This is a genomic window from Scopulibacillus daqui (assembly GCF_016908855.1).
Lineage (GTDB): Bacteria > Bacillota > Bacilli > Bacillales > Sporolactobacillaceae > Scopulibacillus_A > Scopulibacillus_A daqui.
Genome location: NZ_JAFBER010000024.1, coordinates 1 through 41,715, shown reverse-complemented (window position 1 = coordinate 41,715; position 41,715 = coordinate 1). Strand labels below are relative to the sequence as shown.

Here is a 41,715-nt window from a genome sequence, read left to right as displayed (position 1 = left end):
TTCACTATCATTAGTTTAAATTCATCGCTGTACTTTGCCATATAAAAACACCCCGGAAGTTAGATTTTTTACTCTAACTTCCGGGGTGCAGTACCGCCTTTGCCTGGTTTTTCTTATTGATGATAGACATGGACAAACGGTTTATCCATATCTGGATTTTTAACAATAACCGCTTCCGGCTGCTGATTGGATTTAATATAAATTTGAACAGGAATACTGCGGTCAAACGGGAATTTATTTTGAAGAAGCGACGCCACATATTGAGTAAAGCCGACAATCTCTGTCTTATCATAAAATTTAAGATTAATATTAAAGGTTAGATTGCTCAGCTCATTGTCTTTATAATAACCTTCTCCGGTAATCCCGATATAATTGTTAAAGTAACTTTGAACATCTGACTTAAACTTATCGAAGCTTTGCGCATCTTCCTTGTATTTATCATTGGCATTAGAAGAAGGGAACAGCACATATTTCTGATTAACAGTATTCCAGCCGCCAATGTCGGAACTTCCCTGGCTCACATAAGCTTTGTTAAAGAAATAGCCCGGCGTTAATGAATCCGGCGAAGCTTCGAGATACAATGTGACGAATATCGGCACATTCTTTAAATCTTTGTTTTGGCGGACTCTCTGCACAACTTTTTGCGCATAGTTTTTGGCATTTGCTTTGACCTTGTTAGGGTCTAATGGCTTATCAACGTCATAAGTCTGCCCTTTGCTGTCCATCACTTTGTCATGGTAGACCGAGTTAAAGGAAATAGCAAGGGAGACGCCGCCCAATTTGTACTTGTTGTCTGATTCCTTAACCAGATAATCTTGTTCGAGAACATAACTTAACTCTTTTGGACTATTCATAGCCTTTTCTTGAATATTGCTGCCTTTGCCATAAGGCGGGTTCAACCCGTCAGGATTTTTTTTGCTTTTTCTTTGCAGCATGCCGTTGATTTCGTCTTCGCTGAGGTAACGCCCTTCCTGAAAGACGTATTTATCAGGGTTGAAATGTTCTTTCGAAAGCGTCATAAGACCCATTTCCATCTCGTCAATATCTTTGCGGTTTGTGACACCATAGCCGATATAGCCCCGGGTTTGACTCGGCGTTTTCGAATGAATGGCCTGATAATCTTTGCTGTCATCTTGCGGGACGATCGTCACTTTCTCTTTATCGCCCTTCGTGTTATTTTTAATGACTTTATTATTGTTGTCATTTGAGGAACAGCTTGCCAAAATTAACAAGCAGCTTAAAATAACCAGTCCCAACCATTTTTTCATTTTGATTTACACTCCTCACCCTTCTAACGCATTCATTAATTGCTGTTCATCCCAAACGTCAATGCCAAGTTCTTTTGCCTTCGTTAATTTGGATCCTGCATCGGCGCCGGCAATCAATATATCTGTGTTCTTGCTGACACTTCCAGTCACTTTTCCCCCGCGTCTTTCTATTTCTTCTTTTGCTTCATTTCTTGAAAGCTGTTCAAGTTTTCCTGTCAGGACGATTGTTTTGTTGTTAAATGGCGAATTTTCGTCTGCTTCCTGCGGGTCCGGTCCTTTATATTCCATATTTAAGCCATATTGCTTCAACTCATCAATAAGCTTAATGACATCTTCGTTTTGGAAATAAGTTTGGATGGCATCAGCCATTTTTTCTCCTACTTCATTAATTGAGATTAAATCTTCATATGAAGCGTTCATGAGTTTATCCATTGTTTTAAAGTTTTGCGCCAGCAGTTTTGCCGCCTTTGCGCCGACATGGCGAATGCCGAGGCCGAACAACAGGTGCTCTAATGAATTTTCTTTAGAGGCATGGATGGCATTCAACAAATTATTGACTGATTTGTCGCCCATTCTCTCCATTTGGATTAAATCTTCATATTTTAATTGATAGAGGTCGGCCACATCTTCAATCAGAGCGTTTTTAAACAATTGGGTAATCACTTTCTCCCCTAGGCCGTCAATATTCATTGCATTGCGGGAAACAAAATGAATCAGGCCTTCTCTGATTTGAGCCGGACATTTTGGATTAATGCAGCGGAGCGCCACTTCCCCCTCAATCCGAACGAGTTCGCTGCCGCATTCAGGACAATGGGCCGGCATTGAGTAAGGCTCTTCTTTCCCTGTGCGTTTGTCCGTCAGCACATTAACAACTTCCGGGATAATATCACCGGCTTTTTTTATAACGACATGATCGCCGATTCTTAGATCCTTTTCTCGAATTAAATCTTCGTTATGAAGTGAAGCTCTTTTGACCGTTGTCCCTGCAACACTCACAGGAGAAAGCAAAGCTGTCGGCGTTATCACACCGGTCCGCCCAACGCTGACTTCAATGCCTTCAAGCTTTGTGACAACTTCTTCCGCCGGGAATTTATAGGCGATCGCCCAGCGCGGACTTTTGGCCGTCATGCCAAGCTTGTGCTGCTGGTTAATGCTGTCAACTTTGATGACAATGCCGTCGATCTCATAAGGAAGTTCTGGACGCTTTTCTGTCCATTTCTGAATGTAGTCCAATACTTCTTCAAGTGAATTGCAGCGGCGCCACTCCGGATTCGTTTTCAAACCGACCGCCTTGATTCTTTTGAGAGCATCACTGTGCGATGCAATGGTTTCTCCTTGCAGCTCGCCAATGCCATATAAAAATATATCTAATTGGCGTTCTGCCGCAATTTTTGGGTCCAGCTGCCGCAGCGAACCCGCCGCAGCGTTCCTGGGATTGGCAAACGGTTCTTCGCCATTTTCCTCACGTTTTTTATTTAAGACTTCAAATGACCGCTTAGGCATGTAGGCTTCTCCGCGGACTTCTATGCTTAAAGGTTCTTTCAGCTTCAGCGGAATAGAGCGAATGGTCTTGAGGTTGCTCGTGATATCCTCGCCGATGGTGCCGTTGCCCCGTGTTGCGCCCTGAACAAATCTGCCGTTTTCATACGTGAGCGAAACGGCCAAACCGTCGAACTTTAATTCGCACACATAATGGACATCATCGCCTGCACCTTGGCGAACCCGGCGGTCAAATTCTCTGAGATCCTGTTCATTAAAAGCGTTGGCAAGACTCATCATTGGCACTTTATGCTGGACTTTTTTAAAAGCTTTTAACGGCTCCCCGCCAATACGCTGGGTTGGCGAGTCTTCCGTGATGAATTCTGGATGTTCTTTTTCTAAATGAATCAATTCCTGAAGCAGCCGGTCATATTCTGAATCAGGCACACTTGGCTTATCCAGAACATAGTATTCGTAGCTGTATTGATCTAACAGCTCTCTTAATGCATCAATCTTCTTTTTAACATTCTCGTCCAAATTCTTCACTCCTTACCGGTTACTTCACCTTTTCAATTGGGGCAAAAGATGCAAGCAATCGTTTCATGCCGACAGGCTTTGGAAAAGCAATGTCCAGCTCCATATGATCTCCTTCGCCTTTTATGCTGACAATAGTGCCCTTGCCCCATTTTTTGTGCAGGACTTGATCACCGACTTGCCAATCAGATGACGAATTGAGCTTTTTCTTCTGTAAAAATGGCCTGCTTGTTTTCTGCACCCCTCGGCCAAATCCGCCGCCGGAATGAAAACTTGCCGGCTGAGGCGTTTTATTCGTCATTAATTCATCGGGAATTTCCGCGATAAATCTCGAAACAGGGTTCGCATTTGTTCGCCCAAACAGCGTTCTTGTTCTGGCATTTGTTAAAAATAACGCCTTTTCAGCCCGCGTGATGCCGACATAAGCCAAACGCCGCTCCTCTTCCATTTCTTCTTCATCATCCAGCGCTCTTATGTGCGGGAAAATCCCTTCTTCCAAGCCAATTAAAAAGACAACCGGAAATTCCAATCCTTTCGCCGAATGAAGCGTCATTAATGTTACCGCATCATCGCTTTGGCTGTCTTGATCTTCCTTGTCAATATCGGAATCCAGCGCAAGCTCAGTTAAGAAGGCAACAAGCGATTTATCGTCATTATTTTTTTCGAAGTCTTGCGTCACTGATAGAAATTCATCAATATTTTCGAGACGGCTTCTCGCTTCGATGGTTTTCTCTTCTTTTAATGCATCTCTGTATCCTGTCTTGTCCAGTACCTCTTCAACAAGTTCTGTGACAGATAAATATTCCTGCATCTTTGACCAATTAAGAATCTGGTCGCCAAATTCGCATAGTGCACTGGCCGCCCGTCTCGATACATTCGTCTGTTCTACTTCTTGGATCGCTTTCATCAGCGATAAATCATGGGCTAGAGCATAATCAGCCAACTTGTCCATTGATGCCGCACCGATGCCTCTTTTCGGTTCGTTCACCACACGAGCCAGGCTGATATCGTCGTCTGGATTAGTAATAAGCCGCAAATAGGCCAAAATATCCTTGATTTCTTTGCGTTCATAGAATTTAATGCTGCCTACCATCCGGTAAGGAATATTCGATTTCATCAATGTTTCCTCAATCACGCGGCTTTGAGCATTTGTTCGATATAAGACCGCCATATCTGAATAATGGAAGCCTTCCTTATTCATTTCGCTTATTTTGCCGGCTATATATAACCCTTCCTCTTGTTCCGTCCCGCCTTGGTAGTATTCAATATGCTGACCGTCTTCATTATTGGTCCACAAATTCTTCTCTCTTCTGCTGGGGTTGTTTTTAATCACGTGGTTAGCCGCTTTAAGAATTCTTTTGGTCGACCGGTAATTTTGCTCCAGTAAAATGACTTTTGCTTCCGGATAATCTTCCTCAAAGGATAATATATTTTTAATGTCTGCTCCGCGCCAACGGTAAATCGATTGATCCGAGTCGCCGACGACACACAAATTTTTAAAACGGTCGGCCAGCATGTTAACGAGAATATACTGGGCACGGTTCGTATCTTGATATTCGTCAACATGGATATACTGGAACTTTTTTTGATAGTAGCTTAATGCTTCAGGCACCCGTTTGAACAAGTCAATGGTTGTCATAATCAGGTCATCAAAATCAAGCGACTGATTTTTTAATAGCCGTTTTTCATATTCTTCATAAACATCTCGGACAATTTCTTCGTACGGTCCTTTTGCCGTTTTTGCAAAATCAGCTGCTGTTTTCAATTCGTTCTTAGCTGAACTGATCGTTCCTAATAAGCTTCGCGGCGGGAATTTTTTTGGATCAATATTCTTGTCTTTTAAAATTTGTTTGATCACAGACAGCTGGTCAGTCGTATCCAAAATTGAAAAATTGCGATTGATGCCGATCCTGTCGATGTCACGCCTTAAAATCCTGACACACATCGAGTGAAAGGTCGATACCCAAATATCTTCGGCTAACGGACCGGTTAAATCAGAAATCCGCTTCTGCATTTCCTTGGCCGCTTTATTTGTAAATGTAATGGCTAAAACATTCCACGGCGCAACTTGCTTTTCAATCAGCAGGTAAGCAATCCGATGAGTCAATACCCGCGTTTTGCCGCTTCCTGCCCCCGCCATAATCAGCAGCGGGCCTTCTGAATGTTTGACAGCTTCCTTTTGTTCCGGATTTAACCCTTCCAGAAGCTGGTTTACGATATCTTGCATGATTTCACCGCCCTGTTAGTGTATTAAAAGGCCTGGCCTATTATCTTAATAAGTCCAGCCGCCGTTCTTAACTTTTTTAACTGCCTGAACGGTCTTAAGCGCCTCTTTTAGGTTATCATAGACAGCATTTCCTACAATCACTGTATCAGCATATTGCGCCATTTCTTCCGCCTGCTTTTTGCATGAAATGCCTCCGCCGTAAAAGAACTGAGTCTCTTTTAACTGGGCTCTCACTTTCTTGACAATGTCAATATTCCCGTATTGACCGCTGTATTCCAGGTAAAAAACCGGCATCTTAAACATCTTTTCGGCCATCATGGCATAGGCTGATACATCCTCTGTGGAAAGGTTCGTTTGCGCTTGGGTTAATCGCGCAGCCTTAGCATCCGGATTTAAAATACAATAACCTTCGATGACAACTTCATCCCAGTTAATCGTTTCTCCAAACGCCTTAACAGCTTCATGATGTTTGCCGACAATCCAATCCGAATCGCCCGAATTTAATACAGTCGGGATAAAATAATAATCGAATCCCGGCGTCACTGCATCAAGGTTAGATATTTCCAAAGCACAATCGACAGCAAATTGCCTAATGCGGCTGAGCAAATATAATGTATTATCCAGCGTCACGCCATCTGTGCCGCCCACAATAACTGCATCGGTGCCGGATTCGCAAATTTTCTCAAGGCCGCTGTCGCTGATCGGCCGATTAGGATCTAATTTAAATACATGCTGCCAATCTTTATAAGTTTCCATGCTGTATGTCCTCCTATCATTACCTTCAAAGAAAATGGCCAATAAAGAAAACTCAGCTCCTGTCGTTTAACCTGCATGATCTATGGATGTATATTCAGCCCTGTTTTTCAAGCGTACTCTAAAAGATTATTATAACAACTAAAAATGGACGCATAAAGCGTCCAAAATATAAATTAATTATTCTCCCTTTTTATCTTTATGAATCCGTTTAAGCGTCATTTGATATCCGTCATTTCCATAATTAATGCAGCGCTTAACGCGGGAAATTGTGGCTGTGCTTGCACCGGTATCTTCTTCAATGCGGTGGTAAGTAAATCCTTCCATTAGCATACGGGCCACTTCTAGCCTCTGAGCAAGCGATTGAATTTCACCCATTGTACATAAATCATCAAAAAACTTGTAGCATTCTTCAAGATCTTTTAAAGATAGGATGGCATTGAACAATTGATCAAGAGTTGGACCTCTTAATTTATCTATTTGCATGTCACTAAGCTCCTTTTCGCAATACTTTATTGGCCGGGGCTCTGCTTTTTTCTTTAATGTATAACAAGTATACCCTCATCAATTATATACAACATTATGGCGATTTTGTCCATTAGTGTATTAATCAGTAAAAATCTCTTACATGTCATTTAATGACCTTGGAGGCACGATAACTTCTCTTCTCATCACATCATATAATCCTTTTTGCGTCACACGAATATAAGGCAAGTGGGTCGATGAGAAAAATAGAAAGCTGTAGATCGGGTCCTCGAATTGATAACCTCTTTTCCTAAGCTCATCCATCAAACGCTTTTGTTCTTCGATCAATGTTTCCATCGGCGCCGATGACATTTTACCGCCGATAGACAATTCTAGTCTAGCCGCCTCTTGGCCATTTTCCACAAGAACAAATCCGCCTTTCATTTCCTTCATTTTTTGAAAAGCTGTGATCATATCTGCTTTGCTGCGGCCAATGAGGATAAAGTCGCCTGTATTTGAAAAGCTGCTCGCTAAGCCTGATACATGATTGGCAAAGCCTTTGACAAACGTATTTACAACCCATTTCCCGCGGCGGTCAATTAATGTAAAATAGCTGACACCTTCAGGAAGTTCATTTTCTTTTGGCGGCTTTTCAAATTTAAAAGGCTTAGTAATCACGGCATTGACCATTTCCAAACCGATCGTGCCGGTTGCCTCGAGCACGCTTTCCGTAAGATTCCAATTGATATCCAAAGGATCAAAGGCATCTTTCAAAGAGAATTCTGCTTCAAAGTCATAACAAGGAACGCCATTCTTCTTTACCCATTCCCCTTTTGCAATCACGCTTTCCGGATAAGGAGATTTAGGAGATGTCAGCATATTGATATGCGCAACCCTGCCTGGAGCAATATGCCCAATAATACCATCTAAATGGTAATGGCGGGCAGCGTTTGAAGATGCCATCATATAGGCGTCAATCTCCGGCACGCCTTGTTCTAATGCCATTTCTACGCAGTGATCCATAACGCCCTCTCCATAAAAGGCCGGTGTCGATCCGTCTGTGTTCATATAGACATGGTCAAAGGCTGTCACGCCGGCTTCTATCATTTCCTTCAATATTTTCGGCAAATCCGGACGTATTGAAGAATAACGCAATGATGTTGTATACCCAAGCCGCAATCTTCTTATTGCTTCTTCGCCTGTCATTGCTTCATGATCACAATCAACGCCTAAGAGTTTCATTTGTGTAAGCGTCTTTTCAGAAGCTCCCGGCAGATGGCCTTCAATCGGTTTCTCCAGCCGTTTTGTTTCTTGCATCCATTTTAAAATTTGATCATCACCGTGAAGAACTTGAGGCCAGCTGGTTAATTCACCGCCTTGGATTACGGATGGATGATGCATCCAATTCTTAATCCGCTCTTCGGACATTTGATTCTCCACAAGCTCTGTTTGCAGATCATACCTGCACCACCAATATAACGATACTGGAAGCTTATTCAATTGTTCAATTACTTCAAAACTCTTTTCATCAGGAAAACTTTGATAGAATACTTGATTATCACAGATTAATGTTGTTGTCCCGTGCTTAGCAGCATAAGCTGAGATGGTTTGCGGATGGTAGATCTGAAAAGGATGAACGTGCGGTTCAATATAACCGGGAACGAGAAAATACCCTTGGCAGTCAATGACTTCAATTTCTTCCAATTCTAATGGCATGCGGCTGCCGACATATACAATACGATCTTCATAAATCCAAATATTGGCTTGTTCCCAACACTTTAAATAACTATTTAAATACACGCCGTTCATAAGAACTTTAGTTGGCTGAACGTCTCCTTTAACCACTGCTGCATGAATCCTTAGCTGGTCAAGGTTCCACAACCCGCCATTCATAACCATTGTATAAACCTCTTTTCTGGACGTAGCTGCAAATCGTTTGTTAAATATGTAAAATCGCTTAAATAAAAAATAAAACGCTTACATAGACTTCATATCATTATATTACCATATAAACATTCGCAAATTAAATAACTAAAGTGGTCGTATTGTTTACAAAAAGCCGCGATGCAACGTTAACGCCTTACAAAAACGTCATCTTTATGTAAGATCATTCGATATCACTTGAGCATTGATTCCCCTATGATTAATTACAGACATTATTAAACGGGGGAGAAGAATATGAAACAGCGAATTGATACTTTAGATTTTTTACGAGGATTTGCTTTGTTAGGGATTATTCTGATTAACATTGGGCAAATCGTGCCGTACTTGTCAAACAAACAATCAGATTATTTTATCGGCTTATTCTTAAATTATGCTGTCTATGAACACTTTTTTGTTATATTCTCTTTCTTATTTGGCATAGGATTCTATATTTTCATTACCCGTGCCAAAAACCGCGGAGATAACAGTACGATCCTTTTCATCAGAAGGCTGACAGTATTGTTAATTATAGGTTTGATCCACCATCAATTCCAGCCAGGGGAAGCATTATTGCCATATGCTATCTTTGGATTTATCTTAATCCCTTTTTATAGATTAAAACCGATCATCAACTTCGTTATTGCCGTTATCCTTTTAGTTCTTTTCTTGCTGATCGGGGGAGGCATATTGATGATCTTGCCTATGTTCCTTTTGGGACTGTGCACAGGCCAATGGAAGATATTCGAAAATCTTTCAGTCTACGAAAAAGGGGTCCGAGCCGTACAGCTGATTTTTCTTTGCCTGACGCCTTTTGCTATTTATGCCCAATATATTTTATTGGAGAAATATGGACAGGTTGATTTAGGCAGTGCGGTCAGCGGCATTGTGATGAGTACCTTATATGTGACAACATTGACATTATTGCTTCGGCACAATGCTGTTCAAAAGCTATTATCACCGCTTAAGTATATTGGAAGAATGGCGTTGACGAACTATCTTGTGCAAACAATGCTCATTTTAGCCGCTAATGCTCTTTTCCATTTGCAAGGACAAGCGCATCTATCAACATTAATGTTCATTGCCATTAGTATATTAATCATTCAAATGATATACAGCACCATTTGGTTTAAGTATTTTAAGATTGGTCCGATCGAATATATTTGGCGAATCCTAACATACGGAAAGCTGCCGGATCGATATAAGAAAGCTTCATAATGCTGTACTTTCCTAACGTATAAAAAATCCAGGCTGCCGATCACGGCAGCTTGGACTTTTTTATGTCTTTTGTAATGCTCTGTATGCAATATCACGGCGGTAAAATGCTTTAGCGCAATCTAATTTGCCGATTTGATCATTGGCTTTTTGAACGGCCTCATTTAATCTATTTGCTGAACCGGTCACGAGCAGTACTCGTCCGCCATTGGCAACCCATTGGCCATTGACTTTTTTCGTTCCGGCATGAAAGACCTTCGTCTCTTCATTAAGCTTTTCAAAGCCAAAAATCGGCGTGCCTTTTTCGTAATCACCCGGGTAGCCTTCAGAGGCCAGAACGATACCGGCCACGGCCTCGTTAGCCCATTGCAGCTCTGGTGTTTTGCCGTTTAAGACTTCTATAATCGCTTCTATTAAATCAGATTGAAGGCGCGGAAGGACGACTTGCGTTTCCGGATCACCAAATCGGCAGTTAAACTCAATAACTTTCGGCCCTTGTTCAGTCAACATCAAACCGGCGTATAAGACACCCGTAAATTCACAGTTTTCCGTAATAAGAGCTTTTGCCGCCGGCTTTAAAATGGCCTCAACGGCTTCTTCAACGGCTGCTTGGGAAATATGGGGAACTGGAGAATATGCACCCATACCGCCGGTGTTGGGTCCTTTGTCTCCTTCAAAAGCGCGCTTGTGGTCTTGCGATATTTCAAGCGGAACAACAGTTTCTCCATGGACTAACGCCATTAATGAAAATTCTTCGCCTGTTAAAAATTCCTCAATAACAACACGTTTGCCGGCTTCGCCAAACTTTTTATCCGCCATCAATTCTGATAATCCTGCCAGCGCCTCTTCTTCCGTCATAGCGACTATAACGCCCTTGCCCGCTGCCAAACCGTCTGCTTTCAAGACGATTGGGGCGCCAACTTTTGCGATATAATCTTTTGCTTCATCGTAATCAGTGAATGCTTCATAACTTGCAGTTGGAATATTGTAATCTTTCATTAAAGCCTTCGCGAAATGTTTGCTGCCTTCAATTTGGGCTGCGGCTTGGGTTGGACCAAATATCTGCAGGCCTTCTTCTTTAAAACGGTCAACGATGCCGTCAACAAGCGGCTGTTCAGGACCGACTAATGTTAAATCAATTGATTCATTCTTCGCAAAATCTACTAATCTGTCAAAGTCTGTTTCCTGGATATTGACGCATGCCGCTACTTCCGCAATACCGTCACTTCCAGGAGCTGCATAAACACGATCAACAAGCCTGCTATGCGCGGCTTTCCACGCGATCGCATGCTCCCTTCCGCCCTTGCCAATAATTAGGACTTTCATAATCTCCTCCTTATCCTGCTCATTCAGTCCGGTGTTCTATGTGCGGATAAATGACAATTTATTCAAATTCGATTCACAACCCGCTGCAGATTAATGTTTAAAATGACGCATGCCCGTAAAGACCATGGCAATGTTATATTCATTCGCTTTGTCGATAGATTCTTGATCACGAATGGATCCGCCCGGTTGAATAATCGCTGTCACGCCGGCTTTAGCCGCTTCTTCTACTGTATCATGCATTGGGAAAAAGGCGTCCGATGCCATGATAGATCCCTTGGCATGATCGCCCGCTTGCTCAATAGCGATTTTTGCAGCGCCTACACGATTCATTTGTCCGGCGCCAATGCCAATGGTTTTATCGCCTTTTGCCAGAACAATGGCGTTGGATTTGACATGTTTAACCGCTTTCCAAGCAAAAGACAAATCTTTCATTTCTTCGTTTGTCGGCTTGCGATGAGTCACAAATCGAAGCTCTGTATCGTTCAAACCCTTGACATCTGTGTCTTGAACAAGCAATCCGCCGCCGACAGAAGTGTATTGAGGAACAGCTTGTTTGTCATCGTTCAACTCAACCGTTAGCAAGCGAATATTCTTCTTCTGTGTGAGCGTGTCTATTGCTTCTTTTGTAAAACTTGGGGCAATAATCACTTCTAAAAAGATTTGCTTGAGCAAAGCAGCTGTTTCACCGTCTATTTCTCTATTAGCTGCAATAATGCCGCCAAAAATTGACACAGGATCCGCTTCATAAGCTTTTTCATAAGCAGCTTTAATCGTTTCGCCGGCACCGATGCCGCAAGGGTTCATATGTTTAACCGCAACAACGGCAGGCTCGCTGTATTCTTTCACTATACTAAGCGCAGCATCCGCATCTTTAATATTATTATAGGATAACGCTTTGCCGTGAAGCTGTTCGGCCTCTGCAATCGCTGAATGATTTTTGATTGGCGCAGAATAGAAAGCAGCACCTTGGTGAGGGTTTTCTCCGTAACGGAGGTCTTGCTTCTTTTCATATGTGATAGTTAGCTTCTCCGGGTAGATTTCGCCCGCTGCCTTTGTGAAATAGCCAGCAATAAGCGCGTCATATGCCGCGGTATGGCGAAACACTTTAGCCGCTAATTGCTGCTTGATCTCAAATGGCACTTCCGCTTCGTCATTAAGGGATTCAATGATTTTTGGATAATCTAAAGGATCGCAAACAACCGTTACCGCCTTGTGATTTTTCGCAGCCGAACGGAGCATGCTCGGTCCGCCGATATCAATATTTTCAACAGCTTCTTCATACGTGACGTCCGGTTTTGTAATCGTTTCTTTAAAAGGATAGAGATTAACAACGACAAAATCAATAGTGTCAATATTTTGTTCGCCAAGCGCATCCATATGTTCCGCTTTCTCGCGTACAGCAAGGAGACCGCCGTGAATCGCCGGGTGCAGCGTCTTGACACGGCCGTCTAAGATTTCCGGAAAACCGGTGACATCGGATACAGATAACACAGGAAGCCCGGCACCTTCAATTAGTTTTTTCGTGCCTCCTGTTGAAATAATCTCAACCTGGCGTTCTACGAGTGCCTGAACAAAAGGAATCAGCCCTTCTTTATTTGATACGCTAATCAATGCACGCTTTTTTGTCATGGTGAATGTCTCCCTTTTCTAGCAAGTTTGCAATGGTTTTCGGATAAAGTTGATGTTCCGCTTGATGAATCCGTGCTTCTATATCGGCTAACGAGTCATTATCATAGATTCGGACGGGTTCTTGAGCAATAATCGGACCGGTATCCATCCCTTCATCGACATAATGCACCGTAACGCCTGTCACTTTCACGCCGGCTTGGACAGCTTGTTCAATGGCGTTCAGCCCAGGGAATGACGGTAATAATGATGGATGAAGATTAATAATTTTATTTCTATAGGCGGTCAACAGCGTTGGGCCAATGAGCCGCATGTATCCAGCAAGAATAATCATATCTACATGACGGGCTTGGCATTGTTCGAGTATTGCTTGTTCGTAAGCTTGCTTATTTCCATAATCCTTTGGAGATGCAACAAAAGTTTCGATGCCGAATGATTCGGCCCTATCAATCACATAAGCTTGCTTTTTGTCACAGACAACAAGAACGACCTCTGCAGGGAGTTCGCCGGACTGAACAGCCTCGGCAATCGCTTGAAAGTTGCTGCCGTTTCCTGAAGCAAAGACGGCTAATCTATGCATCCCGTTCACCCTTCAGCTCAAGCTTCCCGCTGTCTGTAACAGATCCTATACGGCAGGCGCGTTCACCCATTTCGGACAGCTGAGCGATCACTTGCTCCGCGTCCGCTTCATTAACGGTAATAACCATGCCGATCCCCATATTAAAAGTGTGATACATATCCTTATCGGTATAGCGGCCGGTTTCCTGAAGCCAACGAAATATAGACGGCACTTCCCATGCATCTAATTGAATGTCCGCACCGAGACCAGCGGGAAGCATGCGAGGGATATTTTCGTAAAATCCGCCGCCCGTAATATGAGCCATGCCTTTGATCTCGACGGCTTCTAATAAGGCTAACAGCGGTTTAACGTAAATGCGCGTCGGCTTTAACAGCTCTTCGCCGATCGTTGTTCCCGTTTCGTCAAAACAATCCTTATACGAGAGCCCCGCTTCTTTCACTGTTTTTCTAACAAGAGAATAACCGTTAGAGTGTATACCATTTGATGCCAGACCGATCAGCTGATCGCCCGGTTTGATTGTTTCGTTCGTAATCATTTTTGCCTTTTCGACCACACCGACTGCAAAGCCGGCAAGATCATAGTCATTTTCCTCATACATTCCCGGCATTTCCGCTGTTTCTCCGCCAATTAAAGCGCAGCCCGCCTGCAGGCATCCGTCGGCAATGCCTTTGACAATCGCTTCGACCTTTTCCGGTTCAAGAGAGCCTAAAGCAATGTAATCTAGAAAATACAACGGTTCCGCACCTTGGGTGATGATATCGTTGACACACATCGCCACAGCATCAATTCCGATCGTTTCATGGCGGCCGCATTCAATAGCAACCATTAATTTCGTGCCAACCCCGTCTGTACCAGAGACCAATACCGGTTCTTTAATATTCAAAGCTGATAAATCGACCGCACCGCCAAAGGCGCCGATCCCCCCGAGAACTTCGGGACGCATTGTTTTCTTTACATGCTGTTTCATCCGTTCAACTGCTTCATAACCGGCGTTAACATCAACACCGGCCTCTTTATATGCGTTAGCCATCTTAGCCCTCCTTTATACAGGCAGTTCTTTTTCATGGGGCAGAACGGTATCAGGATAGATTTCCGTCGGATACTTGCCTGTAAAGCAGGCCAAGCATTGCCCGCAACGGTTCATTGAACGGCCCCGGCCGATTGCTTCGACCATGCCTTCAACGCTAAGAAAAGTGAGAGAATCTGCTTCTATTAATTCGCGTATTTCTTCAACCGAATGTTTGGCGGCGATCAGTTCTTCTTTTGAAGAAATGTCGATGCCATAAAAGCATGGATGAGCAATCGGCGGAGAACTTATCCGTACATGCACTTCTTCTGCACCAGCTTCTTTTAACATGCGTACAATTCTCCGGCTTGTTGTTCCTCTGACTATAGAGTCATCAACCATAACAACTTTCTTGCCTTCGACAATGCCTCTGACAGGGGAGAGTTTCATCTTAACACCCTGTTCTCTGAGCTCTTGTGAAGGCTGAATGAAAGTCCGGCCGACATAACGGTTTTTAATTAAGCCGAGCTCATAAGGAATGCCTGACTCTTCGGCATAACCAATAGCAGCGGAAATGCTTGAATCCGGAACGCCTGTCACAACATCAGCGTCCACCGGCGCTTCTTTGGCAAGCTGCATCCCTAAATTCTTTCTTGCCGCATGGACATTAATGCCTTCAAGATTACTGTCCGGCCGGGAAAAATATATATATTCCATGCTGCAAATCGCCCGTTGGACAGATGATGAAAATTGCTCCGATCTAATGCCTGTTTCATCAATGATGATCAGTTCACCCGGTTCCACGTCGCGAACATAAGCTGCACCAATCAAGTCGAAGGCGCATGTTTCTGAGGCAAGCACCCAGGCCTCGCCCAAGCGGCCGATCGACAACGGTCTTAAACCGTTTGGATCGAGGGCTGCAAGCAGCTGATTTTCATGGAGAATAACAAAGGCATAAGCTCCTTTAATCATAGAAAGGGCGTGCTTTACATTATTAACAAAGTTGAGCGGGCCGCCGCGTTTAATCAAATGGGCCAAAACTTCAGTATCTGATGTTGTTTGAAAAATACTGCCCTGTGCTTCTAGCTGGCACTTAAGCGCATGAGCATTAACAAGATTCCCATTATGGGCAAGCGACAGTGTGTCTGTCTGTGAACGAAAGACGAGCGGCTGGACATTAATATAGTCTTTGCCGCCTTGAGTCGAGTAACGGACATGGCCGATCGCCGCATAACCCTTCAATTGCTCCAGCTGTTCAGGCGCAAATACGTCGTTAACTAATCCTAATCCTTTATGGTCATGAACCATTTGTCCGTCGGTGACAGCAATGCCCGCACCTTCCTGCCCGCGGTGCTGCAAGCTGTGCAGTCCGTAATACGTTAGCTGCGCTGCTTGCTCATGGCCCCAGATGGCAAAAACGCCGCATTCCTCTTTCAGCCCTCTTTCGTCATATAACATGGGAGCGCTCCTTTCCAAGCTTCTTCAAGCTCAGCGACTTCTGCCTTTAATACCTCTCCATCATTTCCGCTGATTGTGAGCATCGGTTTGTCAGTGACGCGTCCGAGGTAAACAGCATCATCAACGATTTTCTCAAAGTCTTCACGTACATCTTCGGAGACAGAAACGACAAAGCGTGATTGCGTTTCACTAAACAATTCGCAGTTGATATCATCGGTGATTTGGATGTCAGCGCCTTGTCCGGAATCAATAAGGCTTTCAGCCAACGCAACACCGAGGCCGCCGTCCGAAACGTCATGAGCTGACTGAACAAGCCCTTTCTTAATGGCTTGTAATAGTTGAGCCTGGCGCTTTTTTTCAACAGTTAAATCTAATTGAGGCGCCCGTCCCGATGCTTTTCCTTCTAAAAGAAGCTGACAAGCACTGCCTTCAAATGATGCATCTGCTTTGCCGATAACGTAAATGGCGTCACCCGCTTGTTTGAAACGAGACGTTGTCATATGTTTAATATCTTCAATTAAGCCGACCATACCAACAACAGGTGTCGGGTCAATCGCCTTTTGATTCGTTTCATTGTAAAGGGATACGTTGCCGCTGATCACAGGCGTTTCAAGTTCAACACACGCCTCGCTCATCCCTTCTACCGCTTTTTCAAGCTGCCAGAAGACTTCCGGTTTCTCAGGATTGCCAAAATTCAGGCAATCAGTGATGGCTAACGGTCTTCCGCCGGAACATACAATGTTTCTGGCTGCTTCGGCAACAGCAATTTTGCAGCCCATTTCCGGATCAAGAAGCAAGTATTTAGCGTTGCAGTCTGTTGTCATAGCCAGCGCCTTTTTTGTGCCGCGTATTCTGACGACAGCGGCATCTGAACCCGGGCTGACAACAGTATTTGTTTGCACCATGTAATCATACTGATTGTAGACCCATTCTTTAGAAGCAATCGTCGGTTGACGCAATAATCGTAAGAGCACGTCTTTAGGCGATTGGATATTCGGCTTCCAAACCGGCTGCTTTTGGAAGGCTTTATAGTCATCTGGAATCTTAGAAGGCATATGGTACACAGGCGCTTCCTCGGCAAGGGCATCAACCGGCACTTCAGCTGCAATCTTGCCTTTGTGTTCGAGACGAAGCACTTTCTCTTCAATAACTTCCCCGATTGCAACGGCGTGAAGGTTCCATTTGGCAAAAATGTCTTTAATCTCTTCTTCACGGCCTTTTTTGACAACAATAAGCATACGCTCTTGCGATTCAGACAGCATCATTTCATAAGGGGTCATCCCTGCCTCGCGCTGCGGAACGAGATCGAGATTCATATGAATGCCGACACCCGCTTTGCTTGCCATTTCGCTTGATGAAGAAGTCAACCCTGCGGCGCCCATATCTTGGATGCCGACTAACGCGTCGTTCTTTATAAGCTCAAGACAAGCTTCAAGCAACAGCTTCTCCATAAATGGATCGCCAACTTGAACAGCGGGACGCTTTTCATCAGACTGCTCATTCAGTTCTTCAGAAGCAAACGTCGCGCCATGAATGCCGTCACGCCCAGTGCTCGCCCCAACATACATCACTGTGTTGCCGATGCCTTTGGCTTGGCCAACCTTGATATCTTCATGGTTGATTAAACCGACGCACATCGCGTTAACGAGCGGGTTCCCATTATAACATTCATCGAATTGGACTTCGCCGCCTACCGTCGGGATGCCGATACAGTTTCCGTACCCTGCGATGCCGGCTACAACTTCTTCAAATAAATATTTAACCCGTGCTTGATTCAAATCGCCGAAGCGCAATGAATTCAGAAGAGCTACCGGCCGAGCGCCCATGGAGAAAACATCGCGAATGATCCCGCCGACACCGGTCGCCGCACCTTGATAAGGCTCAATGGCTGAAGGATGGTTATGGCTTTCAATTTTAAATACAACCGCTTGATTGTCGCCGATATCAACAACTCCTGCGCCTTCTCCAGGTCCCTGAAGAACGCGGGCTCCCGTGCTGGGGAATTTTTTTAATACAGGCTTTGAAGTTTTATAGCTGCAATGCTCGGACCACATCACTGAAAACAAGCCGATTTCTGTATAGTTTGGTTTCCGGCCCAGAAGCTCTTGAATGGCATCAAACTCCCTGTCTGCAAGACCCATTTGACGGTAAATCTTCTCTTCAGCAATCATTTCCGGTGTTGGTTCATGTAGTAACTGCGGCATGCGATTCCCTCCAGTGTTGTAAAATTGATTGAAATAACTTAAGACCGTCATCGGAGCCCAATAACATATCTACAGCTCTCTCTGGGTGAGGCATCATGCCTAATACATTGCCTTTTTCATTAATGATGCCGGCAATATTGTCAATCGAACCATTTGGGTTGTTGCCATGATATTTAAAAACAATGCGATTTTGTTCTTGTAATTGCTCCAGCGTCTTCTCATCACAGTAATAATTGCCTTCACCATGGGCGATAGGAATTTGGATGATGTCGCCTTTCTTATATCCTGCAGTAAATAGTGTTTCGGCATTTTCTACGGCTAAAGGAACCGTTTTGCAAATAAACTTTAACTTTTTATTTCTCAGCATCGCTCCCGGAAGCAGTCCGGCTTCTAACAAGATTTGAAACCCATTGCACACGCCAAGCACCGGTTTTCCGGCGTTCGCAGCCTGAATAACCGCCGGCATGATTTTAGAAAACCTGGCAATCGCTCCAGAGCGGAGATAGTCGCCATATGAGAAACCGCCGGGAATCATAACGGCATCAAATCCATCCAGGGAAGAATCATCATGCCACACATATTCAACTTCTTCGCCCAAGCCTTCTTTAATCGCGCAGTACATGTCTGTGTCACAATTGGATCCTGGGAAGACAATGACAGCCGTTTTCACTGCGTGACACCTTCCTCTATCTCGTACCTATAGTTTTCGATCACGGTATTGGCCAACAGCTTTTCGCACATTTCTTCAATTCTATTAGTCAGATTCTTTGAATCTTCCATTTCGAGTTCAATATATTTTCCAATTCGAACGTCTTTAACATCTTCATACGACATGTTATGAAGGGAATCCATGACTGCCTGTCCTTGGGGATCAAGAACACTTTCACGAAGCGTAATATAAATTTTTACTTTTTTCATTGGGCATCCTCCAGCCTTTCTAGCAATTTTTCATAGACTTGCGGCAAGTCTCCTATATCCTGGCGAAAGACATCTTTATCCAACTTTTCATGCGTTGCCTTGTCCCAAAGTCTGCAAGTATCCGGTGAAATTTCATCCGCAAGGACAATGCCGCCATTTGATTTCAGCTTGCCAAACTCTAATTTAAAATCCACAAGCAATACACCGATACCGTCAAATATTTCCTTTAATACGCGATTGACGTCTTGAGCCGTTTGCCGGATTTGAACTAAATCGCTGTCATCTGCAATGTCCATCATGCGAATATGATCATCATTAATCATTGGATCGCCAAGCGCGTCATCTTTAAAGTAAAATTCAATAATTGACCGTTTGAGAGGGGTGCCTTCCTCTATTCCAAGCCGCCTAGATAAGCTTCCGGCCGCGATATTTCTTACGACAACTTCAAGCGGAATAATCTCAACGGCTTTCACCAATTGTTCATTATCAGATAAGCGTTTGACAAAATGATTGTTAATGCCTTTTCTGTTCAGAACATCAAATAATTTAGAACTAATAAGATTATTCAGTCTCCCTTTGCCCGGAATAACCGCCTTTTTCTTCCCGTTAAAGGCCGTTGCATCATCTTTGTAACGAACAAGCAAGGTAGATGGATCTTCTGTCTTGAAGATTTTTTTTGCTTTGCCTTCATAGAGCATTTGACTACTCATTATTGTTCGGCTCCTTTATTGTGTTGTTCAAAAAGTCCGGGAAATGTGACCGGGAGATTTCTTCGCTGCCGGTCACGTTCCCCTCCTTTTGAACACTAATTATTAGTCATTTAAACCTAAGCGATCGAAAATCACGTCAACATTTTTCAAATGGTAAGTTTCATCAAAGCAGTCGTCAATTTCCTGTTGTGTCAACACATTTGTGATCCGTTCATCTTTCTCGACAATGCTCTTAAATGATGTTTCAGTTTCCCACGCTTCCATCGCCCTCGGCTGTACCATGTCATAAGCTTCTTCACGGCTGAGCCCTTTATCAACAAGTGTCAAGAGCAGACGCTGAGAGAAAATTAAGCCGAACGTTTTATACATATTTCGCTTCATATTCTCCGGGAAAACAGTTAAGTTTTTAACAATGTTAGCGAAGCGGTTAAGCATATAATTTAAAGCAATCGTAGCGTCTGGTAGAATGATGCGCTCTGCAGAAGAGTGAGAGATATCACGTTCGTGCCACAGCGGTACATTCTCATAGGCAGTCATCATATATCCCCTGATGACTCTAGCCAATCCTGTCATATTTTCTGAACCGATTGGGTTGCGTTTATGAGGCATCGCTGATGAACCCTTTTGTCCTTTTGCAAAGAATTCTTCAACTTCACGCGTCTCCGATTTTTGCAATCCGCGAATCTCGACGGCAAACTTTTCAATGGATGTAGCCGTTAATGCAAGCGCAGATAAATAATGGGCGTGACGATCGCGCTGCAAAGTTTGTGTTGAAATTGGCGCCGGTTTTAAACCTAATTTTTCACAAACATATTTTTCGACAAAAGGATCAATGTTGGCATAAGTACCGACCGCACCGGAGAGTTTGCCGAAGCGAATGCCTTCAGCAGCTTGTTTGAAACGTTCAAGATTTCGTTTCATTTCTTCATACCATAGCGCCATCTTCAATCCGAATGTCGTTGGTTCAGCATGAACGCCGTGCGTTCTGCCCATCATGATGGTATATTTATGTTCTTTTGCTTTGGCTTTAATCACTTCAATAAAGTTTTCAATGTCTTTTAAAAGGATCTCATTGGCTTGCTTTAATAGATAGGATTGCGCTGTATCAACAACATCAGTTGAAGTCAGCCCGTAGTGAACCCATTTTTTTTCTTCGCCGAGAGATTCAGAGACCGCTCTTGTAAAGGCGACGACATCATGTCTTGTTTCTTGTTCAATTTCGTGAATGCGTTCAATCGAAAAAGCCGCGTTGTCTCTTAATTTTTTCACATCTTCTTTAGGAATGATGCCCAGCTCCGACCAAGCTTCACATGCCAAAATTTCAACTTCAAGCCAAGCTTTAAATTTATTTTCTTCTGTCCAAATATCTCCCATTTCAGGTCTTGTATAACGTTCAATCATACTGTTGCCTCCGACTGTGTCAAATTTGGCCAAATGCCTAGTTCTGCTGCTTTTTGCAGTGCTTCTTCTATATTTTCACCTAAAATAGTGAGATGACCCATTTTTCGATTCGTTTTCGCTTCTTCTTTCCCATAAAGGTGCAGATGCATATCGGAAAGTTGATCGATTCGTTTTAGAACAGGTTCAAGATGCTGTCCGAGAATATTAACCATAACAACTGGTTTCAACAGTGTTGTTTTCCCTAACGGCCATCCGCATACGGCTCTAACATGCTGCTGAAATTGCGATGTTTCACAAGCATTAATAGTAAAATGTCCTGAATTGTGCGGTCTCGGTGCACATTCATTAGCATAAATCTGTTGATCCTTTGTTAAAAACATTTCAACAGCCAGCGTTCCGACCAAAGACATTTTCTGAGCGAGCGTGATGGCCATGTCGGTCGCCTCTTTTTCGACTTGTTCAGATATGCGGGCCGGCACGATGGTATGGTGAAGAATATTATTGACATGAATATTTTCAGCAACCGGGAACACTGCGATTTCTCCTGTTGTGCTTCTCGTTACGATAACAGACATTTCTTTATCGAAATCAAGCCATTTCTCATAAATGAATCTTGTTCTACCGTCGACAACATCCTTTACTTGCTCAAGGTCACCACTATCTTTTATAACATATTGGCCTTTTCCATCATAACCTCCCTGGCAAGTTTTTAACACTCCCGGAAGCCCGATTTGATTGATTGCTTCTTCTAAATCTTCAGTAGTATTGACCGCTTGATATGGCGCTACTTTCAATCCTGAACGCGTCAGCATGTCTTTTTCATTAATGCGGTCTTTTGTTAAATCCAACAGCCTGTGCCCTTGCGGCAAGTAGGCATTTTTCTCTAGGATATTCACTGTTTCAAGATCAATATTTTCAAACTCATAAGTAATAACGTCGCTTGTCTCAGCCAGCTTTTTCGCAGCTGCGAGATCATTGTATGGTGCGACAATGGCTTCATCGGAAACTTGTGCACATGGATTATTATCGGCTGGATCGAGCACAGCTGTACGGAAGCCCATTTCTTTTGCCGCAATCGCCATCATTCTTCCAAGCTGACCGCCGCCAAGAATCCCGATTGTTTCTCCAGGTAAAATACGATTTATCATCAAGGCAAATCACTTTCCTTTACTTTATTTTCTAAAGAAAGTCTGTAATTTTCCAAACGTTGGGCAACAGCCTCATCATTAGCCGATAAAATCTGAGCTGCAAGCAAACCGGCATTTGCCGCTCCAGCCTGACCAATCGCTACTGTCGCCACAGGAATCCCCGCAGGCATTTGTACGATGGAAAGAAGCGAATCAAGTCCATTCAAAGCCTTTGATTGAACAGGGACGCCTATCACTGGCAACGTTGTTTTTGCCGCTGTCATTCCCGGCAAATGGGCAGCGCCTCCAGCGCCGGCGATAATAACTTTGATTCCTCTTTCCCTGGCTTGTTCTGCATAACGGAACATCTCATCAGGTGTCCTATGCGCAGAAACGATTCTCTTCTCATATGGAATGTCTAATTGTTCCAAGATTTCGCAAGCATGCTTCATTGTCTCCCAATCCGACTTGCTTCCCATAATGACGCGTACTAATGGCTCCATGAGTGACACCACCTCATTTTATGTTTGAAAAATCATCGTCGAAAGTCTATGAATTTTCTTAATAAAAGATAAAAGTCCAGAAGGACCGCAAAACATAAGAGAAAGCGGAACCTTCTGGACATGATCTCAGAATTTTCTCCGAGTTGTATGCCGAACGCTCTAACTTTCCCTCATAGTCCAGTAATTTACGGTTACCGGGTAGAGACTTTTGGGCCATATTCCCAAGATTATATGAGGGTATTGTCAAAAGGGTTAAGTATCTGCCCTTTGAGTATTTATGATTTCCTTAAGAACACTATCATCATAACAAGGTTTTTCGGCAAATGTCAACTCTATTATCGAACATTTTATTTTATTCATAAATTATTGTTCGGTTTTTTCGTTTAAGCGCCCTTCAAAAACAATGGATCTTCCGGCAATCTCCGGACCGTTTTTTCCTTCCTTAAAAACAGGCTTTTCAATGCGCCGAACCGGTATATATCCTTCTTTTTCCATCGATTGAAGACACTCGTGAATAGAATCATTTATACCTACAACAAACTTCTTCTTTTTCGGCTTTTTCAAGACTTCGTTCCCTTTCTAATAGACTTGACCCAAAAACCGCCATAAAAATTCTTCGGTTCATGCGAGACAATAAAAGCATTAGGGTCTAAAGATTTAATAGTATCCATTAGATCAAATTCGTTGCGTCTTGGCGTTAATATTTCCATCATAAGACGCTGCCCTTTTCTGCCATGGGCCGTCCAATGCGTTACTCCATAACCGCGGTTTCGGAGCAATTCCGGCAAATCCATTTCCAGCCTGCTTGTAATTACATTTACAGTAATATAGCCAAGCGCCAGTTTTTCTTCGATCTTTATACCAACCATGACACCTGATGCAAAGCCCAATGCATAAGCAATCAAATTTTGGATGTGGTTTAAATGATTGAGCACGAGACCTAGTCCCAGTACATAAATACATATTTCGAAAATGCTTACAAACGCTGCCAAGTAACGATAACCTTTAAAAGTTAAAATCATTCTGACCGTGTTTAATGTGACATAAAATATATTAATGACAAAGATAATCACGACCATACCGAGGACATTACTTAACATCAGGCATCCTCCTTTTTATTTCATATCAATATCAAGGCCATCATAACATAAAAATCTTTATAACAATAAAGAAAAAATACCCAAATTTTTTATTGGCAAACAAAACACCTTTTAGGGATCTGCCCATAAAATAAACGGTGAAGGGTGTGAACATCATGGATCAAAAACAAAAATTTACTGAGTGGAAAAAATCTGTCTCTGATTTTCTTGGCAGGGATTTTTGGCATGATTTTCAAGATATCTTTATGAGAGAGTGGCCGCTGATTAACATTTACGAATCATCAAGTACGATTTATTGCCTTATTGCCTTGCCCGGGCTCGTTAACCAAGAAGACGTCAGAATCTTTATCAACCATCAAACAATCACATTAAAAGGGCGTGTATCTTATCCCGTTAACGGCTATCAAACGATTCATGAGGAATTTTCAAATGGGCATTTTGAAAGAACGATTGAACTGCCTCATCCTGTATATCAAAAGCCAATAGATGCCGTTTATAAAAAAGGCCTTCTGACCCTCATACTTAAGCGTATTCAAGATCAGGAGGTAAGCGAAGTTGTTGTTATTGAAGATGAAAATAACTAACGGATAATACAGCCAGATCCGGGGGTAATTTCATTAGCGAAATACAAAGCCTAAGGCTACAAAACCTATGGCGATGATAATTAAGCCTATAATTGAGGCGGCAATTCTAATCAGATACCAAGGAATATAATCAAGAGCCTTAGCTTCTATTCCCCTAACAATGCTCGCAGAATTATCATTAAACTCCAGTGATTCTTTGCTTTTGCTTAAGTCGCGCTGCGCATGCTTTATTTTAAAAATAAAATACTCTCCGCCAAAAATAATCAGCATGCCGGCCAGCCAAAAAATAATCGCGATAATCAGGGCAACCATACAAAACACGTCCTTATATTTTTCTATTTATTTAAAGTATGGACGCCAGACTGTTATTTTATGAAAAAAACCCGCCGGGGTGCAGTACCTTAGCGAGTTTTTACTGTTCATATTAGCTTAAGAAAATAAAATACAAAACGAATATGATAAACAACACATAAACAATTGGGTGAACTTCTTTTATCCGTCCTTTTACAGCCATTGAAATTGGATAGATAATAAAACCTAAAGCAATGCCTGTAGCAATGCTGTAGCTTAACGGCATGCCGACAACCGTAAGAAATGCAGGTATGGCTATCTCCAGATTAGACCAATCAATATCTTTCAGGGATCCTGCCATTAATACCCCGACAATGATCAGCGCTGGTGCTGTAATTTGTGAAGTCACCACAGTAAGCAATGGCGAGAAGAACATCCCAAATAAGAACAATATACCGACAACAACTGAAGTAAAGCCAGTACGCCCGCCGGCAGCGACGCCTGCTGACGATTCAATATAAGCAGATGTCGGTGACGTTCCGAATAAAGCGCCAACAACAGCTGACGAAGAATCCGCAAATAAAGCGCGGCCGATTCTCGGCAGTTTATTATTTTTAATAAATCCGGCCTGGCTGGCAATCGCAATGATTGTACCGGCTGTGTCAAAAAACACAACAAATAAAAATGTAATGACAACAACGATTAAATTCATCGTTTTAATATCAGTGACATGATTTAATGCAGCACCAAAGGTCGGCGCAACGCTGGGAACTGATGAAACAATTCGATGCGGCAGCGGCACAACTTTGAAAATCATGCCAACAATAGCTGTAATGACCAAGCCGTAAAATATGCCGCCTTTAACATTACGAATCACTAAAATAATTGTCACTAATAGACCGAAAATCGACAGCAAAGTTCCTGGTTTCGATAAATCTCCCAAAGAAACGAGAGTATCCTTATTTCCAACAATAATTCCGGCGCCTTTTAAACCGATGAAAGCAATGTAAATCCCAATCCCTGCCGCAGCGGCACGCTTCAATTCCTCAGGAATGGCATTAATAATCATTTCTCTCAGCCTAAAAACTGTGATGAGCAAAAAGATAATACCCGCAACAAGGACTCCGGCTAAAGCCGTTTGCCAAGGAATTCCCATGCTAATGACGACAGTATAAGTAAAGAAAGCATTCGTTCCCATACCCGGCGCAATAGCAATCGGATATTTCGCTAAGATCCCCATCACCAATGTGCCAAAGGCAGCGGTAATGGCTGTCGCTGTAAATACAGCTCCCTTATCCATGCCGGCATCAGATAAAATAGTCGGATTAACAAATAAAATATAAGCCATCGACAAAAAAGTGGTTAAGCCGGCCACTGTTTCCTGCTTAAAAGATGTATTAAACTGAGAAAAACCAAAATAACGAGCAATCCAGTTATGATTCAAGGTTGACCCTCCACTTAAAATGTTAGAAGTTGGAAACCTAATGTTATCATATCTATGTTTCCCCAAAAAATAAAACTCCAGGCTGATAACCTGGAGTTTCATCAAAATCTACAGAAGGACAACCTCATACACGACCTGCTGTCCTTCGTAGTAAAGCCATTTACGGTGGCTTTGTAGAAACTCCCGGGCCTTATTCCCAAGATTATACGAAAGAATCTATCAAGTTTCCTTGACCATTATAGCAAGCAGGTTAATGAGGGTCAATCAAAAACCGAACATTTGAATTTTCATTTTTTATATCGTTCGTTATTTATTCCCACTCGATCGTTGCCGGCGGCTTAGAAGTTACATCATAAACAACTCGGTTAACGTGATCAACTTCATTAACGATGCGGGTTGAAATTTTTCCTAATACATCCCATGGAATCCGAGCCCAATCGGACGTCATGCCGTCGACTGAAGTCACCGCTCGTATGGCTAGGCAGTAATCATAAGTCCGTGCATCGCCCATAACACCGACGCTCTTTATATCAGGAAGAACAGTGAAATATTGCCAAATATCTTTGTCCAAACCGGCTTTTTTGATTTCTTCGCGAAGGATGGCGTCGGATTCACGAACAATTTCCAGTTTTTCTTCAGTAATATTTCCTAAAACTCTGATGCCAAGCCCAGGACCAGGGAAAGGCTGACGCCACACGATAGCATCAGGCAAGCCGAGTTCAGTGCCTAAGCGGCGCACTTCATCTTTAAAGAGCGTGTTCAGCGGTTCAATCAGATCAAACATCATACGCTCCGGCAATCCGCCGACATTATGATGGGATTTGATCGTTTGCGCTGTTTCTGTCCCGCTTTCAATAATATCTGTATAAAGGGTTCCTTGAACAAGGTATGAAATGTCTTTAAGTTTGTTAGCTTCTTCTTCAAAAACATAAATAAACTCATTGCCAATGATCTTCCGCTTTTTCTCAGGATCGCTGACACCTTCAAGTTTATTTAAAAAGCGGTCTTTAGCGTCTACTTTAATGAAATTCATATTGAACTGATCGCGGAATGTCTTAACGACCTCATCCGCTTCGCCTTTTCTTAACAGACCGTGATCAACAAATACACAGTAAAGCTGATCGCCGATCGCTTTATGCACAAGAGCCGCAGCAACGGATGAATCCACACCGCCGCTTAATGCACAAAGAACTTTTCGGTCACCGACGTTCTTACGAATTTCTTCTACTTTTTCATCAATAAAATGCTCCATTGTCCAAGTCGCGCGAGCCCCGCAAATATCAAAAACAAAATGCTTGAGCAGATCATTTCCATATTCACTGTTGCGAACCTCTGGATGATATTGAACGCCGTAAAGCTGACGGCTCTCATCACTCATAGCCGCCACAGGGCAAGACGCGCTTTTGGCATCGACTGTAAAGCCTTCAGGCGGCGCTTCAACAAGGTCTCCATGGCTCATCCATACAGATTGCTCCTCTGGCAGCCCTTTATACAATGCGCTTGACGCGTTTACTTGAACACTGGCTTGTCCATACTCACGATGATTGGCACGGGAGACTTTAGCGCCGAAGTGGGCGCTCATTAACTGCATACCGTAACAAATGCCCAGTATCGGAACATCCATTTCAAAAATCTTAGGATCGCACTTTGGCGAGTTCTCTCCATAGACGCTGTTAGGGCCGCCGGAGAAAATGATGCCTTTCGGTTTCTTGGCTGCTAATTCTTCAGCTGTCAGCGTATGCGGCAATAATTCGCTGAAAACACCCAAATCGCGAATTCTTCTTGCAAGCAGTTGGTTATACTGACTGCCAAAATCAAGGACTATAATATTATCTTGATGTTGCTCCATAACTTCACCCCGTCACTTTTATAAAAAAACTTGGCTGTTGCCAAGCCATTTTGAACTTCCACATTTATGGATTTATTCTATCAATGTAAAAGCACTACTTCAAGATAAGTTTCCTTTTATTCATTTTTCCCATAATTCACTTAGCTATCCAATACGTTTTCTTGTATGATAAACCCGCAGCACGCCAATGAATAATAAACCTATAAATATTGACCAAAACATGGGCTCTCCCTCATCATACGATGTGAAAATGTCCAGCAATGACAAATAAACAATTGTAAAGCCGAGAAAAACCGCCATGCGTTTGGAAGTCAATAAATAAGGAAAAAATAACCCAAAAATCCATAATAAAATTAAAAGCACAAAAACCTTAAACAATTCGGTTAAACCAACCCAATTGCCATGAATAATAAAGCTGATATTTTTTTCAAGGTCACTAACAAAATAGATTGCCCATAACTTTTGAAAATATGTGGTATGATAAAAAAATATTTTATGGAGCACAAACAGCATAGCTATGAAATTTAATGGCAAGCTTATCCAAAGCGAAAGCCCTAGACAAGAAATTAAGAAGGAAAAAACAGCAAACAAACAAAGCCAATTAAAATGGCCGGTGCGCGTGATTACATCGAGCGAGCTTAACCATTCCAAAAGCAAAAATAAACCTAAGAAATACAGCAGCAATAAAGGTATTCTCGACTTAATTTGATGCATGGCAACCCCCTTAAAGCATGATGAAATGTTTTAATGGCATAACCCGAATATACAACTTTGACGTTAAGGCAAAAAACACCTTCAAGCAAACATGATTTTTCTAATCCGTCATAATGGATATCTTTTATTGTTATGATTGAATAAAAATCTTTTCAAAAAAATAAGTCTAACATTGAAGCGTTTGCCAAACATCTTTCATTACGCATGCTTATACATCTTTACCTCGAAGACAGGTATAGAGTTATACAAATTCATAGATCGTCTTGGCCGTACCGACGGACAAACATCAGTCTGCTTTATATCACAAATGAAAAAAGAGGTTTCTCAAAAGTTTGGATAACTCATGAGAAACCTCTCATTCTATATTCGGGCGCCTAAAGCGCACCTATGGGCTATAAACCTTGATGTAAAAAGATTTTTATTCCCTTATTACATCATGCCGCCCATTCCGCCCATGCCGCTCATGTCTGGGGCGTTGCCGCCTGCATTTTCTTCAGGCTTATCAGCTACAACAGCTTCAGTTGTTAAGAACATAGCTGAAACAGATGCAGCGTTTTGAAGAGCGGAGCGAGTTACTTTAGTTGGGTCAACAATACCAGCATCGATCATGTTTACCCATTCGCCTTTAGCAGCGTCGAAACCTACGCCGATTTCTTCGTTTTTAAGTTTTTCAACGATAACAGATCCTTCAAGACCTGCGTTTTTAGCGATTTGACGGATTGGTTCTTCAAGTGCGCGAAGAACGATGTTAACGCCAGTTTGCTCGTCGCCGCTTGCGCTGACGCCTTTAACAGCTTTAATAACATTAACAAGCGCTGTACCGCCGCCGGACACAATGCCTTCTTCAACAGCAGCACGTGTTGAGTTGAGCGCATCTTCAATGCGAAGTTTGCGTTCTTTCAATTCAGTTTCAGTAGCTGCGCCGACTTTGATAACAGCTACGCCGCCAGCAAGTTTAGCCAAACGCTCTTGTAATTTTTCTTTATCAAATTCAGAAGTTGTTTCTTCAAGTTGTGCTCTAATTTGGCTTACGCGAGCAGCGATTTTGTCGGATTCGCCTGCACCGTCAACGATTGTTGTATTTTCTTTTGTTACAACAACTTTAGCAGCTGTACCAAGTTGAGCAATGCTTGCAGATTTAAGATCTAAACCAAGATCTTCAGTGATGACTTCACCGCCTGTAAGTGTAGCAATGTCTTCAAGCATAGCTTTACGGCGATCGCCAAATCCAGGTGCTTTAACAGCTACAGCGTTGAAAGTTCCGCGAAGTTTGTTCACAACAAGTGTAGCAAGCGCTTCACCTTCAACATCTTCAGCGATGATAAGGATAGATTTGCCTTGTTGAACCACTTGTTCAAGAACAGGAAGAACTTCCTGGATATTAGTGATCTTCTTATCAGTAATTAAGATATACGGATTTTCAAGAACAGCTTCCATTTTATCTGAATCAGTTACCATGTAAGGTGATGCATAACCGCGGTCAAATTGCATACCTTCAACAACTTCCAATTCAGTTGAGAAGCCTTTAGATTCTTCAACAGTGATAACACCGTCGTTGCCAACGCGTTCCATAGCTTCAGCGATAAGCTGACCTACTTCTTCGTCAGCAGCAGAAATTGCAGCAACCTGAGCGATGGATTCTTTGCTTTCGATTGGCTTAGAAATATTTTTAAGTTCTTCAACAGCAGCTTTAGTAGCTTTTTCGATACCGCGGCGGATGACCATTGGGTTAGCGCCGGAAGTCACGTTTTTAAGACCTTCTGTAATCATTGCTTGAGCAAGAACAGTAGCTGTTGTCGTACCGTCACCAGCTACATCATTTGTTTTGCTGGCAACTTCAGAAACAAGCTGAGCGCCCATGTTTTCGAATTTATCTTCAAGTTCAATTTCTTTTGCAATTGTAACACCGTCGTTAGTGATAAGCGGAGAACCAAACTTTTTCTCTAATACAACGTTGCGGCCTTTTGGTCCGAGTGTAACTTTTACTGCGTTAGCTAATGCATCTACACCACGAAGCATAGCGCGGCGAGCATCTTCACTAAACATAATTTCTTTTGCCATAAGTCTTTGCCCTCCTTAAAAATATGTAGCATTTTTTATTTTAAAATGAATGATTATTCAACTACAGCTAGGATGTCATCTTGGCGAAGAATGAGATATTCCTTGCCGTCATATTTCACTTCTGTACCAGCATATTTTGAGAAGATCACGCGATCGCCTTCAGAAACTTCAAGAGCGACACGTTCGCCGTTGTCAGTTACACGGCCAGTACCTGTTGCAACTACGCGTCCTTCTTGAGGCTTTTCTTTTGCAGAATCAGGCAGAACGATACCGCTTGCAGTTTTTTCTTCTTTTTCAACTGTTTCGATAACAATACGGTCACCTAAAGGCTTTAACACTGGAAATACCCTCCTTAATTAAACATGATCTTAATTGTTAGCACTCTCATGCGTTGAGTGCTAATCCAGTTATTATAATAATCAATTTACTTCTATTTTGCAAGTGCTTAAAAAAATTTTTTATTAAAAATAGTTAAAGCGAGAGCCAAAAAGTTTTACTCTATATTTAATGCATGGCAAATTGTTAATTAAATAAAATGAAATAAAAGAGCGACCTATGATATTCTAGAATTCGGAGGTTTAAGATCAGCAAAGTTCAGTCTGAACCGCACTCTTCAGATGCTTTGCTTTTGGCCTCTGACTTTATCCTTAATTTTTAAAAACGGAGGAGCTTTAAATTGCCAAAACGTTATTGGTGGATTCTCATTACATACCTTCTTTGTCAATTGTCCGTCATCATACCTCTCAAAACCCCGATTTTGAATGCTGTTCCGCCATCACAGCGCGCTGGTGTATGGACTATCTTAACTTTTTCGATAGCCCTCATTGTTTTCCTGTTTTTATTGAAACCGGAGTGGTCGAAAATTCATGAACCGCATCAAGCGCCACTGGCTGACACAGCTCTGTGGGCTTTCGGCGGCATTTTTCTTGTTTTCGCTGCCCAAATTGCCGGCGGCTTAATTGAACAGCACATTTTTGGGGAAAGTTCAGAATCAGAAAACACCAAAAATATTATGGAAATGGCCAAAATGTCGCCATACGTTATCTTAGTGATTGGTATAATCGGGCCAATATTAGAAGAGATCGTCTTTCGGAAAGTTATTTTTGGTGCAATATATAAAAGAACCAATTTCCTTATCGCCGGCGTTATCAGTTCACTGCTCTTTGCCTTTGCCCATATGGATAAACATATTCTAGTCTATGCCCTTGTCGGATTTGTTCTTTGCTATTTATACAAGAAAAGCGGCCGAATTGTTGTTTCCATGTTTGCCCACGCAGCAATGAATTCATTAGTCATTTGGCTTACCTTTTCAGGTGTCCAAAATATAAAAGAGAAAGAGCAATTTATACAATTTATTGGAGGATTTATCCATGGCTGACGGAAATCGATTAACGTGGGGATTCATCTATCTTTTATTTGGAGCTGCATTTATTTATTTTGCAATTTATGAAGCTAGAGAAACGCTGTGGAATCCAACAACCATCTTATTATCAGCCTTAGCTGCATTTGATATCCAAAAAGCACTGTTCTATTTCCTTCGAATCCTGCGAAAGAAATAAAGAAGAGCATCCTCAGATCTTATTGAGGATGCTCTTCTAATGTTGTTAAAATAATTGGACCGTCTTTCGTAATAGCAATAGTATGCTCATATTGTGCGGACAAAGAGCCGTCGACTGTACGGGCTGTCCAGCCGTTATCATCAAGCTTTGAACGCCAGTCGCCTGTATTAATCATTGGCTCAATGGTTATAACCATGCCTTCCTTCAAGCGCAGGCCTTTTCCTTTTTTGCCGTAATGAGGCACTTGCGGTTCTTCATGCAATGTAGGGCCGATGCCATGACCCACAAAATCTCTGACAACACTGTAGCCTTTTGGCTCTGCATAAGCTTGGATGGCATGACCGATATCGCCTATCCGGTTGCCGATAACCGCTTGCTTAATGCCTTCGTAAAGAGAGGCTTTCGTTACTTCAAGCAAGTCCTCCACCTGTTTTGAAACTTCTCCCACAGCATATGACCATGCCGAATCAGCGAGAGCACCGTTCAAATTAACGACCATATCAATGGTGACAAGATCTCCATTCTTTAAAGGTGTTTCTCTTGGGAAACCATGACAAATTTCATCATTTATGGAAGCGCATGTCGCAAATTGATAGCCGTTATAGCCTTTCTGTTCAGGAGTTGCCCCATTTTCCGCAAGAAACGCCTCAACAAATTCATCGATTTCTTTTGTTGTCACACCCGGTTTGATCAGCTTTCTAACTTCTTGGTGGGTTCTTGCTAAGAGCTCTCCTGCTTCTTTCATTTTCGCTATTTCATTCATTGACTTTAATTGTATCATTATCATCCCGCCTTAATCATTATTACTTTTATACATTATGCTTACCCTATTTTCGCGATACTAAGAAATCAGTTCTCCATTCATTTTACCCAACCATTATCTTAACAAAAAAGAAACAAAAAAGATAATGCCATACCAAGATGCATTTATGAAAAAAGGCCAAGCCGCGATTTACATATCATGGCTCAGCCTTTTTAACGATTGTTTGTATGCTAATTTGGAAATGCCTATGCTGATTTCATATAAAATAATCAACGGGACAGTGACCATTAAGTGAGAAACTAATTCCGGAGGCGTAATAATGCCTGCGATCACAAGCAATATAAAATACGCATATTTCCGAATTTTTATTAAAAACGGCGGCGTAATAATTCCTAATCTTGTCAAAAACATCACAAGTATTGGCATTTCAAAAAGAAAACCGAACGGCAATGTCAATTGCAGCAAAAATGAAAAATACTCATTGATGCCAATGACATTCTGTATATGCATTTCCTTGCTTAAATGACCCATGAACCCAACGACAAATGGAAACAGTATATAGTACGAAAAGGCAAGCCCTAAAAGAAATAGAATTAAAGCTATCGGAATATATGATAATGTGACTTTTCGTTCATGCTCATACAATCCGGGGCTTACAAATGCCCAAAGCTGATACATGACAAGAGGCGAAACAAGAACTGCTCCGATAATAAAAGCAAACTCCATATAAACATTCAACGGATCAGTAACACGAAAGGCATTCATGGTTATATCCTGAGCCTGTTCGGAATGTTGCAAATATATAATCACTGGTTTAGCCGCCAACAAGCCGATAATAAATGTGACAATAAAGCCAAAAACAACAATCATTAACCGTCTTCTTAATTCATTGAGGTGTTCAATGACACTCATCCGTTTATTTGACATTGCCAACATCCTGCTTCTTTTTGTCTTCTTCATCCTCTGCTAAACCATTTGTTGCATTTCTAAACTCCCTGAGAGTTTGTCCTGCTGCTTTTCCTAATTGAGGGAGCTTTTTCGGACCAAAGATAATTAAGGCGACAATAGCAATCAAGACAATGCTGCCTGGCCCTAAGCCCATTGTTATTCACCTCCCTTGTCTAATGGGTTCAATGGATAATTTTTCAATAAGTATACCATAGACTGCAGCTCTACCGAAAGATCAATGTGATGGATAAGAATGTGGTCTGGTAAGGATAATCTTACTGGAGTAAAATTGAGTATACCACGAATGCCGGTTAAGACAAGCTTATCGGCTACAATTTGCGCCGCACTTGCCGGTACGGTAAGTATCGCGGCTGGAATATGCTTATTATCTCCGTTAAGCAAATCATCAAGATGATAAATAGGCGTATCCGCTATCTTCTTGCCAATTTTTGCTTCATCAATATCATAAGCTCTTATGATTCTTGTATTATTATTTTTATGAAAGTTATAATTCAATAATGCCGTTCCTAAATTGCCGACACCGATCAGAATGACTTCTGTGACTTCATCCTGGTTTAAAAACCCCCGCAAAAAATTGATAAGATGGCCGACATCATAACCGTAACCCTTTTTCCCTAATGCGCCCAAATAAGACAAATCTCTGCGAATGGTAGCAGAGTCTATTTGAACCGATTGACTGAATTCAGAAGACGAAATCCGGTTCTTGCCTAATGAGTATAGATGCTGCAAAGTACGGTAATATAACGGCAGGCGTTTTGCCGTTGCCTGGGGTATTCTCTCTATCATTAATCAACGACCTCCTGGGAATCACTCTAAGTCTTCTCTTAAATAATCTCCGCTTTTGCCCCCTGTCTTTTTCTTTAAATAAGTCGGACCGATAACCATGCCTTTATCCAGTGCTTTACACATGTCATAAACGGTTAAAGCAGCCGCTGATGCAGCCGTTAACGCCTCCATTTCAACTCCCGTCGGTCCTTTTGTTTTTACAGACGATGTAATATGCAGCCGGTAGGGCGAGGTCTCCCATTTGAAATGAATATCGACTCCAGACAGGGAAAGCGGATGGCACATCGGTATGATTTGCGATGTGTTTTTTGCTGCCATAATGCCCGCTACCTGAGCGACTGACAGGACATCTCCTTTTTTTACCGTTTGATTAACAATCGCTTTATAAATATCTTCATTGACTTCAATACTCGTGCATGCCTCGGCGGTACGGACAGTAGATGACTTGTCAGAAATGTCTACCATTTTCGCGCGCCCTTGCTCATTCATATGCGTGAGACGATTCATTTTACCCTCCGTTAATAGATTTATTTACTGTAATATGTACATGAATAAAGAGCCTCTTTCCCCTTTAGGTTCAAAAGAAAATTGGCGTCAAATGACGTAACAATCAGTTGCTTGCCCTTTCCATTATAAGATAAACTATATAGTGTGTGCTTAAATTTAGAGGTGAAAATAATGATTTTACTGCAAACAAATAAGATTAGTAAATCATATGCTGCTGATCTTATTTTATCTAATATTAGTATAGAAGTACAATCACAAGAGCGTGTCGCCTTAGTCGGAAGAAACGGGACGGGAAAATCGACTTTATTAAAAATCATTGCCGGAGAACTGACTCCCGATGAAGGGGAAGTCATCTTCGCAAAAGAAACAACTGTCGGTTATTTAGCCCAACATACAAGCCTTGAGTCTGACCGCACCATATATGAGGAAATGCTGTCTGTATTCAAGCCGCTCGTCAAAATGGAAAAAGACTTGCGGGCGATGGAAGAAAAAATGGCCCAGCCGGATCTTTTTTCAGACGATCAAAGCTATCAAAAACTATTAAAAGACTACGATTCTCTTCAAAACATTTTTAAAGAAAAGGGCGGGTACTCTTATCAGGCTGATATTCGCAGTGTCTTAAATGGTTTGAATTTCGGCGGCTATAACGAAAATACCCCGGTTGCAAATTTATCCGGCGGACAGAAAACACGATTAGCCTTAGGCAAACTGCTGCTGACTAAACCCGATTTGCTTATTCTCGACGAACCGACCAACCATTTAGATATCGAGACACTCACATGGCTTGAAAATTATCTTCAGCACTATCCCGGAGCTATTCTTATTGTTTCGCACGATAGATATTTTCTTGATAAAGTTGTCACGAAAGTATATGAACTGTCTCAAACGAAAGCGAGAAAGTATATCGGCAATTATTCAAAATACCTTAAAGAAAAAGCACTTGAATATGAAAGCAGCCTAAAAGCTTATGAAAAGCAGCAAAAAGAAATTGCCAAGCTGAATGATTTTATTCAAAGAAATATCGCTCGCGCCTCGACAACCAAACGTGCTCAAAGCCGGCGAAAACAGCTGGAAAAAATGGACATCATTGAAAAACCGGCAGACGGGGAGAAGTCAGCTAAATTTTCATTTCAAATAAAAAAACAAAGCGGTCACGACGTTCTCTCGATTAATGATTTGACAGTCGGTTATGAACCTTCCCAGCCTGTCATGAAGAACCTTAGTTTTTCGATGACCCGCGGGGAAAGTGTTGCGCTAGTCGGTGAAAACGGCATAGGCAAGTCCACGCTTTTAAAAGCGATTTCTAACGGCAGCACCCGTTTATCAGGGCAGATCAGCATCGGAAGCAACGTCACTATCGGCTACTACGATCAAGAACAAGCGCAACTGACATCTAACAAAACTGTCTTAGATGAACTGTGGGATGACTTTCCTTTAACTCCTGAAAAAGATATTCGAACTATTCTTGGCAATTTCCTTTTTTCCGGTGATGATGTTCTTAAAATTGTATCGCAGTTAAGCGGCGGCGAGAAGGCAAGGCTTGCATTAGCTAAGCTCATGATGCAAAAGGACAATCTGCTTATTCTTGACGAACCGACAAACCATCTTGATTTAGACAGCAAAGAAGTATTGGAATCAGCTTTAATAGACTATCCAGGCACCATTCTATTTGTCTCTCATGACAGATATTTTATAAACCGCATTGCAACAAGAGTGATCGAATTATCGCAAAAAGGTCTGACCAATTATCTTGGAGACTATGACTACTATGTGGATAAGAAAGCGGAACAAGAGGAAATCATTTCTCTTGAAAAGAGCTTATCCCCAACCGAGCCTGTTAAAGCAGCAAACGAAGGCAAAGAACAATATGAAAAAGAGAAAGAACGGAAAAGAAAAGAAAGACAATTAGAACGGTCAATCAGTAAGCTTGAAAAGGAAATCAATCAAATAGAAGAAAAAATAGAAGCTGAGGAACAATCCTTATTAGATCCGGACATCTATAATGACATCGATAAAGCTCATCAGATAAACCAAAGGATTATCGATTATAAGGAAAAACTTGAGCAATTAGTAGAGGAATGGGAACAATTGCAAATCGCTTATGAATCAGCCGCTGAATAAAGCGGCTGATTTTTTATATCATTTTTATTCAGAATAAACCCTTCTAAAGAATAAACGCAATTGACATCATTCACTGACTTTTTAATTAACAACAAGCTTATCCACGCCACTTTGCACCTTTTCCACAAAAATAGAGATTATCAACACACTTATTAACATTATACACACATTTTATCCACATTCCCGTCCGTTTTATTAATTATATTGAATTTTTCCACAAAAATGTGTGGAAAAATTGTGGATAAACAAAAGGTCAGACCAACAAAGCCTGACCCTAAAAGTCTTCTATATTTAAACCTGGTTTCCCGTTTAAAGACATATCCGCCCGATGGCCTTTTAAATAGCCAATCGTTCCGGCCGCCGCTATCATGGCTGCGTTATCTGTACATAACGCCAAAGGCGGAATTGACAGCGGGATGCCTTCTTTCGCACATGCCGATGCCATTCGTTCACGCAATCCTTGATTTGCCGCAACACCGCCGGCCACGAGAATTTGCTTAACGTGATAATTTTTAGCTGCTTTAATAGTCTTTGTGACTAAAACATCAACAACGCTTTCGCGAAAACTTGCCGCTATATCGGCTTTATTCAGCTCTTCACCGCGCTGTTCAGCATTATGCACTGTATTAATAACAGCCGACTTTAAACCGCTGAAACTAAAATCATAAGAATCCGGTTCCAGCCAAGCGCGCGGAAAATCTATGGTTGGTTCTCCGATATTAGCTAATTTATCAATTTCCGGGCCGCCCGGATAAGGCAATCCAATGGTTCGGGCGACCTTGTCAAAGGCTTCTCCAGCAGCATCGTCTCTCGTTTGGCCAATAATTTCATAGGAGCCGTGCTCTTTCATATAAATAAGTTCAGTATGGCCTCCTGAGACAATTAAAGCTATTAATGGAAACTTCATATCTCCTGACAGGCGATTGGCATATATATGTCCTGTAATATGATGGACCGGCACCAGCGGCAAATCGTATGCAAAGGATAAAGCCTTGGCGCCATTAACGCCTATCAATAACGCTCCTACAAGTCCCGGACCTTGTGTAACGGCAATTGCATCAAGGTCTTTCCAATCAACTTTGGCGTCTTCCATAGCCTTCTCACATACAAGTGTAAATTGTTCTACGTGGTGTCTGGAGGCAACTTCCGGTACGACGCCACCAAACCGTTTATGGCTTTTTATTTGCGAGGCTACAACATTAGAAAGAATTTTTGTTCCATCTTTTACAACCGCTGCAGCTGTCTCGTCACAACTTGTTTCTATGCCCAGCACCGTTGTCTCTTGATCAAATCTACTCATAAGTTCACCCACATTACTAAAGCATCTTCATGATTGTCTGTATAATAACTTTTTCTAATACCGCCGTCCCGAAAACCCAATTTGTGATAAAGGTTTTGGGCTGCTTTATTAGATACCCTAACTTCCAAGCTCATTTTTCTAGCCTTGCGAAGGGTGGCATAATGTATTGTTTTCCTTAACAATCCCTCACCAATCTTTTGTCTTCTGTAATCAGGCAGCACTGCTATATTTGTAATATGCGCCTCATCAATAATGACCCAAACACCGCAATAGCCAACAATCTTATCCTCATCTTCCGCTATCAGATAGGCAGCAAAACGGTTATTCAACAGTTCATTTTCAAATGCTTCTTTCTTCCAAGGATTGCTGAAGCATCTTTCCTCTACTTGAAGGACTTGATCAATATCCTCTATTGTCATGAAACGGTAGGAAATTGAACGAACAATCATGTATAGGACCTCTTCTGTTTGTCCAGCCATTTCGCTTCAGCTTCAGCCAGCTGCAAATATTGCGGAACAAACTGGTGAACATCAGGAACAGCCGGCCGCCCAATGCTTAAATTGGCAAGCTCGGAAGGTCTCGGATTATTCATTGTCGTTTCTGGAAAGACCGCCAGCGTACCGCAATAATCTTTAATGGTTTGACGATGTTTTTCCAAATCGTTTCCCAAGAATAATAAAGGTTGATCATATTGAACCAGATGTTCGAGCCATTTATCCAATAAAGTTAATCTATCTTCTTCGACGACTTTTACAATTCCCTTCTCACATTTGTAAATGCCTGTATAAACTTGCCCGCGGCGCGCATCAAAAAAGGGAATAATGTACCCGTTAAAATGACGGCCGTTTTGCGCTAAAATTTCTAAACTCGATATACCGACTAAATCTTTATTTAATGTCCATGCCAAAGTTTTGGCTATTGTGACTCCAATTCTTACTCCGGTATAGGAGCCCGGTCCCATTGCTACAGCTATCCGGTCCAAATCATTCGGATTAAGATCAACATCTTTTAAAAGCTGTTCTATAGCAGGCATCAGACGAATAGAATGATTCTTTTTGACATTAGTGATCAATTCGCCCAATACGCGCTCCTCATCATTCACCGCTACTCCCATCACTAGATTGGATGAATCAATGGCAAGTATTTTCATCGTTCATTAACTCCTTACATATCTGTTCAAAACGTTCACCAACCGGAAATAGCGACACTTTGCGTTTTGTTTCTCCTAAATGTTCAATTTCAACTTTTAATAAATGATCTGGAAGCCACGATGCAATATTATCTGCCCATTCTACGACAGTTATGCCGTCACCGTCCAAATATTCATCAAAACCAAGATCTTCATCGCTGTTAATACGGTAAACATCCATGTGATACAACGGCATTTTCCCGCCGTGATACTCTTTAATGATTGTGAAAGTAGGACTGTTTATAACGTCTTTTATCCCCAGCCCTTTTGCAATGCCTTTGGTAAAGGTTGTTTTGCCAGCCCCTAAATCTCCTGACAATGTCAAAACGTCACCGGGAGTTAAATGCTCCGCTAATTTTTCCGCCAACGCCATCGTTTCATCGGGTGTTTGACAAATCCATTGAAACATCTATACTACTCCTTATTAGATTTAAAATGGTTATATCCGCTTTTAGTTAAAAGTGTCTTAGTGCCTTTATCTATAAGATAAACCTCAGGACGTCCTCTCGTTACGACACCAATTTTCGTTAAAAGAACGCCATGCTTCATAAAAACGTCTCTTAAGACTTCACTATTTTCCTCCGGCGCAGTGATCAGCAATTGATAATCCTCTCCGCCGCTTAACATGAACCGCCGTTGATCATGAGCATCCAATTGCGACAGGGACTTGCTCACCGGCAAACTTTGATAATTAATATTTATTGTTACACCGCTTGCTTCTGCAATTTCATTCGCTTCACTCGCTAAACCATCGCTGATATCGTTAACCGCAAAGCGTGAAGGAATACCTCGCAATAGTCTTGCCGCTTCTACTTGCGGCATCGGCCTTTGGTGGCTTTTAATTAATTGGTGTTTCGCCTTTTGATCATTTATGTCAATGTCTTTTAGTAAAAGGGCAAGACCCGCGGCGCTTTCACCTAAATATCCAGTAACAAATACAAGATCTCCAGGCTTTGCTCCGCTTCTTAAGAAGACCTTTCCTTGTTCCGCATGTCCAACGGCTGTAATCGTGATGACTAATCCGCTGCGGCTCGATGTCGTATCACCGCCGATAAGGTCCATTTGAAACATTGAGCCAAGGTCCTCCATCCCTCTGTACATTTCTTTCATTTCTGAGGACCATTCTGAAGGCATGGCAACAGATACTAAGTAATAGTCTGGAAAGCCGCCCATTGCTGCAATATCGCTGATATTAGCAGCCAGTGCTTTCCAACCTATATCATACGCCTTCATTGTTGCGCTTGTAAAATGAATGCCTTCGGTCATCGTATCCATGCAAATCATTTGTTCAGCATGATGATCTGTTCTATAAACTGCCGCATCATCACCAATGCCTGTCATAAGATCTTTGTGCCGCTTTTCTTTCGGTTGAATGGATTGAATAAGGCTAAATTCATCTACCACAATTTACACCCTTAGTTTTGTTTTATTTATACATATAAAACCTCTGCAGACAATTCTATCATATCACGAATCGCTTCTATCTTAATGATTTCCTTATAATATTATCATTAATCACAGTTTTATAGCATATTTCGCCCCAAATAATCAACTCAACAGCGCACAGTCTGTATGTTCATCATTTTACACAAAGAAAAAGAGATAGACCTCTTTAAGGACTATCTCTTGATACGATTGCCTGGCAGCGTCCTACTCTCACAGGGGGAAGCCCCCAATTACCATCGGCGCTGAAGAGCTTAACGACCGTGTTCGGGATGGGAACGGGTGTGACCTCTTCGCCATTGCCGCCAGACATGT

42 protein-coding genes, 1 rRNA gene and 2 riboswitches are annotated in these 41,715 nt (G+C 42.1%); of the genes, 6 read left to right on the top strand and 37 right to left on the bottom strand.

Annotated elements, in window-relative coordinates; all coding sequences use genetic code 11:
* Nucleotides 1-113 precede the first annotated feature (113 nt).
* The 6 genes from JOD45_RS13890 to JOD45_RS13865 form a co-directional block, all read right to left on the bottom strand.
* Nucleotides 114-1,268 (bottom strand): CamS family sex pheromone protein, encoded by a 1,155-nt coding sequence (locus JOD45_RS13890; RefSeq protein WP_205004506.1) that lies wholly within the window; start codon nt 1,266-1,268, stop codon nt 114-116.
* A 15-nt stretch (nt 1,269-1,283) separates the two neighbouring features.
* Nucleotides 1,284-3,284, bottom strand: coding sequence for an NAD-dependent DNA ligase LigA (gene ligA, locus JOD45_RS13885; RefSeq protein ID WP_205004505.1), 2,001 nt, complete (start codon nt 3,282-3,284; stop codon nt 1,284-1,286).
* Nucleotides 3,285-3,303: 19 nt separating this feature from the next.
* Nucleotides 3,304-5,508 (bottom strand): DNA helicase PcrA, encoded by a 2,205-nt coding sequence (gene pcrA / locus JOD45_RS13880; RefSeq protein WP_205004504.1) that lies wholly within the window; start codon nt 5,506-5,508, stop codon nt 3,304-3,306.
* A 45-nt stretch (nt 5,509-5,553) separates the two neighbouring features.
* Nucleotides 5,554-6,264 carry a heptaprenylglyceryl phosphate synthase gene (gene pcrB, locus JOD45_RS13875; protein WP_205004503.1) on the bottom strand — a complete coding sequence of 237 codons (711 nt, stop codon included), beginning with the start codon at nt 6,262-6,264 and terminating at the stop codon, nt 5,554-5,556.
* 177 nt (nt 6,265-6,441) lie between these two features.
* On the bottom strand, nt 6,442-6,747 hold the full coding sequence (locus JOD45_RS13870; RefSeq protein ID WP_205004502.1) for a YerC/YecD family TrpR-related protein: 306 nt from the start codon (nt 6,745-6,747) through the stop codon (nt 6,442-6,444).
* Between the two features lie 138 nt (nt 6,748-6,885).
* On the bottom strand, nt 6,886-8,625 hold the full coding sequence (locus JOD45_RS13865) for an adenine deaminase C-terminal domain-containing protein (protein WP_205004501.1): 1,740 nt from the start codon (nt 8,623-8,625) through the stop codon (nt 6,886-6,888).
* A 279-nt stretch (nt 8,626-8,904) separates the two neighbouring features.
* Between JOD45_RS13865 and JOD45_RS13860 the strand changes: the two genes are divergently transcribed.
* Nucleotides 8,905-9,864, top strand: a complete 960-nt coding sequence (locus tag JOD45_RS13860) for a DUF418 domain-containing protein (RefSeq protein WP_205004500.1) — start codon at nt 8,905-8,907, stop codon at nt 9,862-9,864.
* 60 nt (nt 9,865-9,924) lie between these two features.
* On the opposite strand, the gene purD is transcribed toward JOD45_RS13860, so the two are convergent.
* The 14 genes from purD to JOD45_RS13790 form a co-directional block, all read right to left on the bottom strand.
* Nucleotides 9,925-11,187, bottom strand: coding sequence for a phosphoribosylamine--glycine ligase (gene purD, locus JOD45_RS13855; protein WP_205004499.1), 1,263 nt, complete (start codon nt 11,185-11,187; stop codon nt 9,925-9,927).
* 90 nt (nt 11,188-11,277) lie between these two features.
* On the bottom strand, nt 11,278-12,816 hold the full coding sequence (gene purH / locus JOD45_RS13850) for a bifunctional phosphoribosylaminoimidazolecarboxamide formyltransferase/IMP cyclohydrolase (RefSeq protein ID WP_205004498.1): 1,539 nt from the start codon (nt 12,814-12,816) through the stop codon (nt 11,278-11,280).
* The gene (gene purN / locus JOD45_RS13845; protein WP_205004497.1) at nt 12,791-13,393 is read right to left on the bottom strand and encodes a phosphoribosylglycinamide formyltransferase; all 603 of its coding nucleotides are present in this window, start codon (nt 13,391-13,393) and stop codon (nt 12,791-12,793) included. Before purN ends, purH begins: the two co-directional genes overlap by 26 nt.
* Complete coding sequence (purM, locus tag JOD45_RS13840) at nt 13,386-14,423, bottom strand: phosphoribosylformylglycinamidine cyclo-ligase (RefSeq protein ID WP_205004496.1); 1,038 nt, start codon at nt 14,421-14,423, stop codon at nt 13,386-13,388. Before purM ends, purN begins: the two co-directional genes overlap by 8 nt.
* Before the next feature lie 12 nt (nt 14,424-14,435).
* The gene (purF, locus tag JOD45_RS13835; protein WP_205004495.1) at nt 14,436-15,857 is read right to left on the bottom strand and encodes an amidophosphoribosyltransferase; all 1,422 of its coding nucleotides are present in this window, start codon (nt 15,855-15,857) and stop codon (nt 14,436-14,438) included.
* Nucleotides 15,833-18,061: a phosphoribosylformylglycinamidine synthase subunit PurL gene (purL, locus tag JOD45_RS13830; protein ID WP_205004494.1), complete on the bottom strand. Its 2,229-nt coding sequence runs from the start codon at nt 18,059-18,061 to the stop codon at nt 15,833-15,835. The genes purF and purL overlap by 25 nt, the downstream gene beginning before the upstream one ends.
* Entirely contained in the window at nt 18,042-18,731 is a 690-nt protein-coding gene (gene purQ / locus JOD45_RS13825; protein ID WP_205004493.1) for a phosphoribosylformylglycinamidine synthase subunit PurQ, read from the bottom strand. Before purQ ends, purL begins: the two co-directional genes overlap by 20 nt.
* Nucleotides 18,728-18,979 (bottom strand): phosphoribosylformylglycinamidine synthase subunit PurS, encoded by a 252-nt coding sequence (gene purS, locus JOD45_RS13820; protein WP_205004492.1) that lies wholly within the window; start codon nt 18,977-18,979, stop codon nt 18,728-18,730. Before purS ends, purQ begins: the two co-directional genes overlap by 4 nt.
* The gene (gene purC / locus JOD45_RS13815; protein ID WP_239549286.1) at nt 18,976-19,689 is read right to left on the bottom strand and encodes a phosphoribosylaminoimidazolesuccinocarboxamide synthase; all 714 of its coding nucleotides are present in this window, start codon (nt 19,687-19,689) and stop codon (nt 18,976-18,978) included. Before purC ends, purS begins: the two co-directional genes overlap by 4 nt.
* Before the next feature lie 102 nt (nt 19,690-19,791).
* Nucleotides 19,792-21,090 (bottom strand): adenylosuccinate lyase, encoded by a 1,299-nt coding sequence (gene purB / locus JOD45_RS13810; protein WP_205004491.1) that lies wholly within the window; start codon nt 21,088-21,090, stop codon nt 19,792-19,794.
* Nucleotides 21,087-22,238 carry a 5-(carboxyamino)imidazole ribonucleotide synthase gene (gene purK / locus JOD45_RS13805; RefSeq protein ID WP_205004490.1) on the bottom strand — a complete coding sequence of 384 codons (1,152 nt, stop codon included), beginning with the start codon at nt 22,236-22,238 and terminating at the stop codon, nt 21,087-21,089. The genes purB and purK overlap by 4 nt, the downstream gene beginning before the upstream one ends.
* Nucleotides 22,238-22,720 (bottom strand): 5-(carboxyamino)imidazole ribonucleotide mutase, encoded by a 483-nt coding sequence (purE, locus tag JOD45_RS13800; RefSeq protein WP_205004489.1) that lies wholly within the window; start codon nt 22,718-22,720, stop codon nt 22,238-22,240. Before purE ends, purK begins: the two co-directional genes overlap by 1 nt.
* A gap of 153 nt (nt 22,721-22,873) precedes the next feature.
* Nucleotides 22,874-22,975: riboswitch (purine riboswitch) on the bottom strand.
* 108 nt (nt 22,976-23,083) lie between these two features.
* Complete coding sequence (locus JOD45_RS13795) at nt 23,084-23,284, bottom strand: NETI motif-containing protein (protein ID WP_205004488.1); 201 nt, start codon at nt 23,282-23,284, stop codon at nt 23,084-23,086.
* Entirely contained in the window at nt 23,281-23,820 is a 540-nt protein-coding gene (locus JOD45_RS13790; protein ID WP_205004487.1) for a DUF2179 domain-containing protein, read from the bottom strand. Before JOD45_RS13790 ends, JOD45_RS13795 begins: the two co-directional genes overlap by 4 nt.
* Before the next feature lie 155 nt (nt 23,821-23,975).
* On the opposite strand from JOD45_RS13790, the gene JOD45_RS13785 reads away from it, so the two are divergent.
* Nucleotides 23,976-24,404 (top strand): Hsp20/alpha crystallin family protein, encoded by a 429-nt coding sequence (locus JOD45_RS13785; protein ID WP_205004486.1) that lies wholly within the window; start codon nt 23,976-23,978, stop codon nt 24,402-24,404.
* A gap of 33 nt (nt 24,405-24,437) precedes the next feature.
* On the opposite strand, the gene JOD45_RS13780 is transcribed toward JOD45_RS13785, so the two are convergent.
* The 4 genes from JOD45_RS13780 to JOD45_RS13765 form a co-directional block, all read right to left on the bottom strand.
* A complete protein-coding gene (locus JOD45_RS13780; protein ID WP_205004485.1) occupies nt 24,438-24,716 on the bottom strand; it encodes a hypothetical protein in 279 nt (92 codons plus the stop codon).
* A 112-nt stretch (nt 24,717-24,828) separates the two neighbouring features.
* Entirely contained in the window at nt 24,829-26,124 is a 1,296-nt protein-coding gene (locus JOD45_RS13775) for a solute carrier family 23 protein (protein WP_205004507.1), read from the bottom strand.
* A gap of 143 nt (nt 26,125-26,267) precedes the next feature.
* A riboswitch (purine riboswitch) is annotated at nt 26,268-26,369 on the bottom strand.
* 80 nt (nt 26,370-26,449) lie between these two features.
* A complete protein-coding gene (gene guaA, locus JOD45_RS13770; protein ID WP_205004484.1) occupies nt 26,450-27,988 on the bottom strand; it encodes a glutamine-hydrolyzing GMP synthase in 1,539 nt (512 codons plus the stop codon).
* Nucleotides 27,989-28,132: 144 nt separating this feature from the next.
* Nucleotides 28,133-28,501, bottom strand: coding sequence for a hypothetical protein (locus tag JOD45_RS13765; protein WP_205004483.1), 369 nt, complete (start codon nt 28,499-28,501; stop codon nt 28,133-28,135).
* Nucleotides 28,502-28,505: 4 nt separating this feature from the next.
* On the opposite strand from JOD45_RS13765, the gene JOD45_RS13760 reads away from it, so the two are divergent.
* Complete coding sequence (locus JOD45_RS13760; RefSeq protein WP_205004482.1) at nt 28,506-28,697, top strand: hypothetical protein; 192 nt, start codon at nt 28,506-28,508, stop codon at nt 28,695-28,697.
* Between the two features lie 434 nt (nt 28,698-29,131).
* Here the strand turns inward: JOD45_RS13760 and groL are convergent, their stop codons facing one another.
* Together groL and groES are read right to left on the bottom strand one after the other, a co-directional pair.
* Nucleotides 29,132-30,763 carry a chaperonin GroEL gene (groL, locus tag JOD45_RS13755; RefSeq protein ID WP_205004481.1) on the bottom strand — a complete coding sequence of 544 codons (1,632 nt, stop codon included), beginning with the start codon at nt 30,761-30,763 and terminating at the stop codon, nt 29,132-29,134.
* A gap of 53 nt (nt 30,764-30,816) precedes the next feature.
* Nucleotides 30,817-31,101 carry a co-chaperone GroES gene (groES, locus tag JOD45_RS13750; RefSeq protein WP_205004480.1) on the bottom strand — a complete coding sequence of 95 codons (285 nt, stop codon included), beginning with the start codon at nt 31,099-31,101 and terminating at the stop codon, nt 30,817-30,819.
* Between the two features lie 338 nt (nt 31,102-31,439).
* Between groES and JOD45_RS13745 the strand changes: the two genes are divergently transcribed.
* Nucleotides 31,440-32,141 (top strand): CPBP family intramembrane glutamic endopeptidase, encoded by a 702-nt coding sequence (locus tag JOD45_RS13745; protein ID WP_205004479.1) that lies wholly within the window; start codon nt 31,440-31,442, stop codon nt 32,139-32,141.
* A complete protein-coding gene (locus JOD45_RS13740) occupies nt 32,134-32,322 on the top strand; it encodes a DUF4305 domain-containing protein (protein WP_205004478.1) in 189 nt (62 codons plus the stop codon). The genes JOD45_RS13745 and JOD45_RS13740 overlap by 8 nt, the downstream gene beginning before the upstream one ends.
* Before the next feature lie 19 nt (nt 32,323-32,341).
* On the opposite strand, the gene map is transcribed toward JOD45_RS13740, so the two are convergent.
* The 5 genes from map to moaC form a co-directional block, all read right to left on the bottom strand.
* Nucleotides 32,342-33,103 carry a type I methionyl aminopeptidase gene (gene map / locus JOD45_RS13735; protein ID WP_205004477.1) on the bottom strand — a complete coding sequence of 254 codons (762 nt, stop codon included), beginning with the start codon at nt 33,101-33,103 and terminating at the stop codon, nt 32,342-32,344.
* A gap of 171 nt (nt 33,104-33,274) precedes the next feature.
* Nucleotides 33,275-34,012, bottom strand: coding sequence for a twin-arginine translocase subunit TatC (tatC, locus tag JOD45_RS13730; protein ID WP_205004476.1), 738 nt, complete (start codon nt 34,010-34,012; stop codon nt 33,275-33,277).
* Nucleotides 34,002-34,187, bottom strand: coding sequence for a twin-arginine translocase TatA/TatE family subunit (locus JOD45_RS13725; protein ID WP_205004475.1), 186 nt, complete (start codon nt 34,185-34,187; stop codon nt 34,002-34,004). The genes tatC and JOD45_RS13725 overlap by 11 nt, the downstream gene beginning before the upstream one ends.
* 2 nt (nt 34,188-34,189) lie before the next feature.
* The gene (locus tag JOD45_RS13720) at nt 34,190-34,840 is read right to left on the bottom strand and encodes a redox-sensing transcriptional repressor Rex (protein ID WP_205004474.1); all 651 of its coding nucleotides are present in this window, start codon (nt 34,838-34,840) and stop codon (nt 34,190-34,192) included.
* Nucleotides 34,841-34,861: 21 nt separating this feature from the next.
* Nucleotides 34,862-35,347, bottom strand: coding sequence for a cyclic pyranopterin monophosphate synthase MoaC (gene moaC / locus JOD45_RS13715; protein ID WP_205004473.1), 486 nt, complete (start codon nt 35,345-35,347; stop codon nt 34,862-34,864).
* Nucleotides 35,348-35,518: 171 nt separating this feature from the next.
* Here moaC and JOD45_RS13710 point away from each other — a divergent pair, with 171 nt between their 5' ends.
* Nucleotides 35,519-37,468: an ABC-F family ATP-binding cassette domain-containing protein gene (locus tag JOD45_RS13710; RefSeq protein ID WP_205004472.1), complete on the top strand. Its 1,950-nt coding sequence runs from the start codon at nt 35,519-35,521 to the stop codon at nt 37,466-37,468.
* Nucleotides 37,469-37,742: 274 nt separating this feature from the next.
* On the opposite strand, the gene tsaD is transcribed toward JOD45_RS13710, so the two are convergent.
* The 6 genes from tsaD to rrf form a co-directional block, all read right to left on the bottom strand.
* Nucleotides 37,743-38,768, bottom strand: a complete 1,026-nt coding sequence (gene tsaD / locus JOD45_RS13705) for a tRNA (adenosine(37)-N6)-threonylcarbamoyltransferase complex transferase subunit TsaD (protein WP_205004471.1) — start codon at nt 38,766-38,768, stop codon at nt 37,743-37,745.
* Nucleotides 38,765-39,217 carry a ribosomal protein S18-alanine N-acetyltransferase gene (gene rimI, locus JOD45_RS13700; RefSeq protein WP_205004470.1) on the bottom strand — a complete coding sequence of 151 codons (453 nt, stop codon included), beginning with the start codon at nt 39,215-39,217 and terminating at the stop codon, nt 38,765-38,767. The genes tsaD and rimI overlap by 4 nt, the downstream gene beginning before the upstream one ends.
* The gene (gene tsaB, locus JOD45_RS13695) at nt 39,214-39,918 is read right to left on the bottom strand and encodes a tRNA (adenosine(37)-N6)-threonylcarbamoyltransferase complex dimerization subunit type 1 TsaB (protein WP_205004469.1); all 705 of its coding nucleotides are present in this window, start codon (nt 39,916-39,918) and stop codon (nt 39,214-39,216) included. The genes rimI and tsaB overlap by 4 nt, the downstream gene beginning before the upstream one ends.
* Nucleotides 39,899-40,366, bottom strand: a complete 468-nt coding sequence (tsaE, locus tag JOD45_RS13690) for a tRNA (adenosine(37)-N6)-threonylcarbamoyltransferase complex ATPase subunit type 1 TsaE (RefSeq protein ID WP_205004468.1) — start codon at nt 40,364-40,366, stop codon at nt 39,899-39,901. The genes tsaB and tsaE overlap by 20 nt, the downstream gene beginning before the upstream one ends.
* A 5-nt stretch (nt 40,367-40,371) precedes the next feature.
* On the bottom strand, nt 40,372-41,361 hold the full coding sequence (gene thiL / locus JOD45_RS13685) for a thiamine-phosphate kinase (RefSeq protein WP_205004467.1): 990 nt from the start codon (nt 41,359-41,361) through the stop codon (nt 40,372-40,374).
* Nucleotides 41,362-41,594: 233 nt separating this feature from the next.
* Nucleotides 41,595-41,710 (bottom strand): 5S ribosomal RNA (gene rrf / locus JOD45_RS13680).
* Between the last annotated feature and the right edge of the window lie 5 nt (nt 41,711-41,715).

What these genes read in the sequence shown, in the direction of transcription:
- JOD45_RS13890 (WP_205004506.1), bottom strand. Translation starts at nt 1,268, where the DNA reads ATGAAAAAATGGTTGGGACTGGTTATTTTAAGCTGCTTGTTAATTTTG.
- pcrA (WP_205004504.1), bottom strand. Translation starts at nt 5,508, where the DNA reads ATGCAAGATATCGTAAACCAGCTTCTGGAAGGGTTAAATCCGGAACAA.
- pcrB (WP_205004503.1), bottom strand. Translation starts at nt 6,264, where the DNA reads ATGGAAACTTATAAAGATTGGCAGCATGTATTTAAATTAGATCCTAAT.
- JOD45_RS13870 (WP_205004502.1), bottom strand. Translation starts at nt 6,747, where the DNA reads ATGCAAATAGATAAATTAAGAGGTCCAACTCTTGATCAATTGTTCAAT.
- JOD45_RS13865 (WP_205004501.1), bottom strand. Translation starts at nt 8,625, where the DNA reads ATGGTTATGAATGGCGGGTTGTGGAACCTTGACCAGCTAAGGATTCAT.
- JOD45_RS13860 (WP_205004500.1), top strand. Translation starts at nt 8,905, where the DNA reads ATGAAACAGCGAATTGATACTTTAGATTTTTTACGAGGATTTGCTTTG.
- purD (WP_205004499.1), bottom strand. Translation starts at nt 11,187, where the DNA reads ATGAAAGTCCTAATTATTGGCAAGGGCGGAAGGGAGCATGCGATCGCG.
- purH (WP_205004498.1), bottom strand. Translation starts at nt 12,816, where the DNA reads ATGACAAAAAAGCGTGCATTGATTAGCGTATCAAATAAAGAAGGGCTG.
- purN (WP_205004497.1), bottom strand. Translation starts at nt 13,393, where the DNA reads ATGCATAGATTAGCCGTCTTTGCTTCAGGAAACGGCAGCAACTTTCAA.
- purM (WP_205004496.1), bottom strand. Translation starts at nt 14,423, where the DNA reads ATGGCTAACGCATATAAAGAGGCCGGTGTTGATGTTAACGCCGGTTAT.
- purF (WP_205004495.1), bottom strand. Translation starts at nt 15,857, where the DNA reads ATGTTATATGACGAAAGAGGGCTGAAAGAGGAATGCGGCGTTTTTGCC.
- purL (WP_205004494.1), bottom strand. Translation starts at nt 18,061, where the DNA reads ATGCCGCAGTTACTACATGAACCAACACCGGAAATGATTGCTGAAGAG.
- purS (WP_205004492.1), bottom strand. Translation starts at nt 18,979, where the DNA reads ATGAAAAAAGTAAAAATTTATATTACGCTTCGTGAAAGTGTTCTTGAT.
- purC (WP_239549286.1), bottom strand. Translation starts at nt 19,689, where the DNA reads ATGAGTAGTCAAATGCTCTATGAAGGCAAAGCAAAAAAAATCTTCAAG.
- purB (WP_205004491.1), bottom strand. Translation starts at nt 21,090, where the DNA reads ATGATTGAACGTTATACAAGACCTGAAATGGGAGATATTTGGACAGAA.
- purK (WP_205004490.1), bottom strand. Translation starts at nt 22,238, where the DNA reads ATGATAAATCGTATTTTACCTGGAGAAACAATCGGGATTCTTGGCGGC.
- purE (WP_205004489.1), bottom strand. Translation starts at nt 22,720, where the DNA reads ATGGAGCCATTAGTACGCGTCATTATGGGAAGCAAGTCGGATTGGGAG.
- JOD45_RS13790 (WP_205004487.1), bottom strand. Translation starts at nt 23,820, where the DNA reads ATGTTAAGTAATGTCCTCGGTATGGTCGTGATTATCTTTGTCATTAAT.
- JOD45_RS13785 (WP_205004486.1), top strand. Translation starts at nt 23,976, where the DNA reads ATGGATCAAAAACAAAAATTTACTGAGTGGAAAAAATCTGTCTCTGAT.
- JOD45_RS13780 (WP_205004485.1), bottom strand. Translation starts at nt 24,716, where the DNA reads ATGGTTGCCCTGATTATCGCGATTATTTTTTGGCTGGCCGGCATGCTG.
- guaA (WP_205004484.1), bottom strand. Translation starts at nt 27,988, where the DNA reads ATGGAGCAACATCAAGATAATATTATAGTCCTTGATTTTGGCAGTCAG.
- JOD45_RS13765 (WP_205004483.1), bottom strand. Translation starts at nt 28,501, where the DNA reads ATGCTGTTTGTGCTCCATAAAATATTTTTTTATCATACCACATATTTT.
- JOD45_RS13760 (WP_205004482.1), top strand. Translation starts at nt 28,506, where the DNA reads ATGAAATTTAATGGCAAGCTTATCCAAAGCGAAAGCCCTAGACAAGAA.
- groL (WP_205004481.1), bottom strand. Translation starts at nt 30,763, where the DNA reads ATGGCAAAAGAAATTATGTTTAGTGAAGATGCTCGCCGCGCTATGCTT.
- JOD45_RS13740 (WP_205004478.1), top strand. Translation starts at nt 32,134, where the DNA reads ATGGCTGACGGAAATCGATTAACGTGGGGATTCATCTATCTTTTATTT.
- map (WP_205004477.1), bottom strand. Translation starts at nt 33,103, where the DNA reads ATGATACAATTAAAGTCAATGAATGAAATAGCGAAAATGAAAGAAGCA.
- tatC (WP_205004476.1), bottom strand. Translation starts at nt 34,012, where the DNA reads ATGTCAAATAAACGGATGAGTGTCATTGAACACCTCAATGAATTAAGA.
- JOD45_RS13725 (WP_205004475.1), bottom strand. Translation starts at nt 34,187, where the DNA reads ATGGGCTTAGGGCCAGGCAGCATTGTCTTGATTGCTATTGTCGCCTTA.
- JOD45_RS13720 (WP_205004474.1), bottom strand. Translation starts at nt 34,840, where the DNA reads ATGATAGAGAGAATACCCCAGGCAACGGCAAAACGCCTGCCGTTATAT.
- moaC (WP_205004473.1), bottom strand. Translation starts at nt 35,347, where the DNA reads ATGAATCGTCTCACGCATATGAATGAGCAAGGGCGCGCGAAAATGGTA.
- JOD45_RS13710 (WP_205004472.1), top strand. Translation starts at nt 35,519, where the DNA reads ATGATTTTACTGCAAACAAATAAGATTAGTAAATCATATGCTGCTGAT.
- tsaD (WP_205004471.1), bottom strand. Translation starts at nt 38,768, where the DNA reads ATGAGTAGATTTGATCAAGAGACAACGGTGCTGGGCATAGAAACAAGT.
- rimI (WP_205004470.1), bottom strand. Translation starts at nt 39,217, where the DNA reads ATGATTGTTCGTTCAATTTCCTACCGTTTCATGACAATAGAGGATATT.
- tsaB (WP_205004469.1), bottom strand. Translation starts at nt 39,918, where the DNA reads ATGAAAATACTTGCCATTGATTCATCCAATCTAGTGATGGGAGTAGCG.
- tsaE (WP_205004468.1), bottom strand. Translation starts at nt 40,366, where the DNA reads ATGTTTCAATGGATTTGTCAAACACCCGATGAAACGATGGCGTTGGCG.